General features: G+C 69.1%; 46 protein-coding genes and 4 pseudogenes (2 of these 50 running past the window's edge). 25 read left to right on the top strand and 25 right to left on the bottom strand.

What is annotated here, in order from left to right; translation table 11 throughout:
* The 4 genes from FDA94_RS39770 to FDA94_RS01110 form a co-directional block, all read left to right on the top strand.
* On the top strand, window positions 1-313 hold the 3' portion of the coding sequence (locus FDA94_RS39770) for a hypothetical protein (protein ID WP_137245112.1). The gene continues 62 nt to the left of window position 1, outside the view; 313 of the gene's 375 nt are visible here — the last part of the coding sequence; its start codon lies beyond the left edge, outside the window; its stop codon occupies window positions 311-313.
* Window positions 314-589: 276 nt separating this feature from the next.
* The gene (locus FDA94_RS01120; RefSeq protein ID WP_212735097.1) at window positions 590-790 is read left to right on the top strand and encodes a hypothetical protein; all 201 of its coding nucleotides are present in this window, start codon (window positions 590-592) and stop codon (window positions 788-790) included.
* Entirely contained in the window at window positions 790-1,134 is a 345-nt protein-coding gene (locus tag FDA94_RS01115) for an ArsR/SmtB family transcription factor (protein ID WP_137245110.1), read from the top strand. The genes FDA94_RS01120 and FDA94_RS01115 overlap by 1 nt, the downstream gene beginning before the upstream one ends.
* 68 nt (window positions 1,135-1,202) lie before the next feature.
* Entirely contained in the window at window positions 1,203-2,822 is a 1,620-nt protein-coding gene (locus tag FDA94_RS01110; protein WP_137245430.1) for a SulP family inorganic anion transporter, read from the top strand.
* Window positions 2,823-2,950: 128 nt separating this feature from the next.
* Here the strand turns inward: FDA94_RS01110 and FDA94_RS01105 are convergent, their stop codons facing one another.
* From FDA94_RS01105 to FDA94_RS01095, 4 genes and pseudogenes are all read right to left on the bottom strand, one after another.
* Window positions 2,951-3,928 carry a zinc-binding alcohol dehydrogenase family protein gene (locus tag FDA94_RS01105; RefSeq protein ID WP_137245109.1) on the bottom strand — a complete coding sequence of 326 codons (978 nt, stop codon included), beginning with the start codon at window positions 3,926-3,928 and terminating at the stop codon, window positions 2,951-2,953.
* 244 nt (window positions 3,929-4,172) lie between these two features.
* A pseudogene (locus FDA94_RS01100) lies at window positions 4,173-4,595 on the bottom strand (class I SAM-dependent methyltransferase); the annotation flags it as partial.
* Between the two features lie 438 nt (window positions 4,596-5,033).
* Window positions 5,034-5,210: a hypothetical protein gene (locus tag FDA94_RS38935; protein WP_170990724.1), complete on the bottom strand. Its 177-nt coding sequence runs from the start codon at window positions 5,208-5,210 to the stop codon at window positions 5,034-5,036.
* 18 nt (window positions 5,211-5,228) lie between these two features.
* Window positions 5,229-5,927 (bottom strand): SDR family oxidoreductase, encoded by a 699-nt coding sequence (locus FDA94_RS01095; protein ID WP_137245107.1) that lies wholly within the window; start codon window positions 5,925-5,927, stop codon window positions 5,229-5,231.
* Between the two features lie 206 nt (window positions 5,928-6,133).
* On the opposite strand from FDA94_RS01095, the gene FDA94_RS01090 reads away from it, so the two are divergent.
* On the top strand, window positions 6,134-7,147 hold the full coding sequence (locus FDA94_RS01090) for a helix-turn-helix transcriptional regulator (RefSeq protein ID WP_246059441.1): 1,014 nt from the start codon (window positions 6,134-6,136) through the stop codon (window positions 7,145-7,147).
* A gap of 155 nt (window positions 7,148-7,302) precedes the next feature.
* Here FDA94_RS01090 and FDA94_RS01085 read toward each other — a convergent pair whose 3' ends face one another.
* The 3 genes from FDA94_RS01085 to FDA94_RS01075 all read right to left on the bottom strand — a co-directional run bounded on the left by FDA94_RS01085 (window position 7,303) and on the right by FDA94_RS01075 (window position 11,789).
* On the bottom strand, window positions 7,303-8,736 hold the full coding sequence (locus FDA94_RS01085) for a sensor histidine kinase (RefSeq protein ID WP_246059440.1): 1,434 nt from the start codon (window positions 8,734-8,736) through the stop codon (window positions 7,303-7,305).
* Between the two features lie 503 nt (window positions 8,737-9,239).
* The gene (locus FDA94_RS01080; protein WP_246059439.1) at window positions 9,240-10,625 is read right to left on the bottom strand and encodes an acyltransferase family protein; all 1,386 of its coding nucleotides are present in this window, start codon (window positions 10,623-10,625) and stop codon (window positions 9,240-9,242) included.
* Between the two features lie 258 nt (window positions 10,626-10,883).
* The gene (locus FDA94_RS01075; RefSeq protein WP_137245105.1) at window positions 10,884-11,789 is read right to left on the bottom strand and encodes a hypothetical protein; all 906 of its coding nucleotides are present in this window, start codon (window positions 11,787-11,789) and stop codon (window positions 10,884-10,886) included.
* A 1,086-nt stretch (window positions 11,790-12,875) separates the two neighbouring features.
* On the opposite strand from FDA94_RS01075, the gene FDA94_RS01070 reads away from it, so the two are divergent.
* Both FDA94_RS01070 and FDA94_RS01065 read left to right on the top strand, forming a co-directional pair.
* Complete coding sequence (locus FDA94_RS01070; protein WP_137245104.1) at window positions 12,876-13,466, top strand: TetR/AcrR family transcriptional regulator; 591 nt, start codon at window positions 12,876-12,878, stop codon at window positions 13,464-13,466.
* A gap of 87 nt (window positions 13,467-13,553) precedes the next feature.
* Window positions 13,554-14,279, top strand: a complete 726-nt coding sequence (locus FDA94_RS01065) for a hypothetical protein (RefSeq protein ID WP_137245103.1) — start codon at window positions 13,554-13,556, stop codon at window positions 14,277-14,279.
* 298 nt (window positions 14,280-14,577) lie between these two features.
* Here the strand turns inward: FDA94_RS01065 and FDA94_RS40965 are convergent, their stop codons facing one another.
* The 4 genes and pseudogenes from FDA94_RS40965 to FDA94_RS01045 all read right to left on the bottom strand — a co-directional run bounded on the left by FDA94_RS40965 (window position 14,578) and on the right by FDA94_RS01045 (window position 19,242).
* Window positions 14,578-15,330 carry a WD40 repeat domain-containing protein gene (locus FDA94_RS40965; RefSeq protein ID WP_137245102.1) on the bottom strand — a complete coding sequence of 251 codons (753 nt, stop codon included), beginning with the start codon at window positions 15,328-15,330 and terminating at the stop codon, window positions 14,578-14,580.
* 302 nt (window positions 15,331-15,632) lie between these two features.
* On the bottom strand, window positions 15,633-15,866 hold the full coding sequence (locus tag FDA94_RS01055) for a hypothetical protein (RefSeq protein ID WP_137245101.1): 234 nt from the start codon (window positions 15,864-15,866) through the stop codon (window positions 15,633-15,635).
* A gap of 79 nt (window positions 15,867-15,945) precedes the next feature.
* Window positions 15,946-18,045 (bottom strand): beta-galactosidase, encoded by a 2,100-nt coding sequence (locus FDA94_RS01050; RefSeq protein ID WP_212735094.1) that lies wholly within the window; start codon window positions 18,043-18,045, stop codon window positions 15,946-15,948.
* A 384-nt stretch (window positions 18,046-18,429) separates the two neighbouring features.
* Window positions 18,430-19,242 (bottom strand): annotated as a pseudogene (locus FDA94_RS01045) (IS5 family transposase).
* 1,207 nt (window positions 19,243-20,449) lie between these two features.
* Here FDA94_RS01045 and FDA94_RS01040 point away from each other — a divergent pair.
* Together FDA94_RS01040 and FDA94_RS01035 are read left to right on the top strand one after the other, a co-directional pair.
* Entirely contained in the window at window positions 20,450-21,934 is a 1,485-nt protein-coding gene (locus tag FDA94_RS01040) for a hypothetical protein (RefSeq protein ID WP_137245100.1), read from the top strand.
* Window positions 21,935-21,945: 11 nt separating this feature from the next.
* Window positions 21,946-23,082: a hypothetical protein gene (locus FDA94_RS01035; protein WP_137245099.1), complete on the top strand. Its 1,137-nt coding sequence runs from the start codon at window positions 21,946-21,948 to the stop codon at window positions 23,080-23,082.
* 280 nt (window positions 23,083-23,362) lie between these two features.
* Here the strand turns inward: FDA94_RS01035 and FDA94_RS40240 are convergent, their stop codons facing one another.
* From FDA94_RS40240 to FDA94_RS01020, 3 genes and pseudogenes are all read right to left on the bottom strand, one after another.
* Entirely contained in the window at window positions 23,363-23,869 is a 507-nt protein-coding gene (locus FDA94_RS40240) for a DUF1731 domain-containing protein (RefSeq protein ID WP_246059437.1), read from the bottom strand.
* A complete protein-coding gene (locus FDA94_RS01025; protein ID WP_137245098.1) occupies window positions 23,866-24,285 on the bottom strand; it encodes an IS110 family transposase in 420 nt (139 codons plus the stop codon). The genes FDA94_RS40240 and FDA94_RS01025 overlap by 4 nt, the downstream gene beginning before the upstream one ends.
* Before the next feature lie 230 nt (window positions 24,286-24,515).
* Window positions 24,516-24,824: pseudogene (locus tag FDA94_RS01020) on the bottom strand (IS5/IS1182 family transposase); the annotation flags it as partial.
* A 210-nt stretch (window positions 24,825-25,034) separates the two neighbouring features.
* On the opposite strand from FDA94_RS01020, the pseudogene FDA94_RS01015 reads away from it, so the two are divergent.
* The 4 genes and pseudogenes from FDA94_RS01015 to FDA94_RS01000 all read left to right on the top strand — a co-directional run.
* A pseudogene (locus FDA94_RS01015) lies at window positions 25,035-27,104 on the top strand (molybdopterin oxidoreductase family protein); the annotation flags it as partial.
* A 359-nt stretch (window positions 27,105-27,463) separates the two neighbouring features.
* Window positions 27,464-29,992, top strand: coding sequence for a nitrite reductase large subunit NirB (nirB, locus tag FDA94_RS01010; RefSeq protein WP_137245096.1), 2,529 nt, complete (start codon window positions 27,464-27,466; stop codon window positions 29,990-29,992).
* On the top strand, window positions 29,992-30,309 hold the full coding sequence (locus tag FDA94_RS01005) for a Rieske (2Fe-2S) protein (RefSeq protein WP_137245095.1): 318 nt from the start codon (window positions 29,992-29,994) through the stop codon (window positions 30,307-30,309). Before nirB ends, FDA94_RS01005 begins: the two co-directional genes overlap by 1 nt.
* A 168-nt stretch (window positions 30,310-30,477) precedes the next feature.
* Window positions 30,478-30,789, top strand: coding sequence for a tetratricopeptide repeat protein (locus tag FDA94_RS01000; RefSeq protein WP_137245094.1), 312 nt, complete (start codon window positions 30,478-30,480; stop codon window positions 30,787-30,789).
* Between the two features lie 475 nt (window positions 30,790-31,264).
* On the opposite strand, the gene FDA94_RS00995 is transcribed toward FDA94_RS01000, so the two are convergent.
* On the bottom strand, window positions 31,265-32,362 hold the full coding sequence (locus tag FDA94_RS00995) for a hypothetical protein (protein WP_137245093.1): 1,098 nt from the start codon (window positions 32,360-32,362) through the stop codon (window positions 31,265-31,267).
* A 1,057-nt stretch (window positions 32,363-33,419) separates the two neighbouring features.
* Here FDA94_RS00995 and FDA94_RS00985 point away from each other — a divergent pair.
* Together FDA94_RS00985 and FDA94_RS00980 are read left to right on the top strand one after the other, a co-directional pair.
* A complete protein-coding gene (locus FDA94_RS00985) occupies window positions 33,420-34,517 on the top strand; it encodes an FAD-dependent oxidoreductase (protein WP_137245092.1) in 1,098 nt (365 codons plus the stop codon).
* A 39-nt stretch (window positions 34,518-34,556) separates the two neighbouring features.
* Entirely contained in the window at window positions 34,557-36,173 is a 1,617-nt protein-coding gene (locus FDA94_RS00980; RefSeq protein ID WP_137245091.1) for a thiamine pyrophosphate-dependent enzyme, read from the top strand.
* A 315-nt stretch (window positions 36,174-36,488) separates the two neighbouring features.
* On the opposite strand, the gene FDA94_RS00975 is transcribed toward FDA94_RS00980, so the two are convergent.
* Together FDA94_RS00975 and FDA94_RS00970 are read right to left on the bottom strand one after the other, a co-directional pair.
* Window positions 36,489-36,770: a P-loop NTPase family protein gene (locus tag FDA94_RS00975; RefSeq protein ID WP_137245090.1), complete on the bottom strand. Its 282-nt coding sequence runs from the start codon at window positions 36,768-36,770 to the stop codon at window positions 36,489-36,491.
* Window positions 36,771-36,847: 77 nt separating this feature from the next.
* The gene (locus tag FDA94_RS00970; protein WP_137245089.1) at window positions 36,848-37,447 is read right to left on the bottom strand and encodes a TetR/AcrR family transcriptional regulator; all 600 of its coding nucleotides are present in this window, start codon (window positions 37,445-37,447) and stop codon (window positions 36,848-36,850) included.
* Window positions 37,448-37,563: 116 nt separating this feature from the next.
* Here FDA94_RS00970 and FDA94_RS00965 point away from each other — a divergent pair, with 116 nt between their 5' ends.
* Complete coding sequence (locus FDA94_RS00965) at window positions 37,564-38,385, top strand: SDR family NAD(P)-dependent oxidoreductase (RefSeq protein ID WP_137245088.1); 822 nt, start codon at window positions 37,564-37,566, stop codon at window positions 38,383-38,385.
* A gap of 382 nt (window positions 38,386-38,767) precedes the next feature.
* On the opposite strand, the gene FDA94_RS00955 is transcribed toward FDA94_RS00965, so the two are convergent.
* The 3 genes from FDA94_RS00955 to FDA94_RS00945 all read right to left on the bottom strand — a co-directional run bounded on the left by FDA94_RS00955 (window position 38,768) and on the right by FDA94_RS00945 (window position 41,934).
* Window positions 38,768-39,250, bottom strand: coding sequence for a carboxymuconolactone decarboxylase family protein (locus FDA94_RS00955; protein WP_137245087.1), 483 nt, complete (start codon window positions 39,248-39,250; stop codon window positions 38,768-38,770).
* 80 nt (window positions 39,251-39,330) lie between these two features.
* On the bottom strand, window positions 39,331-40,776 hold the full coding sequence (locus FDA94_RS00950) for an MFS transporter (protein WP_137245086.1): 1,446 nt from the start codon (window positions 40,774-40,776) through the stop codon (window positions 39,331-39,333).
* 9 nt (window positions 40,777-40,785) lie between these two features.
* Entirely contained in the window at window positions 40,786-41,934 is a 1,149-nt protein-coding gene (locus tag FDA94_RS00945; protein ID WP_137245085.1) for a serine hydrolase domain-containing protein, read from the bottom strand.
* 143 nt (window positions 41,935-42,077) lie between these two features.
* Here FDA94_RS00945 and sigJ point away from each other — a divergent pair, with 143 nt between their 5' ends.
* Entirely contained in the window at window positions 42,078-42,965 is an 888-nt protein-coding gene (gene sigJ / locus FDA94_RS00940) for an RNA polymerase sigma factor SigJ (RefSeq protein ID WP_137245084.1), read from the top strand.
* A 216-nt stretch (window positions 42,966-43,181) separates the two neighbouring features.
* Here the strand turns inward: sigJ and FDA94_RS00935 are convergent, their stop codons facing one another.
* Window positions 43,182-44,726, bottom strand: coding sequence for a carboxylesterase/lipase family protein (locus FDA94_RS00935; protein ID WP_137245428.1), 1,545 nt, complete (start codon window positions 44,724-44,726; stop codon window positions 43,182-43,184).
* A 653-nt stretch (window positions 44,727-45,379) separates the two neighbouring features.
* Between FDA94_RS00935 and FDA94_RS00930 the strand changes: the two genes are divergently transcribed.
* Entirely contained in the window at window positions 45,380-47,305 is a 1,926-nt protein-coding gene (locus FDA94_RS00930; protein WP_137245083.1) for a hypothetical protein, read from the top strand.
* A 282-nt stretch (window positions 47,306-47,587) separates the two neighbouring features.
* Here the strand turns inward: FDA94_RS00930 and FDA94_RS00925 are convergent, their stop codons facing one another.
* From FDA94_RS00925 to FDA94_RS00910, 3 genes are all read right to left on the bottom strand, one after another.
* Window positions 47,588-48,334 (bottom strand): class I SAM-dependent methyltransferase, encoded by a 747-nt coding sequence (locus tag FDA94_RS00925; protein ID WP_137245082.1) that lies wholly within the window; start codon window positions 48,332-48,334, stop codon window positions 47,588-47,590.
* Between the two features lie 840 nt (window positions 48,335-49,174).
* Window positions 49,175-49,426: a recombinase family protein gene (locus tag FDA94_RS00915; RefSeq protein ID WP_212735092.1), complete on the bottom strand. Its 252-nt coding sequence runs from the start codon at window positions 49,424-49,426 to the stop codon at window positions 49,175-49,177.
* 225 nt (window positions 49,427-49,651) lie between these two features.
* Window positions 49,652-50,425, bottom strand: a complete 774-nt coding sequence (locus tag FDA94_RS00910; protein WP_137245081.1) for a helix-turn-helix domain-containing protein — start codon at window positions 50,423-50,425, stop codon at window positions 49,652-49,654.
* An 88-nt stretch (window positions 50,426-50,513) separates the two neighbouring features.
* On the opposite strand from FDA94_RS00910, the gene FDA94_RS00905 reads away from it, so the two are divergent.
* A complete protein-coding gene (locus tag FDA94_RS00905) occupies window positions 50,514-50,912 on the top strand; it encodes a nuclear transport factor 2 family protein (RefSeq protein ID WP_246059436.1) in 399 nt (132 codons plus the stop codon).
* Between the two features lie 367 nt (window positions 50,913-51,279).
* Here FDA94_RS00905 and FDA94_RS00900 read toward each other — a convergent pair whose 3' ends face one another.
* The gene (locus tag FDA94_RS00900; protein WP_137245080.1) at window positions 51,280-51,825 is read right to left on the bottom strand and encodes a TetR/AcrR family transcriptional regulator; all 546 of its coding nucleotides are present in this window, start codon (window positions 51,823-51,825) and stop codon (window positions 51,280-51,282) included.
* Window positions 51,826-51,989: 164 nt separating this feature from the next.
* On the opposite strand from FDA94_RS00900, the gene FDA94_RS00895 reads away from it, so the two are divergent.
* From FDA94_RS00895 to FDA94_RS39765, 6 genes are all read left to right on the top strand, one after another.
* Window positions 51,990-52,829, top strand: coding sequence for an oxidoreductase (locus FDA94_RS00895; protein ID WP_137245079.1), 840 nt, complete (start codon window positions 51,990-51,992; stop codon window positions 52,827-52,829).
* A 178-nt stretch (window positions 52,830-53,007) separates the two neighbouring features.
* On the top strand, window positions 53,008-54,462 hold the full coding sequence (locus FDA94_RS00890) for an aldehyde dehydrogenase (protein WP_137245078.1): 1,455 nt from the start codon (window positions 53,008-53,010) through the stop codon (window positions 54,460-54,462).
* A 49-nt stretch (window positions 54,463-54,511) separates the two neighbouring features.
* Window positions 54,512-55,993 carry an MFS transporter gene (locus tag FDA94_RS00885; RefSeq protein ID WP_212735091.1) on the top strand — a complete coding sequence of 494 codons (1,482 nt, stop codon included), beginning with the start codon at window positions 54,512-54,514 and terminating at the stop codon, window positions 55,991-55,993.
* 9 nt (window positions 55,994-56,002) lie between these two features.
* Window positions 56,003-56,200: a hypothetical protein gene (locus FDA94_RS00880; protein ID WP_137245077.1), complete on the top strand. Its 198-nt coding sequence runs from the start codon at window positions 56,003-56,005 to the stop codon at window positions 56,198-56,200.
* Window positions 56,172-56,501: a hypothetical protein gene (locus tag FDA94_RS00875; RefSeq protein WP_170990722.1), complete on the top strand. Its 330-nt coding sequence runs from the start codon at window positions 56,172-56,174 to the stop codon at window positions 56,499-56,501. The genes FDA94_RS00880 and FDA94_RS00875 overlap by 29 nt, the downstream gene beginning before the upstream one ends.
* 68 nt (window positions 56,502-56,569) lie before the next feature.
* Window positions 56,570-57,671 carry the 5' portion of a DUF4158 domain-containing protein gene (locus tag FDA94_RS39765; protein WP_212735090.1) on the top strand. Its footprint extends 20 nt past the window's final position, so 1,102 of the gene's 1,122 nt are visible here — the first part of the coding sequence; the start codon lies at window positions 56,570-56,572; the stop codon falls past the right edge of the window.

Here is a 57,671-nt window from a genome sequence, read left to right as displayed (position 1 = left end):
CCACGCGGGCCCGCTGGCGCACCGGGCCTACGACCCCGGAGTGCACGCGGACCCGGGCGATCTCTACCTCACTGCAGCCAACGACCTCGCCCTGGCCCGCGTGCCCTGGTTCGCGGCGGTCGTCGTCGTGGTGCTGCTGCTCGGGCGGATGCGCTCCCCATTCGTGCTGGTGGCAGCAGGGGTGCCGGTGTCCGGTTTTTGCTGTACGTGGCCATGGCCACGCCCTTCTCTCTCAGCGGGGCCGCAGGGGAGCCGGTGCCGCAGGTGCTGGCCGACGGGCCCGGCTGGTACTGGCCCGTCCTGTTCACCCTGACCGGCCTCGCAGCCCTGGCTTACGCGGCGGCGGTCGGGAGATCGTTTCGCGGAACGCGGTCGTGACCTCGCCTGCCGGTTGGGCCTCTACTCGGACCGATTGTCACCATGGAGATGGCGGATCCGGGATGGATCTGCCGTGATCGTCTGCGGCAAGGTCTTCACCTCGCTGGACAGCGCCGGCAGGGCCCTTGTCCGCACACGCATACGAATCAGTAAACTATCGTTATTGCGAACATTCGCAATACCTCACATGTGTGACAGAGGGAGGGATGCGGTGACCACGGCAGTCGCCGCCACCATCCGGGAGCGGGCCCGCGCGGCCCGGCAGGCGCTGAGAGCCGCCCACCGGAGTGGCGACGCCCATGCGGTTCTGGTGGCGGAGGAAGAGTGGGAAGACCTGCGACGCCTGGCGCGCGCGCATTCCGTGGTCCTCCCCGAAGACGACGGTGGCGAGGACGAGGGGGTGAAGGCGTGATGTCGGTGCCGCTCTATCAGGCGAAGGCGGAACTGTTCCGGCTGCTGGGCCACCCTGTGCGAATCCGTGTCCTGGAACTGCTCCAGGACGGGCCGACGCCGGTGCGGGATCTGCTCGCGGCGATCGAGGTCGAGCCGACCGGACTGTCCCAGCACCTGGCGGTGCTGCGCCGCTCCGGTCTGGTGAGCGCTCAGCGAGAAGGAACCAGCATGGTGTACGCGCTGGCCGGAGGGCAGGTGGCGGGGCTGTTGCGGGCCGCCCGCGAGTTGCTGACCGAGAAGCTGTCAGGCCAGAACGAACTGCTGATCGAGTTGCGGGGCGAGAAGGCCGAGACAAGCGGGTGAACAGCCGGATCACGGCGGCCTGGGCACGCGTGGCATCGGTTCTGCCCGAACGCGCCCAGGTGGCGGCGATGGGGCGTCATCCGCGCAGGGACCTGCTGGCGGGCCTGACCGTGGCGATCGTCGCGCTTCCACTGGCACTCGGATTCGGCATCTCCTCGGGGCTGGGGGCGGCGGCCGGATTGGCCACTGCGGTGGTCGCCGGCGCGGTGGCCGCCTTCTTCGGCGGATCGGCGCTTCAGGTGTCGGGCCCGACCGGGGCGATGACGGTGGTGCTGGTCCCGATCATGCACGCGCACGGCGCGTCCGGGGTGCTGATGGTCGGCGTACTGGCCGGGCTCATCCTGCTGGCCTTGGCGCTGGCCCGGGCCGGTAAGTACATGGCGCTCGTACCGGCCCCGGTGGTCGAGGGCTTCACCGTTGGCATCGCCTGTGTGATCGGCCTCCAGCAGATTCCCGCGGCGCTCGGCGTAAGTCCCGGCAACGGCGAGAAGGTCGTCGTGGTGGCCTGGCAGGCGGTCCACGACTTCCTGGCGGAACCGGGCTGGCAGGCACCGGTCATCGCGGCGGGGGTGGCGGCGCTCATGCTGGCCGGCAGCCGATGGCGGCCGACCGTGCCCTTCTCCCTGATCGCGGTGGCGGCGACCACCGTCATCGCCGAACTGGCCGAGTTGAACGTGAGCCGGATCGGAGCACTACCCGCCGGGTTGCCCGTCCCATCGCTGAGCTTCCTCGACGCCGGCGCGCTCGGCTCCCTCATCGCCCCGGCCGTCGCCGTCGCCGCGCTGGCGGCCTTGGAATCCCTGTTGTCGGCCGCCGTCGCCGACAGCATGAGCGTCCGGCACCGGCACGACCCCGACCGCGAACTCTTCGGCCAAGGACTGGCCAACCTGGCCGCACCGCTGTTCGGCGGGGTCCCGGCGACCGGCGCGATCGCCCGCACCGCGGTCAACGTCCGCTCCGGGGCCTCCTCCCGGCTGGCAGCCCTGACGCACGCGGCCGTGCTGGCGGTGATCGTCTTCACCGCCGCGGACCTGGTCGCCCGGATTCCGCTGGCGGCCCTGGCCGGGGTGCTGCTGGCCACTGCCGTCCGGATGATCGAGGTGGGATCCGTCGCCGCCATGATGCGCTCCACCCGAGCCGACGCGCTGGTGCTTGGGCTGACCGCGATCGCGACACTCGCCCTGGATCTGACGCAGGCCGTGATTCTCGGCCTGATCGTGGCCGGCGCGCTGGCGCTGCGCGCGGTGGCCCGCAACGTGCGACTGGAGGCCATGCCGCTTAGGCCGGATCTGCCGGAAGACCACACCGGGGAGGAGCACGCCCTGCTCGCCGAGCACATCGTCGCCTATCGGCTGGACGGGCCGCTGGTCTTCGCCGCCGCCCACCGCTTCCTGCTGCAACTGTCGAAGGTCGCCGACGTCTCGGTCGTCATCCTGCGCATGTCCCGGGTCACCACCATCGATGCCACCGGCGCACTCGTGCTGGCCGACGCGATCGAACGACTCCAGGGACGCGGCATCGTCGTCTACATGTCCGGCATCCGCGAAGGGCACCACCAGCCGCTGCACTCCCTGGGCGTGATCGCCCGGCTGGAGGCCGCCGGGCAGGTCCGCACCACCACCCCCGAGGCCATCGCCGCCGCCCGCGAGCACCTGCACCACACCGGGGTGCTGCCAGGTCGGCCGTGACGACCCTCACGCCATTTCGGCCGACTGCGGAAAGCCGTGATGGTTGGTCGGAGGTCTGTGACTTCTGGACAAGACCTCGTGCCACGATTGGCGGACGACAGCAGGCGCGGGGCCAACCCCGAGCGGCGTCACGGATCTATGACGACCACCATCTTGCCCCCGGCCTCGCCTGCCTCCATGACCTGGTGTGCCTCGCGTACCTCGTCGAAGGAGAACACGCGGGACGGCCGTGCCCTGAGCCGGCCCGCCGCGACCTGGTCGGCGATCGTCTGCAGCGGGACGTCGGACAACGGAAACCCCGGCGTGCCGAACACGAAGCTGCCGAAGAACGTCAAATAGACGCCGCTCGCCATCCGCAGCAGCGGGTTGAAGTCGGCGATCGGGTCGAGCCCGCCCAGCCAGCCTGCCAGGCATGCCCGGCCGCCCCGCCGCAACATGTCGAGCGAGTCGAGGATGGTGCTGTTCCCGACCAGGTCGAGCACCACGTCGACCTGCTTGCTCTCGGCGAGGTGCCGCGACAGATCCGGCACCTCCAACTCCCCCCGCTCCGCACCCAGATCCTCCAGCAGGGCGAACCGGCTGCGGTCGCGGGTGGTGCCGACGACCCGCAGACCCGCCTCCACCGCGAGGTCGACGGCAGCCCGGCCGAAGGACGACGTCGCGCCCCGGATGACCAGGAATTGCCCCTGGGTGATCTCCAGGTTGCGGAACAGGCAGGTCCACGCCGTGGCATAGGTCTCGGGGATGGCGGCGAGCACCTCCCACGGCAGGTCGGACTCGATCAGTGCCACGTTCGACGCGGGCGCCCGCGTGTACTCGGCGTAGCTGCCGTTGATGGTGCGCCCGAGGCCGCCCATGAGTGCGGCGACCTTGGCGCCGATCGGGAACTCGCCACCCGGGCAGGACTTCACCAAGCCGACGCACTCGATGCCGCTCACCGGCGCCGCCTCGGCCCATTCACCCCGGCGCATGTGCATCTCGGCGTGGTTGAGGCCGAAGGCCTTGATCTCGATGACGACGTGCCCAGCCAGCGGGTCGGGCTCGGGCAGTTCCTCATAAACGAGGTGTTCGGGCCCGCCGAACCCTTCGATGACAATGGCCCGCACCACGACCCCCTCGCCAGGGCCGCGACCGTGCCCCTCCTGTCGTCCGACTCTAGACATCGCTGCGCTGGTCAGGGCGACGCCATGACCGGGTCCCTCGATCTCACGCGACCGGTGGACTTTCATGATTCAGAAGGGCGGCGTCTTCGACGCGATCGTGTCGGTGCCGCGCCCGCCGGTGAGACGGCCGCCGGAAGTGGCGAAGGCGTTCGATGCCTCAAGCCGGGGGCGGAGATCCCGGTCGCACCAGATCCACCAGGGCGTGGGTGACGAAGAGCAGTGTGCCACCGGGCGCGACGGCGTCGAGCAGCCCGCGCAACGCCGCGTGGTCCGGCCGGCGCGCAAGCGGGAAGTAGTGGACGGACACCAGGTCGAACGCGCCCACCGGCGGCGGGGTGACGGTGAGGTCGGCCCTCGCCCACGCCACGCGGCCCTCGACCTCGACGGCCGCCGCGGCGGCGCGGTCCAGCGCGGTCCGCGAGATGTCGACGGCGGTGACGTGCCAGCCGCGCCGGGCCAGCCAGAGCGCGTCGGCCCCTTCGCCGCATCCCACATCGAGCGCCTGACCCGGTCGCAGGTCCGCGACCTCGGTGACGAGCACCCCGTTGGGATCGCCGCTGAACACCTGGTCGTGACTGCGGTACATCGCGTCCCGGAACCTCTCGTCCATTCATGGCCTCCCCGGGTGCCGAGTGTGGTTCCGTCTCGGCGTACGAGCAAACCTCTTTGCGGAAACAGCAAATTGCGGGCAGCCTGGCCCGGGTGAGCGATGACGTCGATCGCCCTCGTCTCACTGGTGTCGGCGCAGCTGATGCAGACGATGGCGGTCAGCCGCGGCGACCGCACCGTCCTGGCGGCGGCCGCCGTCTCGCTGGCCGCCCCCGGGCCAGGCCGGGGTCGAAGGCGTGGCTCGGGTCGCAGGCGCGGGCCACCCCGTTCGCCCCCATGGTTGACGCGACATTCGTCGAGCACGAGACCACGGTCGCCCCCTGGGGTGATCCCCGAACTGGAGCTCGATCCTTACGGACTCATCGGCGGACGTCCCGACGATGAACAGCGTGCTGCCGCTGACATGGGCGAGCGTGGTCGAGGGGAGGCGATCTGGGGCTCAAAGGTGGAGTGGGCCGAGCTCTCGTACGGTTTGGGCGAGTGCGCGGATGGCGTCGGATTCGGTCTCGGGGCGCCACACCAGGCCGTCGGCCAGGGGTTCGAAGTCGTCGAAGGGCGACCAGGCGACGTCCGGCCGGTTCCAGTAGGGCCACGCGCTTCTGCACGGCCTGCTCACGGTGGTGTCGGATCTGCCTCAGACGGGCTGGCCGACCGGCCGGATGGTCAGGGTGTTGAGGTCGACGTCGGCCGGCTGCCCGAGGGCGAAGCAGATGGCCTCGGCGACGGGTTCGGGGGACAGGGCGAAGGGCGGGACGCCGCCTTGCCAGAAGGCGGTGTCGGTCATGCCGGGGTTGACGAGGGTGACGCCGATACCGCGGCTGGTGGCGTACATCCGCAGGTTCTCGGCCATGCCGGTGACGGCCCACTTGGTGGCGGAGTAGAGGTTGGCGGGGCTGTTCTTCAGGCCGGCGACGCTGCCGATCAGCACCAGCCGTCCGCCCGTGGCCTCGAGGTGGGGGAGGGCGGCGTGGGCCAGCAGAGCGGGGCCGAGGACGTTGGTGAGGACCATGGGCGCCCACAGTTCCGGGTCGCCGTCGGCGATGGTGCGCGGGTGATCGGCGGGGACGAAACCGGCGTTGGCCACCGCGGCGTGCAGGGCGCCGAAGTGTGCCACGGTGCGCGTCACGGCGGCTTGGGTGGCCGGCCAGTCGGCGGCGTCGGCGATGATGCCGAGCAGCCGGTCGGGGCGGCCGGTCTCGTCGAGAAAGGCCTTGAGTCTGGTCTCCTCGCGGCCGGTGACGGCCACGCGGTGGCCGCGGTCGAGGAGCAATCGTGCGGTGTGAGCGCCGATGCCACCGGTCCCGCCGGTGATCAGTACGGTTCTGCCGGTCATGGTCATACTCCAGGGGGTGAGGACTTCGGCAGTGATCGGCACGCCGATCACCACGACAAGAGGACAGGGTTCGCAGGTCGCGTCCACCCTGCTGATCCCAGGAAACCCGCCTGGCCGCGTACGAGGCAGAGCGCCTTGATAGGGGGGACAAGCTCAACCCCCTTACCGCCGCCACCTGCGCGAACCCTGCGGCTACCGTGGAGGGCATGGACGACCGGCCCGACCACCGCGCCCAGATCCGGGACTTCCTCGCCACCCGGCGCGCCAAGCTCACTCCCGAGCAGGTCGGGCTGCCCACCAGCAGCCGGCGTCGGGTCCCTGGGCTGCGCCGCGAGGAGGTCGCGGTGCTGGCCGGGGTGAGCACCGAGTGGTACGTCCGGCTGGAGAAGGGCCACATCAGCGGCGTATCGGAAGAGGTGCTCGACGCGGTCGCCCAGGCCCTGCGCCTGGACCAGGACGAACGCACCTACCTGTTCGACCTGGCCCACGCCGCCCGGCCCGCTCGCCGCGCGCCCTCGCGCCGCAAGGATGTCCAGGTCCCGCCGCAGGTCCAGTGGATGCTGGACTCCATGACGATGTCGGCGGCGTTCGTACGCAACGGCCGCCAGGACCTCGTCACCCACAATGCGCTGGCCCGGGCCCTGCTCGCGCCGGTCTTCGACAGCCCTGCCGCCACACGGCACGGCCGCGCCAACATCGCCCGCTACGTCTTCCTCGACCCGGGCTCGCGGCGGTTCTTCGTCGACTGGGACGCGGCCGCCGGCATCAGCGCCGCGCTGCTGCGCGCCGAGGCCGGACGCGCGCCCCATGACCGGGCGCTGCGTGACCTCGTCGGTGAGCTGTCCACGCTCAGCACCGCGTTCCGCAGTCAGTGGGCCGTCCACGACGTGCGTGTCCGGCACGACGGCAGCAAGCAGCTGTGGCATCCGCAGGTCGGCGACCTGGAGGTGACCTACCAGTCTCTCGACCTGCGTGTGTCCAACCAGACGGTGTACGGCCTCACCATCTACACCGCCGAACCGGGCAGCATCTCAGAAGAGCGGCTCAAGCTCCTGGCCGGCCCGACCGCCGAGGTGCGTCAGCAGGCTCGGCGTCGACAGGCCGGGGATCCTGGTGTCGATCACCCTGGTGGCCACCATCGATTGAGCCACGCCGGGCCTGCCATGAACGAGGCCTGGTCGACCGGCCGGAAACCGAGTTCCACCCGGCCGACCACCTGAGCGCTCCGGTCGGGCGGGCGGTCCCGACCGGGGCAGCATCACGGTCACGGCGGGGGTGGCCGATGACCGGCCGGAGTCCGGGTGGGCGGGACCGGCGTCGCGAACCTGGGGTGGGACTGACCGCTTCGTGCGTCCGCTGTACGTCGATCAGGGCGTCATCGCCGCTGCCGCGCCGTATCGACCGTGCGCTGCGGGATTTGGCGCCGGTCGTTCATGACGATCGCCCTCAGCCGGCGTGGCCAGATCCGGCGACCTGGTGTGTCGGCGGTCGGCATGGCCTGATGGGGGGTCTCGCTTGTGGCCGGGCACTGGGGGAGACGGAGCACGAAACGCGCGCCCCGGTCGCTGTCCTCGATGGTCAGCGTGCCCGAGTGCGCGTGGGCGATCTCCCTGGCGATGGCCAACCCCAGGCCGGTCCCTCCGGCGTCCTGGCTGCGCGCCGCGTCCAGGCGGGTGAAGCGTTCGAAGACCCGTTCCCGGTCCTCGGCGGCGACGCCGTCTCCGTCGTCCAGCACCTCCATGACGGCGGTCCCGTTCTCGGCGCGCACGGTGACGGTGATCTTGGAGGCGGTGTGCCGTTCGGCGTTGTCGAGCAGGTTGACCAGGACCCGGGAGATGCGGAGCTGGTCGCAGTCGACGCACACGCCCTCCTGGAGATGCCGGACGATCACCGCGCCGTGGGTGCGCTGGTCCAGTTCCGCCGCGGCGAGCACACCCAAGTCGGTCGGCTCGCCGTTGAGGGGGGCACCCGCGTCGAGCCGGGCCAGGGACAGCAGGTCGGTGACGATCGCCTGGAGCCGGTCGATGCCCGCCAGGACCTTCGCGGCGGCCTGCGGCCAGTCGGCGTCCTCGGGGTGGGCGAAGGCCTGGTCCAGCTGCAGTCGCATGGCGGTGATCGGGCTGCGCAGGTCGTGGGAGGCGTCGGAGGTGAAGCGCCGCAGGCGTTCGTAGGCGGCCTCCAGGCGGTCGAGGGTGTCGTTCACCGTCTCGGCCAGGACCTTGACCTCTTCGTAGGTGTCGTACGCGCCGGGCACCGGGACCCTGCGTTCGAGGTGGGCGGCGGTGATGTCGGCCAGCTGCCGCTGTATCGCGCTGACTGGCTGCACGGCCTTGGTGATGTCCCGGAACACCAGGGTGGTGACCGCGACGGTCAACAGCAGCGACGTGCCGATCGCGAGGAAGACCGCAGTGGTGCTGCCGTACCAGGGGACCGTCGGAGTCGCCACGTACAACGACCAGACACCGTCCGGCTGGTGGACGCTGATCGACGCCACGGTCCGGCACCCGTCCAGGCCCGCCGGGGGGCACAACACCCTGGTCGTGTTCATGACGTCGTCGGGGGGACGGAAGGTGGCCATCGGCGGATCGCCGAGCAACTGGCTGCTCGCCGCGGCCACTCTGCCGTGCGGATCCAGCACTTGGACCGCCTCGTCGTGGTCGTGCGACAGGACGGGGGGAAGCCGCTCCTGCTGGATGAGGGGCTCGACCTTGTTCCATGCGGCCAGGCCCCGCTGTCGCGCGTTGTCCCTCTCCTTGCCGCCCTCGTACATCAGAAAGAGCAGACCCAGTCCCAGACAAATGAGCAGCATGAAAACGCCCGTGGCGAATGTTCTCCGCGCGCGGAACGACAACTGCCTGCGCTTGACCATCGATCTTCCCCCCGGTGTCCCGCCTCCTGCCTCTTCGATTCAAGGAACCTCGATGACCAGCCCAAACTTCCTGACATCGGGTAAAGCTGCCAAAGTGGGCGAGGGCCGGGAACAGCGCTGAAGGCAGGCCTGATGGGTGTCTTGGCCGTGTTGACCGTGGTTTCCCGGCACCTGGGGAAGCGGCGACCGAGCTCAAAGATCTAAGGCGACTTGGTCATACGCAAGGAAGGCCCCTTGACGGTGGCGAGGAAAAAGGTGGGTCCTTCGCCGAGCCGCCGACGCCGGGGGCGGTGTGAAGCGCAACGGGAAACAGCCGCGGTGAGACATCCACCGATCCGAGCGCGGCAGGGTGGGGCCTGCCGAGTCATGGACCGGCGGTGACGACCTCAGGCGGCAGCGTCGCCGGGATCTCGGAAGGGGCGCAGGCCCGAGGTGTTCGGCGGTCATCCCGGGTGGGGGCTCGTGTCCGGTGGTGTCGCTCGGAGGAAGCGCAGTGCCGCCGCGCCGGCGAGGTAGGCGATCAGTGCTGGCGTCGGCCACCCGAAGAGGGTCGGGCTCGTGCTGGACAGCAAGCTGTTGCCGAGGATGCCGCACGTGACCCCGGCGAAGCCGGCCACGGCCAGTGCCAGGCGTGGGGCGGGGCGGCTCGCTGCTCGCGCCAGGCGGAGCGGAATCCGGCCGGGAAGCCGGTTACGCCGGAGGGTGTCGCGGACCTCGATCGGTCCGAAGATCGCGACCAGTAGCGCGAGCATGAGGCTGAACATGATCAGGTAGGGGATCCGCCAGGCGTACCAGGCCGCCGAGCCGACACCGGGAGCGGACAGGAGGCCCGCGAAGTGCAGTGCCGTCAAGATCAGGATCGCAGCGGTGATGTGCCACAGGTAGATCGTCAAGATCACCGCGTTGACGGCGATCACCGCCAGCCATGCGCGCGAATGCCGCAGCCACCGCTCGGCCCGATCACGCACCAGCAGCGCCATCCCTAGCTGGACGGCGGCCACCGCGAGCAGGGCCAGGCTGGGAGGCGACATGTTGTCCAGCCGCTCGCCCGGTATATCGATCATGCTGACCGGGTACGGGCCCGCGACCGTGAGCAGGAACAACGCGCCGAACCCGCCGAGCACGAGGGGCAGCGCGATGCGCATGCGGTTCGTCAGCCGCCCGTCACGCCAGGCGAAGCCCATCTGATGGATGGCCAGCCACCCGAACAGGTAGTTGCCGTTGCCGTAGAACGGCTCGCCGAGAAGGCGGGCAAGGTCCCCGGCGGCGACGAGACCGACCAGAACCACCGGGACCGCCAGGCCGTACCGGCGGTGCAGGGCGTACATGGCCGGGGTCAGCACCACCACCACCAAGTACGCCACCAGGAACCACAGCGGAATCGAGGCGAACCACACCGCCAGGCGAATCCGGGCGTGGTCGACGTCGAACAGGCGGGCGATCAGCGCGCCACCGGTCATGACCAGCACCAGGGTGGTGGTCGGGCGGATCAACCGGCCACCCCGGTTGAGCAGCCATTCTGTCGCATTCGCGCCTCGCCCGCGTGCTGCGGCCAGCGATATCGCGTTGGCGTACCCGCCGACGAAGAAGAACACGGGCATGACCTGCAGCACCCAGGTGAGGGGGAACGCCCATGGCAGGTCTGGCAGCGCCGACCGGGCGATCAGCTCGCCGTCCTCGTCGTAGCCGACCACCGTCACCAGCCAGTGACCGAGGATCACCGCGACGATGGAGATTCCTCGCAGTAGATCGACGAACCGCTCCCGCGACGGCGGCGTCTGCTCGGCACGCCGCCGAATACCCCGCAGTGCGGCCCCCATGCCGTCCATGTCGTCAATGCCTCGTGGTAGTCGCCAGTACCGGATCCCTACCCTCTTCTCGGCGCTCACGTGAGACGCGTACACGAGCCCGCCCCTGTCTGGCGTGGCTGATCTACAGAATCGGTGAAAGTAGACGGCATCCGGCTCGGAGCCACCAGAAGGGGAGCGGTGGGTCAAATCTCATCGGCGACCAGCTCACGGTCTGGGCCGCCCGGGTCGAGCCCGACAGACGCCGCGTACTCCTTACCCGCGAGGGCCCGCTGACGGCTACACCCCTAGTTCGCGTCTCACCTTGAGGTAGGTGCGCCGGGGCAGGACCGAGGCCGAGCCCCACGGTAGCCATTCCGGGATGCGCATCGGCAGGTCGGTCATGATGCGCCGGGCGCGGTCGTGGTCGCCGCCGTAGTAGAAGGCGGCCCCGAACAGGTGGCGGGCCTCGGTCGTCATCGGGTGGTCGTGGGGCGCGCTCATCCACCGGTCGGTGGTCTCGGCCAGTTCCTGCCGTACTTCGGCGCGGCTGAAATGGCTCTTCACGATCAGTTCGTGGTCGTGCTGTCCGTCGTCGGCCAGCATCCGGCGTTCGGCGATCTCGAAGTGGGCCAGGGGCAGCATCGCGACGACGGGGTTACCCGTCTCGGCCGTCAGGGCGGTCTCCTTGGCGAACTCGTAAGCCTCCTCGTTCGAGCCGCGCCACTTCTCGCACAGGGTTTGGAGACGGGCGTGGCGGCCCGCCCACAGCCCGGGATCCCTGGCTTCGGTCTCCGCCCAGAACCGGTCGAGTTCGGGGCGGGGCAGGCTCATGCCGAGCCCGAACCACTGGAGGCACTGCCACGGCACCGGGTCGTCCGGGACCAGGTCCGCGGCGTGGAACAGCGGTTCGGCCGCTGTTTCCAGGACCTCGCGGAAACCCCGGAAGGCGTCTTGGGTGACGTACTTCGCGTAACCGCCGCCTCTGATCTCCCATGCGAGGCTGACGCGGGCACTCCCCAGCCAGAGCAGCGCGTCGGGGTCGTCGCCGAACTTGCCGGCCAGGACGTCGAGGTGTCTCCCGACGGCCTCACCGAGCCGCGAGATCCGCAGAGCCCGCAGATCGTTACGGCCACGCGCCTGCTTGATGAGCCTCAGGCCGAGGTCGAGGTTGCCCTCGCTCACCCGCTCGAGAGCTTCGGTCAAGGGCGGGTCGTACCAGACGTCCCCTACCCCGACACCACTCCTGCGCTCGCTGCGGGACATCGCCCACCAGATCAATCTCCCCAATACCACCGCACATACATATCGTGAGACTGGCCAGGAGAACAGATCTTCTCGACGATCCGCCGCGACGGGACGCGAAGCGCTCGCCCTGAATCCCCGAGACCAACCCGGCCTCGCCCGCGCTGTGGGCGGCGTTCGTCCATCACGGCAGGTAGGAGCCCTGATCTCGGAGCGCCTGCTCGACCGCCTCTCAACACAAGCCTATTGTGGATCTTCGTCCAGACATTGGACGTCCCGGAGTAGTTGTAGATCTCGTCGTTGTGGTTCTGGCGATAGAGGGTGCGACCGGTGACGACATAGTCCAAACCGGCTTGACCGATCCTCTGCCAGACACCCGGTGTGTACATGTATTGGTACAGGTCTCCTAGGTTGTTTCCGGTGGTGGCGAAGACCCCCAGGTCTCCGATCACCATCACCCCGTCGTCGAATCCCAGGCCGGGCGCGTCGACGCGAACCCAGGTGTTGTAGCTCCAATCGCGGATGAAGATGCCCCGGCCTTCCGCTGCGGCGAAGACGTCGGTACCGACTGACCCGTAGACGGCCTCACCGTTCCCCGGCGGTCTCCCCAACGGTGTCCAGACATAGGGACACCGGTGTAGAGATGAGCCGCGTAGGTTCCCGGCTGGGTGGAGATCGGCCCTCTCTAGCGCGGCCCGAAAGACCCGCGGTCTGGGCACCGACGGCTGTCCAGCGGAGGCGACCTTCCGGCGCAGGGCCGCGCCGACGCCGCCACCGGATGGGCATACATCACCGGACGGGATGGGTGCTGCAGCGCGGGCCCCGAAAGACCATGACCTCATCGCCCCCCAAGCGACGTGGACGCTAAGAGCTCGGGGAACGGCGGTACGCGACTAGCCGATCACCGGATCCTACTCCTGGCCACCGATACTTGTCTGGCCGTGAGCTCACGGGTTACGGCACCCCGGTTCCGAACCAGACATTTCGGCATACACGTCGCTTTGACAATAACGAGACGACCGGTCATAGTTGATTCAGGGAGAGCACATGCCACGCACGAAGAACGCCACGTCACGCGACACCAAGCAGCGTATCGCCGATGCCGCCATCGACCAGTTCCACCGCAAGGGCTACAACGGCACGAGCGTCCAGGACCTGGTGACGGCGGCCGGCGCCCCGAAGGGCACCTTCTACAACCACTACTCCAGCAAGGAAGAGCTCGCCGTCGAGGCGGTGCGCCGCTATGGCGAGGGGTTCGGTCTCGCCGCCCTGGAGGATCGAACGACGGGCACGGCCCGCGAGCGCGTCGACCGGCACTTGACGGCCCTCATCGCCTCCGGCCTGGAAGTGGCCGCCGAGCGGGGCTGCATGATGGCCAACCTCGCCGGCGAGGTCCCGGCACACAGCGAAGCGGTCGCCGCCGCCATCGGAGCGCACCTCGATCGCTGGAGCGCGTCGCTCGCGACCGCCATCGAGGAGGCCAAGGCCGCGGGCGACTACACGACCGCGCTCGACTCTCGCGACCTGGCCACCTTCATCGTCAGCGCCTGGGAAGGCGGCGCGGTGCGCTCCAAGACGACCTCGTCCGCCGAGCCTCTCCGGACGTTCGAGCGGATGGTGGCCCAGCTGCTGCGCTGAGCGGCCGGGAAGGTCAGCGGGGAGACCCGTACACCCATTATGAGATGACCGGTCATACGTATTAGGCCGGCACAGAGGAGAGCACTCATGTCTGATCTGAAGGACATCGTCATCGCCGCCCACGGCGACCTCGATCGCTGGCGGTCACTGAGCCGGTTGACCGCGCGGGTGGTCAACGGCGGTGCGCTGTGGGACATCAAGGGTCAGGACGGCGTCCTGACCCACTACACCGCCTCGATCGAGCTGCACCGCCAGTTCGCCAGCCACAGCCCCTTCGGTGGCGAGGGGTTGCGCAGCTCGTTCACCCCGGACCGCGTCGCCGTGGAGACCGTGGGCGGCGGAGTCGTGGCCGAGCGCCTCGACCCCTTGGACGCCTTCGAGGGTCACACCCTCCAGACGCCCTGGGACCGTCTGCACACGGCGTACTTCACCGGCTACGCGATGTGGAACTACCTCACCCAACCGTTCCTGTTCACGCTGCCCGGCTTCCGGTTCGAGGAGCTCTCCCCCTGGCACGAGGACGGCGAGACCTGGCGCCGCCTGCGGGTCACCTTCCCCGACGGCCTGGCCACGCACACCCGGACGCAGACCTACTACGTCGACGCCGACGGCCTGATCCGCCGACACGACTACCACCCCGACGTGTTCGGCGAGGACGGACGGGACTCGGCTCACTACAGCTGGGGTCACCGCACCTTCGACGGCTTCGTCTTCCCCACCCGCCGCTCGGTGCACCTGACCGACGAACAGGGCGGCAAGCTCCCCGAGCCCGTCGTCGTGGCCATCGAACTCGATGACATCACCCTCTACTGACGGACGCCGGAGACGGCCAAGCAGGCCGAGAAGATCCTTACCGGCCACAGGGAGATCGCCTCCTACCAGGTCACAGTAGGCGGCGGAGGCGGCAGTGATACGGCACGCGCCAGCTATTCCCTCACCCTGCACGACGACAGCGACACCGCAGCAGTGCAGGAGGCCCTGCGCGAAGAACTGTCAATCCACGGGCTGATCATCAAGCCAGGTTCGTGCAGGAGATCGCGTGGACATCCCCACCCGCGCACTGGCGGCCGCGGGACGTCGAAGCACGGCGAGCCATCGGCTCACCCATCAACTACGAGAGCACGTACGCGAAGGTGATGGCTCTCAGCGGGGGTGGCCACAAGCCGATCCTGTTATCGGAGTTGACGCCGACCAGCCTGCGGCCGTCGGCGCTGAAGGCCATCTCGCCGATCCAGGAAGTGCCGGTGTCGACGAGCGGGTCACCCTGGCGGCAGCACGTCGTGGTGTCCCAGAAGTGGATCGTGTCGCCGCCGGCTCCGGCGAGTGTGCGACCGTTCGGGCTGAACGCTACGGCGGTGAAGCCTAGTGCGGCGCCGCCTTCGAAGGGCGCGCCGATCGGACGCCGCGCAGCGGTATCCCACAGGCGAACTGCGCCGTCGTAGCCGCCGGTGGCGAGCGTGCGGCCGTCCGGGCTGAAGGCGAGGGAGTTCACCTCGCTCGGGCACCCGGTGCTCAGTTCTCCGAGCAGGCGCCGGCCCTGGACGTCCCCCAGCTGGACCTTTCGCTCGGTGGCCCTGATGGTGCCAGCGTCCGGCCGTCCGGGCTGTGGACGAGCGTTTCGATGTAGGTCGGTACCCCGGTCGGGAACGAGGACCGCGCCGGACCTGCCAGCACCGTGAGCATGGCGTGCCGGGCCTCGGCCGTCGGCGGGAGCCGCCAGGCGGCCACCGCGAGCAGTTGCGCGCTGGTGGGGCTGGTGTCCAGAAGGTCCTCGCTCTTGTCGGCCAGCCGCTGCGACTGGGCGACCCGGGCACGCGCCAGGTGGGATGAGGTCGCACACCACAGACTCGTACCTGGAACTCATGGAGTCGAGTATGCCAACCCGCTTGACGGGTGCAGAGAAGCGGAGCGAAGTCGTCAATCACTCGCGTGGAGCTCTGCTCCTTGTCCCCATCACCGCCCGGCGCGTGGGGCCGGCGGTTCGGAAGCGGACGGGCACAAACCGCCGCTGCCTCCGAAGAGTAGAACGGCCCGCCGACAATTTTCCATCACTTCGGCAGGCCGCTCATCACGAAGTAGGGAAGGGGGCGTCTGGTCGCGGTACTCGACCTGCGCCACCTCCGGAGCGCCGTTTCCGGACTTCAGCGCGATGCGCAGCTTCTGGTACTAGTCCAGGCCCTGGCCGACGTTCTCGATGTTGACCTTGATCTTCGGGTACTTCTGCTCGAACAGCTTGACCTCGTCGTCGACGTTCGACACCCAGGTCCAGAAGGTGAGCGTCGTCGGTGTGTTCATCGCCTTGTCGATCTCGGCCTGGCTGGCCTTGCTGCTGCTGGGAGCAGGACTGCCGCCGTTATCCGAGGAAGAGCAGCCGGCGGGGGCCAGCGCGGTAACCGCCACGCTCGCTGCGAATGCCGTTGCTCGCTTTGTCGCTTTCAGCGTAGGTGATGGTGTCGGAGCATCGTTGACCTGGGCGGACTCAGCCGTCGAGCAGGAACCGCGTGGACCATGCGGGGAGGGAGAGGGCGGCCCCGGCCTCGTGGGCGGTGCCGGCCACCGGGTCGGTGGTGGGCCGGAGGATCGTGACGGAGGTCTCGTCCCAGCTCCAGTTGAAGAGGAACCAGGCACGTCTGCCGTCCGGAAGGGTTCCCGACGAGATCGTGACGGGCAGTACGCGCGACGGGGCGAGCTCGTCGGCGACCGCCGCCGGTAGCGCCCAGGCGATCACTGCGGCAGACAGGGTCGGGTCCGGGACGGTTCCGACCGTGGTGATGCGACCAGACCCGTGGGCACGTGTCACTGCGGCAGGAAAGGCGCCGAAGCGCGGGTGGATGTATTCGGCGATCGGTTCGGCCTCCTCCGGGATGAGGCCGTCGATCCAGCAGGTGGCCGCCGCGGTCGCGGGGGAAGAAAAATCACCGCGGCCGGCGACCGGGATCGGCTCATCGATGTTGGAGAATTCCTCGTAGTGCACTCCGGCGGGCTCTCGCAGGACCGCGGGGGCGACATCGACACGCGCGCGGGCCTCATGGTCGCCGTAGCCGGTGCGGATGCCGATGATGAGGTGCCCGCCGGCTGCCGCATAGTCGCGCAGCAGTTCAAGCTCGCGGTCGGCCGCCACATAGAACGCGGGTGCGATCAGCACCGGGTAACGCTTCGCCAGCTCGACTGCGCCGAGTTCGACGGCCTGCTGGGCGTGCAGGATGCGCGCCTGCGCGCCCGCATCGATGACGCCGCGGTGGAAGGCGTCGAAGATGCGCTCGTAGGATGCCGGGTCGGGGCGGCCGGCCACGCTCAGCGGCGGGAAGAACTGGAATGCCCACCGCGTGTCGTTCGACCACAGCAATGCCACGTCACCGTCGGGCTCGAAACCGTCCAGGACGTCACCGATCTTCTTGAGCGCGGCACCGATGGCGGACACTTCCTGGTACACACGACCCGGCTGCAAGGAGTGCGGGAGCACACCACCCCAGTAGGTCTCCGCCCCGTAGGGAATGGTGTGCCAATGCCAGTATTCGATCATGGCGGCGCCGCGGCTGATGAGGGCGAAGGCCGCCTGCTGCAGCTGACCAGGCCACGGGGGCAGGTTGTTGGCGCTGCCGTCGATGCTCTGCGCGTTCGTCTCGGTGACCAGGAAGCGTTCCTGCCGCGAGGAGAACAGGCGGTCGGCCTGCCGGAACAATCCGGCGACGCCCGTGGTGGTCCATTCCGTCTGCGGGGCCAGTTCCTTGGTCACATCCAGGTGGTCCTGCATGGAGTAGTAGGGGTTGCCGGCGGTCACGCTGAGCGCTGCGGAGAGCTTCAGGTCGTCGTGCGCCTTGCGCGGGTAGTTGATGCAGGTGGTCACGAACTGGTCCTCGTGCGCGTACTCCCGCACAATGTCGGACTGCCACGAGATGAACTCGGTGGTCAGTTCCGACTGGTACCGCCGCCAGGCCAGGTCGTACTGCGGCAGGCTGTTGCCGTGGGGGCGCCACAGCTCGGACCAGTCGGCGATCCGGTGGGACCAGTACGTCAGGCCCCACTCCCGGTTGAGCGTGTCCACATCGCCGTACTGCACCTTCAGCCGGCGCACGAAGCGGATGAACGCCCCGCGGTTGTGAAACAGCTCCAGGCCCGGCTCATTGTCGACCTGGTAGCCGATGACGCTCGGGTGGTCGGCGTAGCGGCCCACCACCTTGCGGATCACTCGCTCCGCGTGGAACAGGAACGCCGGATGCGAGTAGTCGACCTCTTGACGGGCCCCCCAAGGAATCGAATTCCCTGTCGCTCGCTCGGCGGCGATCTCGGGGTAGGCCTGCTGAAGCCACGGCGGCACGGCGTAGGTGGGCGTGCCCAGGATGACCTTGATGCCGCGTTCATAGGCACTGTCCAGCACCGGTAGCAGCCACTCCAGCTCGAAGCGACCTTCTTCCGGCTCCCAGCTCGACCAGACCGACTCGCCCACCCGGATCACTGTGAACCCGGCCTGCTTCATCAGGTCCAGGTCCTGCTTGACCCGGTCGCTGAGGTGGTACTCGGCGTAGTACGCGGCGCCGAAGAGAACACCGGTCGGCCGATAGGGCGGCACAAGACTCACGCAACGACTCCGTTGTCTGTTGAAGAAGATGCCCGGCGGCACCTCTCACTGGCGGCTGACGGGCACGCTACCTCTGGCGCCGCGGCGGCGATCGTGTCCAGCCGCCTCGTGCAGGCCTGGGACGTCTCGCGTCCCGTACCCGCCGCGCTCGTCCATGAGGATCAATCTAAACGCCCCGCTGCAGGCTTGCTGCCGACGCTCTCGCCGGCGACGGAGACCGGCGGGGTGAAGCGGTCCGGGGAACACCAGACATCCCGACCGGATCGCCATCGTGACACCCATGGGGGTTGCGATATCCCGGTTCCCTCAACGACCACGGGTTCAGCGTGGAGCGGGCCGTGAGCCCAACCACGAGCACGACCGTGAAAGCGTCCCTAAGAGCTCCTAACAAAATGAGCTGAGTCGTCGCCAGCAGATGAGGGCGCAGGCCAGTGTGAGGAAGGCTTCCTGGATGTCGGCGCGGACTTCCCAGCGGATGCGTAGTCGCCGGAAGGCGTGTAACAGAGCGAAAGCCCGTTCGGCGACCCAGCGTTGCCTGCCCAGGCCGGAGCCGTGCGGGGTGCCGCGGCGGGCGATGAGCGGGCGGATCTGGCAGGGCGCGGACCAGGCGGCGGTACTTGTCGTGGTCATAGCCGCGGTCGGCCAGGACGGCGTCGGGTCGCTGCCGGGGCCGGCCGCGCTTGCCGCGGATCTTGGGGATGGCGTGCAGCAATGGCAGAAGCTGGGTGACGTCGTTGCGGTTGGCGCCGGTGAGGATCACCGCCAGCGGGATGCCGGTGGCGTCGGTGATCAGGTGGTGTTTGCTTCCGGCCCGGCCTCGATCGACCGGGGACGGTCCGGTCTGCGGCCCCCTTTTAACGCTCTGATCTGGGAGGAGTCCACCGCGGCCCGGGACATGTCCAGGGCATCGACAGCCCGGAGCCGGTCGAGCAGGACCTCGTGCAGCCGCTGCCACACCCCGGCCGTGTTCCATTCGTCCAGGCGCCGCCAGCACGTCATGCCCGACCCGAAGCCCAGCTCTTGCGGCAGATGCTCCCAGGCGATCCCGGTGTGCAGCACGAACAGGATGCCCTGCAAGGCCAGCCGGTCATCCAGCCGCTTACGTCCCGGGTGCCGGACACGTCGTGGACGACGGGGCAGCAACGGCTCGATCACCGCCCACGCTCGTGACCGGAGGAGGAGCCGGGCCGCTCGGATGCGTGCAGGGCCACCCCCTGCTCCCGGAACACCCGGGGCGCCGAACTTTCGGGAAATGAGACGATCCGCACCTACGGAACGCTATCCGTCATCATGGCCTCATGGACGCCCATCTCCCGGCGGCTTCCCACGCCGGATGATCTCCCTGTGTTGGATACCGCTCGTATCCCACAGCCGCACCGTCCGCTCGGTGCCGCCGGTGGCGGGCAGGCGCCCTCGGACGAATACGACACAGTCGAATACGTCACGGTGCCAGCCAACTGTCCGATATTCGCATCGATCGACCTCACGTGCCCCCGCCCGGAGTAGTGCTGGGGCGGCGGTGGTCAGCGGAGGGCGGGTCAGCGGCGCAGGAGCAGGCGCAGGGCGCGGGCGCGGCGGCGAGTGTCGCGGGAGTGCGGGTAGGTGCCGCCAGGATGGCGATCAGAGCCAGTGAGGTGATGGCCATGGGTGGGCGGTTCCTGTCCGTGAGGTGAGGAGCGCCTGCGGGGTGGCGGGCCCCGCATGGTCGAAGGTCCAGCGCGCTCAACCGGCCTGCTTGGAACCGGTCTTTGGGCCGGACTGTAAAACGCCGCCGCTGGCCAGGTGATCTGTGCTGAGTTACCGTGCTCCCACATCTGTGCAGCAGGGAGGCTTCCCGATGGCTGAGACCACGCAGCCGCCCCCGCCCAGGCGGGCACGTGCCGTAGCGGATCCCCGGCTACCCCAGGCCGATCAAGTCCGGGCGACCCTGGCACAGCTCGAGAGCTATCACCGAGCGGAGTCCGGCCGGCAGGACCCGCATCTTCGCTACGGCGCCTCCACCGGCTCCGGGGTGGAGAGGGAGGCCTTGGCCGTGCCGCGACGCATCAGGCAGGACGACGCCGATCTTCCGTCCTAGGGCGCCATCTGGCCCGGATGACGGCCGCGTTCGCGGTCATTCATCCGCGACCTCGACCCCGACCGCCGCCCCGCGCAATGGTTGTGCCACCTACTTCCTCGGCGCAATGCCGGCCATCGGCCTCACGTAACCCCTCGCCCACACGGGAGATCTATGTTCCGTAAGAAGAAGTCGGGGAAGCTCAAGGGCTCCAAGCCGGAGAAAAACCTGGAGCAGGACGACAACGATTCGAGGCCACTGCCGCGACCACAGTCCTCCTCCTCACCGTCCTCTCGCCGTCCCTCTCCCGGCTCCACCCGCCCCGTGTCGCCGAGCCCGGAGCAGCAGGTGACGACGACCACCACCACGCGGAGCCGGACGGCCCCCCGGCAGGACCCGGTGCACGACGTCAACGCAATCGACGCCATTCTCCGAGAGCTCGAACTCGAATTCCCTTCCCGGCCTGGGAAGCGTTCCGATCTGACCATCGGAACGCTCACCGTGCCGGTCGACCTGACCGACGCGATGCGGGTGCCGAAGGGCGGCGAGGGGGAGTACATCGACGCCCAGCTGTCACAGCTGTCCGGCAAAGCCGTCCGGGTGGGGGAGGCTCTCATCGCCCAGGCGTTCAGGGGCGACCCGGTAGCCGTCGCCTGGTTCATGTCCGCCCTGTGCCTCCTGACGAGCAACCGGGAATCGATTCGCCGACTGCACGGGGTGGGGCCGGCGGTAGCCCGCCTGCGCGACTTCTGCGTCAAGGCCGACTGCCGAGTTGCTGTCGCCGACCCACGTTTCCCGCAGCAGGTCGTCCAGGTGAGTGGCTGGCTCCAGGCCCACGTGCTCAGCACGATCAAGACGCTCCAGGAGGAGCATGTCCAGCAGCTCGACGCCATCTACAACCCCGGTCGGAGCCCCGCCAAGGGCAGCAAGTTCACGCCGCCGGAGATCGGCCCCCTGAAGCCGGACGTGCTGAAGGTGCAGCTGGTCAAGCAGCTCAAGGCGGTGGTGCAGGGTGAGCTGTCACAGTGGCAGACCGCCACGGGGGCACCGGCCGACGCCCGGCCGCTGGAGGACATCCGTGCTGTGGCCAACTACATCCAGGGCTGGATGAGCGATCGCTTCCCCGTGTTCGCGCTGGCCTCGCCCGACAGCCGCTACCACACCGGGTTCGTGTACGGGGACATGATCGAGAGCACCCTGAGCAAGGTGGCCGGTTACGGCGGCCAGCTCGGCTGGTTGCGTAACCGCGGCGACCTGGTCGGCTGGGACGAGAAGTGGGGCGCCCCCTACGTCGCGGCGAACTACAACCCGAACCGCGAAGCCGACACGAAACTCCGCGAGGAGCTGCTGCTGGAAATGATGGACGACCAGGAATTCGTCCCCGATCTGATCAAGGTGGTCCGGCTGACCGCCTCCCACTCACCGGGCCGGGTCACCCGCATCCAGCCGTTCTTCAGAATCGGCGTATCCAAGGTCGATTTCATTTGGGAGCAGGTCCACACCCTGATCCACGAATTCATGCACTTCCTCACCCACCAGAACTTCCACGACGCGGCCAAGACCATCGGCTACCGGCAGGTCCTCGACGAGGGGGTCACCGAGCTCATCGCGACGGTGTACTTCAAGCTGCTCGTCGACCACGCCCGGGCCGACGACCGGGTCGCCCGGGCAGTGCTCGGCGACCGGCCCTTCGCGGAACCACCCGCGAGCCTCCTTTCCCCGGGCTACGGCAAGGCCGGTAAGGACGCGTTCATGCTCGCCAAGATCACCACCCTGGGCAATGTGCAAGCGGCCTACTTTCTCGGCGTGATGCCGGCCATCGGCCTGCAATGAACGGAGCCGGCATGAGCTTGAGCAAGACCACCTTGAGCAAGACCAAACGCGGCACGCCGACCGGCCCGGAGGACGAGGAACAAACCTTCCTCGACCTGGAGAGCAGACTGCGGCGCGGGGAACTGGCGGTCCCGTCCCGATGGGGCGAGGTCGCCCGGGCCGACCCGGGCGAACGCCGCTGGATCTTGCACGCCATGGACCTCATCGCCAAGGCCGCCGAGAAGGCCGGGCCGCAGTTCGACACCTTCCGGGCCGCCGCCCTGCTGGTCGACCGGGCGCCTCGCCGCCGATTCGATCCCGGCACGGCAGGACGGTACTTCGAACGGGAGGTCATGTCGGTGTCCGGCATGCTGGAGGCGACCCTTCCTGCCACGCTCACCCCACCTGACGACGCCACCACAGCCAGGCTGACCCGTATCCACCAGACCGCGCCTCCCCGGCCCACCCGCGTGGCGCTGGCCCGCACACTGACCGAACGGGCGGCCTGGTGGGAGGCTCCCATCCGGCTCACAGACCTGACCTGGCTGGAAGGCGTGGCCTCCTCCCTGCAGCGATGGATGCGGGACGACGGTCCGCTCCACGCCGCCGTCTGCCCCGACGGCCCGCTGCACGACGGATTCGACTTCGCCCGCAGCATCGCCGACGCCGGGGCCCGCGACGACACCCCCGCCCACCGGCTGGCCCTGCTCCGCGACGAGTTCGGTTACCCGGCCGAGCCCGGCGAACAGTGGGACGACCCGGCCCTCGGCGTACTGCTGGCCAACTCTCCGGCCCATGTGACGACCGGGACGTGGACATACGTTCCCGCATCCGTGCCCGGGACCGGATGGGGGCCGGAGGAGGCATGGCCTGGGCACCTCTACCGGTTGCTGACGCATGAGCTTCTGCACCGGCTGGCGCACCCGGCCTACCTGCAGAAGGCCGAAGCGGTGCCCGGAGGGCGGGTACTGACAGAGGAGGTGGTGGAGCTGCTGACCGCCGAGTTCGTGGAGGCGTCGCGCCTCGATCCCGAACTGGGGCCGCTGGTGCCGGACGTCGTGGAATCACGGCACACCGAGGCCGCTGAGGAGATCCGCGAACTGGCCGGACCTGAGGGGTTGAAGGCGGCCTATTTCTTGGGACGCATCGAGTTCATCGGTCTCACGTGAACGCAGCGCTTACCCCCTGTAGGCACGCGAACCGGCGGAGCGCCCGGTCGAGCTCGTCGACGCCCCAGCCATAACGGCATCAGCAACGTCGGAACCCCTGGGATGACGCCGACCAGTTGGGCCAGGTTCGCCGCCGTTTGCAGCCCGCCTTCCCCTCAAGTACTCCGGCCGCGCGTCGAGGGAGTTCCTTATCGTCGACGCCCACGATTTGGCGGACATGTACATCCAGCGCGACCACGTCCAGCGCGACCACCAAGCTTGGGGCAGGGAACCCCGGCACTCACCCGCGAGCCCTCCGGACCAGGTCCTCGACCGCTCCCACCCAGTCGGGGTGGTCGAAGGCGAAGCCTGCGGCGACCAGGCGGCCGGGTACGACCCGGCGGCTCTTCAACAGCAGCTCGGTGTCGGTCCGAAGGGTGAACGCGCCGAGTTCGGCCATCCACCTCGTCGCCGGCAGGCCCACCGGAACGCCCAGCGCCGCCCGCAGGTGTGGCTGATGGCTGTTGATCGCCGCGGTGATCTGGGTGTTGAGGTCATCGATCTCAACAGTGAGGTGGATGATCCGCTGGGCCAGCGAGCGCAGGGTGTAAGCGGCGGCGGCCTTGGAGGTGGTGACGGGACCGAGCGGGAATTGGGCGCAGGCTCGGATGAGCTTGGGGTTGCTGAAGCCCGTCAGGTGTTCGCGCAGGGCGGGATCTGCGCGCACCAGGACGGCTTTGAGCTGGTAGATGGCCTGGGCGCGGGATTTGATCGCTGATTCCTTGGCTGTTTTGAACAGCCGGATCATTTCCACGGGACCGTCGCCGGTCTTGGCGGTGGCACTGGCTCGTCCCGACAGCACCGCACGTGCTGCGGTTCCGCGTCGATCGCGTCGGTCTTGCCGCGCCGTCGGCGTTCGGCTTTGTCGGGCTGGTTGGCCTCCAGCACCTGAAGACCGGCGGCGTGCAGGTGCCTGGTCAGGGCGGTGCCGTAGGAGCTGGTGCCCTCCACTCCGGCGCGTCGCAGCGTGCCGAAGTCGGCGGCCCAGTCCAGCAGGTCCCGGTAGCCGGTGGCGGTGGCCGGGAAACTGCGGCTGCCGCGTGAACGGCCGGTGGTGCTGACGACGGCCGCCACGTGGGTGTCCTTGTGGGTGTCGACGCCCAGGACGACGGTCTCGGCGTCATGATCTTGGATGAAGTCGCTGTCGCGGGGGATGCTGAGCATGGGCGGCCTGACTCCTGGTGGTCCGGGATGCGGGCTGGCCGACGGATCGAGGTGAGCGGTCAGGACTGTGATGGCGCGCTTGTTCGCAGCAAGGCCCCTATCGGGACACGCCCGCCCGGTCCGGCGGCAGCGAGCGGCGTCCCGGGTGATGGCCGACAGATCAAACGCACGCGGGCCAGTCGTAACGCGGGTCAGACCACCACCCGAGGCGGCACACTTCGATCCGCACAGTCGTAGCGGGTGACCACCGCCCGGAACTGTTTGAGCCTGTTGATCGCCCGCTCGACCACGTTGCGGCGGGCGTAGCGGGCGGGATCGAATCCGGTCGGTCGGCCGCCGGCCGACCCGCGCCGACGGCGATGCGCCATCTGGTCGGCGGGCTCGGGAATGGTGTGCCGGATCTTGCGGTGGCGCAGATAGGAGCGGTTGGCCCGGGAGCTGTATGCCTTGTCGGCCGCGACGCTGACCGGGCGGGTCCTGGGCCGGCCTGCGGACATGCGTGGCACCCGGATGCGGTCCAGCACCGCCGTCATCTGCGGTATGCGCCTATGGAAAATCTTCAGCTCGCTTACCCCGGTATTCCGGGCCAGGCGCAGGTCGCAGACCCTGGGCGCCGCCGCCCAAGCAGGTGCGAGACCTGGACGCGACGCCGCGACTCACATTCACCTGCACGGCCGCGTAAATGTTGTCAACCTGGCCGACATTTCGCAGGAGACCGCGGGTAACAACGCGCTGCGAGCATGCGCGACATGCGGGCCACCGAGACGCACTGTCCCTACTGCGCTCTGCAATGCGGGATCGCGCTGACCACGGAGAACGGGTCGGTCCGCCTGGGCCCGACCGACTTCCCGGTCAACCGGGGCGGGCTGTGCGCGAAAGGCTGGACGGCCGCCGAGCTGCTTCACCACCCCGACCGGCTGGTCACCCCGCTGGTCCGCGAGGTGCCCGGCGACCGTACGAGCCCCCTGCGGGAGGCCGGCTGGGACGAGGCGCTCACGCTGATCGCCGGCACGATCGAGGCCACACAGCGGCGGTACGGCCCTGACAGCGTCGGCGCCTTCGGCGGAGGCGGGCTGACCAACGAGAAGGCGTACACGCTCGGCAAGTTCGTCCGGGTGGCGCTGCGGTCGTCGGCGATCGACTACAACGGCCGGTTCTGCATGTCGTCGGCGGCCACCGCGGCCAACCGCGCGCTCGGGGTGGACCGGGGGCTGCCGTTCCCGGTGGCGGACATCGCCGAGGCCCGGACCGTGCTGCTGGTCGGCGCCAACCCGGCGGACGCGATGCCGCCGTCCATGCAGTACCTGCACGCGGGGCGGGCCGCCGGCGCCAAGCACATCGTGGTGGACCCGCGCAGGACAGCCACCGCGGCCGACGCGTACCTGCACCTGCAACCGCTGCCCGGCACGGACCTGGCGCTGGCCAACGGCCTGCTGCACATAGCGATCCGCGAGGGCCTGATCGACGACGCCTACATCCGAGACCGGACCACCGGCTTCGAGGCCGTCCGCGCGGCGACCAATCCGTATTGGCCGGGCCGGGTGGAGCGGATGACGGGGGTGCCTGAGGCGAACCTGCGCGAGACGGCCCGGCTGCTGGCCGGCGGTGGTCCGGCGATGATCCTCACCGCGCGCGGCGCTGAGCAGCACAGCAGCGGCACGGACACGGCCCAGGCGTACCTGAATCTGGCCCTGGCCCTCGGCCTGATCGGCAGGCCGTACTCCGGGTACGGGACGATCACCGGGCAGGGCAACGGGCAGGGCGGCCGCGAGCACGGGCAGAAGGCGGACCAGTTGCCCGGCTACCGGCGGCTGGACGATCCGGCCGCGCGGGCGCACGTCGCCGCCGTGTGGCGCGTCGACCCGGACGAGCTGCCGCGGCCGGGCAGGTCCGCGTACGAGATGCTCGACCGTCTCGGCACCGACGGCGGAGTCAAGGTGTTGCTCGTGCTGGCCAGCAACATCGTTGTCTCGGCGCCGGACGCCAACCGGGTCGCCGACCGGCTGAAGGCCCTCGACCTGCTGGTCGTCTCGGACATCTTCCTGTCCGAGACCGCGGCCATGGCCGACGTCGTGCTTCCGACCGCCCAGTGGGCCGAGGAGGAGGGCACGATGACCAACCTGGAGGGTCGCGTGCTGCGCCGCAAGCGGGCCCTGACGCCGCCGCCCGGGGTCCGCACCGACCTGGAGACGCTGACCGACCTGGCCGGGCTGCTGGGCCGCGGACGGTACTTCAGCGCGGATCCGCGCACCGTCTTCGACGAGCTGCGGCGGGCCAGCGCGGGCGGAATCGCCGACTACGCGGGCATCAGCTACGAGCGGATCGAGGCGGAGCAGGGCGTGTTCTGGCCCTGCCCGGCCGACGACCATCCCGGTACGCCGCGGCTGTTCGCCGACCGTTTCCCCACGCCCGACGGCCGGGCCCGGTTCGTCCGCGTCGAACACCGCGACCCGGACGAGCTGCCGGACCGCGACTACCCGTACGTGCTGACCACCGGCCGCAACATGCAGCAGTACCAGAGCGGCAACCAGACCAGGCGGGTGAGCGCCCTGGCCGACGCCCTGCCGGGACCACGCGCCGAGATGCACCCCGATCTGGCCCGCCGGCACGGCGTCGCGGACGGCGACACGGTGGAGTTGCGCAGCCGCCGCGGCCGGGCGGTGTTCCGGGCCAGGCTCGATCCCGGCATCCGGCCGGACACCGTCTTCGCCCCCTTCCACTGGGTCGGCGCCAACCTCCTCACCAACCCGGCCCTGGACCCGCACTCCAAGATGCCCGCGTTCAAGGCGTGCGCGGTCGCGATCGCCTCCATCGACGAAGGGACCAGACAAGTGCACTCCACACCCCGCTTCCTGCAAGGCGTGTTCACCTTCGAGGGCAAGGGACTCGACCAGCCGGTGCCGCTCGATGGCGCGCTCAGCTACGTCGTACCGGCCGGGACCTCCGCCCAGGCGGTCTACTTCCGCGGCGGCAACTCCAGCGACGAGCTGATCTGTGTGGTGCTGATGCGCGACGGCAAGCCGATGCGCTGGTTCCCGATCGGCGCGAAGTCCGACGTGCACATCCCGCTGCGCGTCGTCGAGGACCTCGATTCCGGCACGGCCGTAGAGCTCTACCTCTCCGCTCCACCGGGGGTCACCGGGATGGTCGTGGCCGATCTGGGCCTGATGGAGGTCTGATGAGGCGGCGACTCGTGGTCATCGGCAACGGGATGGCCGGCGCCCGCACCGTCGAGGAGATCCTGGCCCGCGGCGGCGGCGATCAGTTCACCATCACGATGTTCGGCGACGAACCGTACGGCAACTACAACCGGATCATGCTGTCCAACCTCCTCGCCGGCGTCGAGGAGGAGTCCGGGATCTTCCTCAACGACCTGGCGTGGTACGCGGCCAACGGCATCACTCTGCACTCCGGCCGCCGGATCGCCCGCATCGACAAGTACGCGAAGCGCGTGTACGCCGACGACGGCACCGTCACGCCGTACGACAAGCTGATCATCGCCACCGGCAGCCGCGCGCACGTCCCGCCGATCCCCGGGATCAGCCGGCCCGGCCGCGGCTTCCACCAGGGCGTCTTCGCGTTCCGCACGCTCGACGACACCCGCGCCATGATGCGGTACACCCGCGAGCACGAACGCGCCGTGGTGATCGGCGGCGGCCTGCTCGGCCTGGAGGCCGCGCGCGGCCTGCAGAACCACGTCAGCCACGTGACGCTGGTGCACGCCGCCGGGCATCTCATGAACGCGCAGCTCGACCCGCAGGCCGGCGAGATCCTGCGGCGCGGCGTCGAACGGCTCGGCATCGAAGTGGTCACCGGTGCGCGCACCACCGAGATCCTCGGCAAGCACACGGTCACCGGCATCAAGCTCGCCGACGGCCGGCACATCCCGTGCGATGTGGTGGTGGTCGCCGCCGGCATCCGGGCCAACGTCGAGGTCGCGGAGGCCAGCGGGCTGGAGGTCGAGCGCGGCGTCGTCGTCGACGACCAGATGCGCTGCCTGGACGAGCCGGACATCTACGCCGTCGGCGAGTGCGTGCAGCACCGCGGCCAGACGTACGGGCTGGTCGCGCCGCTGTGGGACCAGGCCAGAGTGCTGGCCGACCACATCACGGGACGGAACCCGCAGGCCGCCTATCACGGCTCGCGGGTCGCGACGAAGCTCAAGGTGGCCGGTGTCGACGTCGCGGCGATGGGCCTGAAGGAGCCGGAGCGGGAGGACGACGAGACGCTGGTCTTCAGCGAGCGGAAGAAGGGCGTCTACAAGAGCGTCATCATCCGGGACGGCCGGCTGGTCGGCGCCACCCTGATCGGCGACGTCAGGAAGGTCGCGTTCCTGATGCAGGCGTTCGACCGCGGGCTGCCGCTGCCGGAGGAACGGCTGGAGCTGATGTTCGACCTCGGCGCGCCGCCCGCCGAGGTAAGCGCCGCCGAGCTGGCCGACGACGCCCAGGTCTGCAACTGCAACGGCGTCTCCAAGGGCATGATCACGGCCTGCGTGGCCGACGGCGTCAAGACGGTCACCGGGGTGGTGGACCAGACCAGGGCCGGCAAGGGCTGCGGCACCTGCAAGGGCCTGGTCGCGCAGATCGTCGAGTGGGCCGCCGGAGGAGCGATCGAGGAGGACCCCGCGGCCTCCTGGTACGTCCCCGGCGTGCCGATGCCCAAGCCGGAACTGATGAGGGTCATCCGTGAGCGCGGGCTGAAGTCGGTCTCGGCGGTCTTCGCCACGCTGGCGCCGGGCGGCGAGGAGGACGCCAGGAGCAAGATGGGCCTGGCGTCGCTGCTCAAGATGATGTGGGACGACGAGTACGTGGACGAGCGCGACGCCCGGTTCATCAACGACCGGGTGCACGCCAACATCCAGCGCGACGGGACGTTCTCCGTGGTGCCGCAGATGAAGGGTGGTGTCACCACTCCGGCCCAGCTGCGCAGGATCGCCGACGTCGCCGACAAGTACGGCGTGCCGATGGTGAAGCTGACCGGTGGCCAGCGCATCGACCTGCTCGGCGTCCCGAAGGAGAAACTGCCGGAGATCTGGGCCGACCTGGACATGCCGTCCGGGTACGCGTACGGCAAGAGCTTCCGCACGGTGAAGACCTGCGTGGGCTCGGAATTCTGCCGCTTCGGGGTGGGGGACTCAACCGCGCTGGGCATCGCCATCGAGGAGCGCTACCAGGGCGTCGAGGGGCCGGGCAAGATGAAGCTGGCCGTCACCGGCTGTCCGCGCAACTGCGCCGAGGCGTACGTCAAGGACCTGGGTGTGGTGGCCATCGACGGCGGCAAGTGGGAGATCTACGTCGGCGGCGCGGCCGGGGCCCACGTGCGCAAGGGCGACCTGCTGGCCACCGTCGGCTCCGCCGACGAGGTGATCACGCTGACCGGGCGGTTCCTCCAGTACTACCGGGAGAACGCCAACTGGCTCGAACGCACGTACGCGTTCGTCCCGAGGGTCGGCATCGAGCGACTCCGCCGGATCGTCGTGGACGACTCCGACGGCATCGCCGCCGACCTGGACGCCGCGATGGCGAGGGCGGTGGCGGCGTACCGGGATCCGTGGCGGGAACGGGCCGCGCCGGTCACACCCGGACAGTTCCGCCCATCGCTGCCGCTGATCGAACAGCCGAGGGTGCCGGTGCGGGAGTCCGTACCGGCCGGCACTCCGGGGCCGGTGGTGCCGACGGCCGGCTCGCCGGAATGGGAGGCGTGATGGCCGGCATGACGACCGGGCACCGGCTCGGGCCGCTGGACGACATCCCGGTCGGCGAGGGCCGGGCGTACGCCGTGGGGGACCTCATGATCGCCGTCTTCCGGCTCCGCGGCGGCGGTGTCCGCGCGGTGTCCGCCGTGTGCCCGCACGCCGGCGGCCCGCTCGCCGACGGGCTGGTCGACCGGCGGCTCGTCGTCTGCCCGCTGCACCAGCACACCTTCGACCTCAGCACCGGGTGCTCCACCACCGGGCAGCCGCCGCTCACGGTCTACCCGGTCCGCGTGGACGCCGACGACCAACTCGTACTGGAGATGTGACCCGTGCCGGTATCGAGCCGCTACATCTGCCCGGCGGCCCCGGACACTGACCCAGCCGGTCGGGGACAGGTGTCCTGTGGATCCTGGCCCGGTAGGTACTGCGCCCATTCTTCGACGGTGAATGCCCGCCCGGGCAGTGCGCAGATCGTGGCATATGGATCGGACGGCATGGCCAGGCCCCACACCCTGATCGTGCGGGTGCTGGGCGGTGACCACCCCGACGCCCTGCAATTCCGCAACAACCTCGCCTACGCCTACCGGGAGGCCGGTGATCTGGGCCGGGCCGTCCCCTTGTATGAGCAGACCCTGGCCGACTGTGAACGCATCCTAGGAACCGATCACCCAACGACGAAGATCGTGCGTGACAACGTAGTGGCCGCCCGTCAACAAGCCGGCGGCCAGCGGGCGGGCGCCGTCCGCGGTTTGCGGCACGGCTCGTCCGCCATCGTGCGGCGAATTTGGCGGAGGTGTAGGGGATGAACGCGCTGAGCGGGCGGTGCGGAGAGCTCATCGGGTGTTTCCGATCAGGGTGTCGAGCAGTTCGCGGCCGGGCTGCTGGAGTTCGGCCTGGGCACCGGGACGGGCGGGCCGTGGCATCGGCGGCTGGGCCCGACGATCACGATCTTCCCGTCCAGTGATCCCATCGGAGTCTCCCCGAGCAATAGTTGCTTCGTCAAAAAAGTACATTACTTCCTTCGTGAAGCAACTAATATGTGGGGATGACCACACGACCGCTCCTCCCGCATCAGCTGCCGCGGCGACTGTCCGGAGCTGGCGTCAACGACGAGTTGCCCGGTCAATGGTCTCACCTGGCCGTGACAGTGGGCGGCCGGGAGCGGGTGGTGAGCGCCGGATACGAGCCTGGGCCGGGCGCGGTGGTCGGGGCCGGCCCGGCGGAGCCGTAACGGGAAGGGAGCTTTTAGCCGCCCTTTGAGGATTTGAGGGTCGGGCGCCCTCAGCGGTACAGGCCGCCTTCCTCCGCCTCGCCCTCGATGATGTGGGCCTCCTGCTCCGCGGCCCTGGCCTCGTCCCTGAACTTCTTCTCCGCCCAGTAGTCCTCCATCTTCTCCCCTTCGGTCGGCTTGAAGATGCGGCGGGCCTTTTCGTGAAAGTTCTCACGGGAGACCGCGGAATGGTCGGAGACCGTGCTCAGGAAATAGTCGATGGCCTGATCGAATTTGCCGGCCAACCTCCCCGTCGGGGAGAATTCGGCGGCTTCGAAGGCGCCCATCGCGGTTCCGTCGCTGCCGCTTTCATAGAGGCGCCGGGTCTTTTCCGGAGCGTCCTGGGGAATCCACGTGAAGAAGAAGGTGAACGTGGAGCGGGTGTCGGTCAGGTCGCTGATGTCCAGGGTGTAGACGCCCCAGCGGCAGTCGTCGGCGGGCAGGCCCGCGAGGAACTCCTCGTGCGGCGCGCCGGGGTCGCCGGTCTGCGCCACGTCCAGCAGGAAGAACCGGTTCATCTTGAAGATGGCGTGCCCGAATGTCATCACCTCCGCTTCGGAGTCCCGCCGGATGTCCATGACAATCTCCTCCGCCTTCGGGGCGAACCTCCCGAACGAGATGTCCCCATCGGGAAAGTGCAACGCGCGCGGAGGACCGGAGACCGCCAGCCGATCCAGCACCGCCCCGTGGGAAAGGCCGGCGTGGTCGGCGGCCGAGTGCGATATCTGCACCAGGTCGAATGCCCGCGCGAGAACCGCCGTGTTCTGTTCGTAGAGCGCTTTCTGGGACGCGGGGGCGGCGGCGGGCAGCCACGTATATAAAACAGGGTCGTCGCTGCAGAGGCTGCCGTAGGAGCCGAGGTCCGCGAGGCAGATTCCCCATCGGCATTCGTCGGCGGGCAGTGCGGCCAGGAATTCGTCGAACGGCGACCGATCGGGATCGGGCTGGTCGTCGGGATCGTATTCACCGGAATCGGAAACGGGCACATAGTTCTCCGGGACGATCGCCGATCCCTCGGCCTTGAAGATCACATAATCGGCCTCGCGATACTCCACCATGCTGGAGTATGCGTTCATCGCCTCGGAACCGAGACTGAGATTGCCGGACATTCGCTGCTCCCTTCGCGCGGCCTGCCCCACGCTAACGGCCCGCGAATGCCCCTAAAAGATCACAAAGATGTGGCCCACGGTCGACGATGGTCCACCGGTGGGAGGCGCCTGGATCACCCGGGTGGGCTGGCTCGTATGACCCCGGGGCCACGCCGGAGGCGTTGCAGCGCCCGCTCCTGCTGGAGGCCGGCGCCTGCAGGGTGGGCCCGGACCCGGCGGCGCCGGGACCTCGGTGAGCTGGTCGGAGGAGACCGACGTGGAGAACGGCTGCTCGCCTCCGACGGTGGCCGCGCGACCGCGCCGGCATCCACGCGAACAGGACGGTGTTCTGCGCCCACTCCGTCTGGAGGTACCGGCTTTCGCTCAGCGGGAACTCGACTTCGTGCAGCAGGCACCAGAACCGGACGTTCCCGGCGAACGTAACCAGCATCCGGTCGTCGGACGCGGCACGGTTCCCGCGAGCGGGAACATGATCTGGACACCACGGTCGGGCTCCGCGACCGGCTTCTGCCGGTGCTTGGACTGATCCCTACGGGCCGCCAGATATCCCTGAGTTCCTCGGAGCCTCTTCGGCCGATCTAACCCCAGGAACTGGACTTATACACTGGCGCTCCGGCTTGTTCAGGAATGGATGAGACTTCAGGGATTCTGAAAACCTATCGTTCTGGGCGTTCGTCTTCCTGTGAATGTGAAGGCGAGGTGCCCGGAGATTGACAGGGACGAGCTGGCGAGGTTCTTCACCCTGACTCCGGCGGATGTCGCGTTCGTCGATCCCGGTCGGGGCCGTGGCGTTATGCACGTACGTTGCCACCGTCGTCGCGGAACTGGTCGGAGCAGTGCGAGCGGCGGTGCCTGCACTTCCTCAAGTGCTGGGCCCATGTGTCGCAGTGGCGGTCACCGTGTCCCCGCGATGCGCCGCCCTCGCGCAACCGCAGAAACAACTGCCCTGCGCCGAGTCAAGCCTTGGTTGCGGCGGGGGCTGGTGTCGCCGACGCCGGGTACGAGTGCCGACGGCCCCCAATCGTAAGTGGACACGATCAGTCAGGGGGCTGGCCCGATGCACCTGCGGGAGCTCACCAATCTGCCGACACCCGACTTCGCCTTCGATCCGAACGTGCCCGGGGCGTGCGTCACCGGGGTGCGGCCTTATCGCGAGGGAACCTTCCGGCTGAACTCCGAGCGGGTGTCCGGCCGGTTCATCGTGCACAACTACGGCCACGGTGGCGCCGGCATCTCGTTGAGCTGGGGCTGTGCGGCCAAGGTGAAGGACATGGTCAGCCAGTTCCTTGCCGTCTCGCCCCAGACGGAGGTCGCGGTGCTCGGCGCCGGTGTCATGGGCCTGACCGCCGCCACGATGCTGCTCGACCTGGGGCTCAAGGTCAAGATCTTCGCGGATCGCAAGCCGGTGGACACCACGTCGTTCAAGGCCGGCGGCCAGTGGGCCGTGTCCGTCGTCGAGACCGCCATGAATGAGCAGGACCTGAAGGCGATCATCAAGACGTCGTACACGACCTTCAAGGACAGCATCGGCAAGGGTTTCGGTGTCTCCGAGCGGCCCAACTACTGCCTCAAGCCGGCCGACGGTCTGGACATGGTGCTGAACCTTCTGCCCTGCCTGATGCCGGCCCGCCAGCGACTGGACCGCCTGCCGTTCCAGAACCACACCCAGCCGGGATTCCTGTATCAGACGCTGCTGATCGAGCCGCCCATCTTTCTCCCGCGGCTGGAGTGCGACCTGAAGGCGCGCGGCGTCACCTTCGTGGACAAGCGTTTCGCCACCAAGGCCGACATCTTCGCGACGGTGCCACAAAAGATCATCGTCAACTGCACCGGGATGGGCGCGAAGAAGCTGTGGAACGACACGAAGCTGGTCGGGGTCAGAGGCTACCTCGCGATGTTGCCGGCGCAGCCGAACCTGCAATACCTCTACAGCCGCAACGGCTACATGTTCCCGCGCTCCGACCACGTCGTCATCGGCGGCACTACCGACTGGGACAAGGAGGACGAGGACCTCAACCCGGCCGAATGCAAGAAGCTGGTGAACGTCATCGCCGCCGCGTTCGGTCAGGCGGCGCCCGTGCCGATGCCCATGAACCACATCGATGACCCTCGCAACAGGCGGCTGGTCGACCCCAGGCTCTCTGTCTCCGACTGACCGATCCCCGCCGCGGCGGGCCTGCACTGGAGCGTCATCGTGGCCTTCACCGTCGCCGACTACGTGCTCAAGAGGCTGACCCAGCAGCGCGTCGACACGCTGTTCGGCGTGCCCGCCGCCTACTGCGCGGGGCTGTTCGACGCGGCCGGCCGAAACGGCGTCAAGCCGATCGTCACCGCGAGCGACCTCGAGGCCGGCTACGCGGCTGACGGCTACGCCCGGACCAAGGGTCTCGGCGTGGTCGCGGTCGCCAACGGCGCGGGCACGCTCAGCATGGTCAACGCCATCGCCGGCGCCTTCGTCGAGCGCAGCCCGGTCGTCATCGTCAACGGCGGCCCCAACGCGGCCAACCTCGCCAACCTCAGGGACTTCGACGTCCTGTTCTCGCACTCGACCGGGCAGCCCGACCACGACCTGAGCACGTACAGGCTGGTCACCGCGAGCGCGACGCGCGCCGGAACGGCCGCCGCGGTGCCGGGCGTGGTCGACGCCGCGATCGCCACCGCCGTCCAGCGCAAGCGGCCGGTCTACATCGAGATCAACAGGGACATCTGGACGGCGCCCTGCCCGGCCCCTTCCGGGTCCCTGCCGGTCACCGAGCCGCCGGTGGGCAGCGAGGAGCAACTCGCCGGCACGATCGTCGGCCTGGTGCGCGCCGCGACGTCGCCGCTGGTCCTGGTCGGCATCGAGATCCAGCGCCACGGGCTCGCCGACAAGGTCGCCGACCTGATCGCCAGGCTCGGTGTGCGCTGGTCGGTCCAGTTGCCGGCCAAGGGAGTGTTGCCCGAGCAGGGCGACGGCTGGGTCGGCGTCTACGCCCCGCCGCACTCGCTGCCCGCCGTGAACGCCATCGCGCAGGCCGACCTGCTCGTGATGCTCGGCTGCGTGTTCCCGAGCAGCTACGCCACGCTCATCCGCACCGGCACGAACCGCATCATCACCGCCTACGACGGCAAGGTGAAGATCAAGAATGCCGCCAAGCAGAGCGCGCAGCTCGACACCCTGGTCACCGCACTCGTCACCGAGGCCGCGAAGGCGGCGCCGCGACCGGTACCGGCCGCCGTCGACCCGGTCACGCCCACAGCCGTGGGCCCGCTGACCTATCGCCAGGTGTTCGAGCGCATCGGCGCCGCGCTGGACCCGTCCTGGCTGGTGATTCCCGACACCTTCCTCGGCATCCATTCAGCCGCCAACCTGCCGATCAAGGGCCGCGACGGCTTCCTGTGCGGGGCCGTGTGGGCCTCGATCGGACACTCGGTGGCCGCGGCGGTCGGGGCGTCGTTCGGCTCGACCCGCCGCCCGCTGGTCATCTGCGGCGACGGTGGCTTCCACATGACCGCCCAAGCGCTGTCCACCATGGTCCGCTACGCACGCAACCCGGTCGTGGTCGTGATCGACAACGGCATCTACGCCTTCGAGCAGTTCCTGCTCGACGCCGACTACTTCAGCGATCCCGCCACCCAGCCGAAGCCGTACGTCGTCCTCAACCGCTGGGACTTCGTCAAGTTCGCCAACGGGCTCGGCGTGCAGTCCGCCCAGTCCGTCACCACTGCGGCGGCCCTCGACCAGGCGCTCGCCACGGCGAAGGCGTCCAACGCGCCCGCTCTGATCGTCGCGAAGGTCAACTCGCGTGACCTACCCGCGGAACTCGGCTGACCCCGCGTCGTCGCCGGGCCCAGGATTGTCGGTGCTCATCTCGGGGCACTCTCGTCGATGGCCGTGGTTCGGAGGATGTCGGCCTGGGCGTGCTCAAGGGCCGGCAGTTCGACGCCGGGCTCGCCCGAAGCAGCGCCCGCTCGTCCTCCTCGGTCAGGCCGCTGCCGGCCATCAACCGGTCGGCCTGGTGGTGCCCGGCCAGCGCTGGCCCATCAACGGCAACCCGGTGGCCTGCTCGGTGATCAGGTTCCGCACCCGGGCGAAGGCGGCGATGCGCGGGTAGCGGCGGGCCAGCCCGACTTCACGGTATTCCAGCTACCCGCCGAAGTCCCACACGTTCAACCGCATGGTGGCCTCGGCATCCTCGGGGTGGGCGAGCTCCAGCAGGTCCAGGTGGACCCCGTGGGTCTGCGGCTCGTCGCGATGGTAGGGCAGCCGGCACAACGCCTTGGCCACCGACGTCTTCCCCACCGCGGCCTCGCCCACGACCAGCATCTTCGACGACCGCTGCCGCTCCACACCCCCGCGCCGCAACGCCCACAGGAAGCCCAGCGCCGCCACAGTCCCCGCCGCCACCACTTCTGCGGGCGGGCTCACCAACGGATTGCCGGACAGGGTCAGCGTGGTGAGGGTGGTGAGGTTGCCGATCGAGTCCGAGCTCCCTGGTCGTGGATTCAGGGACGGAAGGCCCTGAGAGTCGCGTCCACGAGTGAATCCGCATACGCGGCGGTCAGGGGGCCGCTGCGGTGGAGCCAGCGCTGGAACAGCGGGGCGTAGAGCACGTCGAGGACCAGGTCGAGGTCGGCGTCGGCGGCGAGCTGGCCCGCCTCCTGGGCGCCGCGCAGGCGGGCCTTCTTCGCCTCCTCCAGCGGGCGGGCCAGTTTCTCGCGGTATTCCGCCGCCAGTGCGGCGTCGTTGGCGATCTCGGTGTTGAGGGCGCGGATCAGCCGGTCGAAGGACGGATCGGCGAACTCCTCCGCCGTGGCGCGCATGACGAGCTTGAGGTCCGCTTCGAGGTCTCCCGTGTCCGGCAGGGCGACCGACTGGCCGTCGGCGTCCTCGCTCAGCGCCAGTAGGGCGGCGAAGACGACCGCGCTCTTCGACGGCCAGCGCCGGTAGATCGTCTGCTTGCCCACGCCCGCTCGGGCGGCGATGGCCTCGACGGTCACCTTCTCGTACGCCTCCTCGACGACCAGGGCGCGGGTGGCCGCGAAGATCGCCTGCCGGGACCGTTCCTTGCGCCGGGAGTGGTCCGGCCCCTTCTCGTTCGACATGCGGGCCACCCTACCGGCTCGACTAAACGAGACGATCCGTATTGCGAGTCGGGCGGAGATGTCCTATCTTCTATCGAACCGAGACGATCCGTTTCATTTACTGAAAGTGAGAACCTGTGACGAACGCACGAGCGTGGCTCATCACCGGCGCGTCCCGCGGCCTGGGCAGGGCTTTCGCCGAGGCCGCCCTGGCCGAGGGCGATCGCGTGGTCGCCATCGCCCGCGACGTCGAACCCCTGAAGGACCTGGCCGAGAAGCACGACGGCCGCCTCGTCCCAATGGCGCTCGACGTCACCGACCGTAAAGGCGTGTTCGAGGGGGTGGAACGCGCAGCGGCCGTGTTCGGCGGGCTCGACGTCGTCGTCAACAACGCCGGCACGCTGCTCTACGGCATGGTGGAGGAGGCCACGGAGGAACAGATCCGGGCCCATCTCGACGTGAACTTCTTCGGCGCGGTGTGGGTGGCCCAGGCGGTCCTCCCGCATCTGCGCGCCCGGGGAGGAGGGCGGCTGCTTCAGGTCACCTCTATGGGCAGCGGCGGCGGGATGGCGACCGTCGGCTTCTACGGCGCGGGCAAGGCCGCGCTCGACTCGCTCAGCGAGGCCCTGGCCATGGAGGTCGAGGGGCTCGGGATCAAGGTCACCATCGTCCAGATGGGCGGCTACAACACCGGCCTGTTCACCACCGGCACCACGGCCACTGAACCCCTGCCACTCTACGGGCCGCTGCGCGCCGAGATGGAGGCGATGTGGGGCGACGCCGTCGGCCCCGAGCCCGAGACCGCCGCCCCGGTCATCCTGAAGCTGGCCGCGCTGCCCGACCCGCCCCGGCGGCTGATCGTCGGCGGCCAGTCCTTCGACCACGTCCTCGACATGAACAAGGCCCAGGTGGATCTCTATCGGGCCTGGGAGGACCTGAGCCGGATCGCTCCCGGTTGAGGCGTCCTCGCCGTCGACGTGCCCGACCTCGACACGCCGTCGGAGTTCGCCCGGCTCGACGTGTAGGTCATCGACTGGACCGTCGTTCCGGACGATTTCGCGAAGGATCACCTGGTCGCCGCTGTTGGACAGGTTGAGGTCACCGGTGCCGGCGGCCACCCCCGCGACGCCGCCGGGGATCGCGGAGGCCGCGCCGAACACGGTGATCACCTTGCCGGGCTCGCGTGCGGCACCAGGTAGGCAGGATTGGCCATCCGCGCGTGCATAACTCGTTTCTCCTCGGGATGTCGGTGTGCCGGACGAGCGTGGGCCCAGCCCTGATCTGGCCCCGGACAGGGCGAGGTACGGGTTGCCGCGTCCTCGCCCTGGGCATTTTGGAGCGTTACGGCCTCCACTGCTCCGCCGGCGACACACCCGGCAGCGGCTTGCCGATGAGGGCGAGGGGGAGGAAGAAGCAGACCTGGCCGATGGCCATGATGAGGGTGGCGAGCGCCTTGTCGTCGTACTGCTCGGACGCCCGGGCGTAGAGCTCGTCGGGGACGCGCTCGCCGGACGGGTTCGGGGTGAGCACGGATTCGACCAGTTCCAGCGCGACCCGTTCGGCGTCGGTGAAGAAGGGCGCGTCCCGCCAGGAGGCCACCGCGGTGATGCTCTCCTCGGTGACGCCGGCCTTGCGCAGGTTGCCGGTGTGCAGAACGGTCAGGTACGTGCTGCCGGCGATCTGGCCGACGCGCAGCTGGACCAGGCTGATGGTGGTCTGCGGGATAGCGCCGTTCCCGGTCGCCTTGTACAGGGCGCCGCCGATGTCCTTGAGCTCGGGGACCAGCACGGCGGGGTTGGGCAGGCGTGACTGGGTGGTGGTCATGGTGGGGATTTCCTCTCGAATGTTGGATCACTGCTATGACGGATCGCATGGGGCGAAGGTGACCTGTGAGGCGGTCAATTTCATCCGGGTGTGCTGCCGAGGGTTTCCGGCGTGGGCTCGGCGTCCCGGCTCGCGGGCTGGGGGCGCAGGAGGAGGACGGCGGTAAGGATCGCGGCCAGGTAGAAGCCGCCCGCGCCGAGCATGCCGGTGGTGTAGCCGCTGGTGAGCGCGTGGTGCAGGGGAGTGCCTGCCGGTTGGCTCGTGGTGGCGGTGACGGCGATGCCGGCCAGGACGGCCAGACCGAGGGCGCCGCCGATCTGCTGGCTGGTGTTGACCAAGCCGGAAGCGATGCCGGAGTCGCGCGAGGCGACGCCCTGTACGCCGCCGATGGTGGCCGCGACGAAGCCGATGCCCAGGCCGATGCCGCCGGCGAGCTGGGCGGGCAGCAGCACAAGCAGGGGATTCTGGTCCGGGGTCAGCAGGCTGAACCAGCCCATCGCCGCGGCGGCCACCGCCATCCCGGTCGCCAGGACGATCCGCGTGGAGGTGCGGGCCTGCAGTCTGGGGCCGATGACACCGGAGCCGATGCCGATGCCGATGGCGAACGGCAGATAGGCCAGGCCAGTGATCATGGGCGAGTACTGCTTGATCGTCTGCATGTACAGGGTGAGGAAGTAGAAGGTGGCCAACTGCCCGGCGCCCATGAGCAGCATGACCAGATTCGCACCGAGCCTGCCGCGGTCGGTCAGCACGCCTGATGGCAGCATCGCGCTGCGCGCGCCGCGCTGGATGAACGCGAACGCCACGAGCAGCGCCACGGCAACCGCTCCGGAGGTCACGGTGAGCCCGTCGCCGACACCATGCGAGCCGGCCCGGTTGATCGCGTACACCAGCGCACCGAGGGCGAGCGTCACCGTGACCGCGCCGGGCAGGTCGAGGCCGCCGCGCTCGCGGGTGCCGGGCACCAGAGCGAATGTCCCGGCCAGGACCAGCAGCGCGATGGGGATGTTGACGAACATGATCCATCGCCAGCCCACGTACTCGGTGAGGGCGCCGCCCAGCAGCAGGCCGGCAACCGAACCGAGGCCGCCCATGGCGCCGTACACGCCGAGCGCCTTGTTGCGCTTGGGCCCGGCGGGAAAGGTGTCGGCCAGCAGGGACAGCGCGGCCGGGGCGACGATCGCGGCACCGACGCCCTGCAGGGCCCGGGCGGCGATCAGCATGCTCCCGTTGCCGGCCAGGCCGCCCAGCAGGCAGGCGGCCAGGAAGACGACCAGCCCCGCGCGGAACATCCTGCGGCGGCCGAACATGTCGCCGGCGCGGCCACCGGCCAGCAGCAGGCCGCCGAAGACCAGGGCGTAGGAGGTGAGCACCCAGTCCAAGTCGGCCTCAGCTACGCCGAGCCCGGTTCCGATGACGGGCAGGCCCACCGTCACGATGGTGCCGTCCATCACCATCAGCAACTGCGCGGCCGCGATCACCAGCAGGGCGAAGCTGGTGTTACGGGTTTCGGAGTGCGAGGGCATGTGGCCTCCTCAGGAGGCGGTGGCGGCGCGGTGGACGGCGGTGGCGAGCCGGTCGTGCTCGGGGTAGGACCAGCCGAAGCCGAAACGACGCCGTGTGTAGCCGAAGGCGACGCCGCTGACCGGGTCGGCGAAGGACTCAGAACCGGCCGAGCCGTCGTGGCCGAACGCGTTCGCGCTGAGGAACGCATATTGCAAGCCCTTGGCCTGGAACCCGACCGCGTAGTTGCCCTGCTCGCCACGGACCAGATCGCCGCCGGTGGAATGCAGCATGGAGAACTCCCCGACGGTGTCCTGCTTGAGCAGCGGAGGGCGTCCGTCGATGCCCCAGACGGCCGCCGCGTACAGGCCGGCCAGACCGCGCGCGCTGCCCACCCCGCCAGCCGACGCCGGACCGTTCGCGCGGACGATGCGGGTGTTGGCAAAAGCCACCTGGTCCAGCGGCGGGGTCCTGTTGAGCCCGTAGCCGATGCCGAGGATGCTGTGCGGACCAGGCACGTTAGACCAGAACGCGGCCTCCTGCTCCGGCGTGGCCGTCCACCACTGGACCGGCCGGAACCGCTCCTCCTCGGACTCGGGCAACCCCAGGTAGAGGTCGAGCCCGTACGGCACCCGGATGCGCTCGTCGTAGACCTGCTGGAGCGACTTCCCGGTCACCCGCCGGATCACCTCGTTCACCATGGCGAACGAAACGAATCCGCCGTAGCCGTAGGCGGAGCCGGGCTTCCAGTACGGCCGCCGCCCGGCCAGGCGGCGCGCGATCACCGCGTCGTCGGCCAGCTCGGCCGCCGACAGCCCGCCGTCGACGCCGATGACGCCGGAACGGTGAGTCAGCACATCCCGCAGCGTGATCCCGCCCTTGCCGGCGGCGCCGAACTCCGGCCAGTGCTGGGCCACCGGCTCGTCCAGGTCGAGGACGCCTTCCTGGACCAGTAGCGCCGCCACCAGCGTCGCGGCGCCCTTGGTGGAGGAGTAGACCCCGGTCAGCGTGTCACCGCTCACCTCCGGACCCGCCCACAGGTCGGCCACCCGCCGACCGTGCGCGTAGGCGGTCAGCTGCGCGCCCACCTGGCCGTCCTGCTCGGCCACCACCGCGGCGAACGCCTCGCGCACCTGCTCGAAGCCGTCCGCCACCGTTCCGTGGACATTCATCCTGCTCATCGTCGGCAACCCTTCGTGAGTAAGTGTTGGTCGCCGGCGTGACGGATGGTCCGGAGGAAAGGTGACCGGATGCGTTCGCGGTCACCTTTGACTGCTTTGATGCGTCAGCGCTCCGACGTGGCTGAGATGAGAGGAAGACGACCGTGACGCCCCATGACTTTCTGGCAGACCAGTTCCAGGGGCACCGGCCCCATCTGAAGGCGGTCGCCTACCGCATGCTCGGCTCGCTGAGCGAGGCCGAGGACGCGGTCCAGGAGGCGTGGCTGCGGCTGGCGCGTTCGGACTCGGGTGATATCGACAACCTCGGTGGCTGGCTGACCACTGTGGTGGGCCGGGTGTGCCTCGACATGCTGCGTGCCCGTAAGTCCCGGCGCGAGGAGTCGCTGGAGGACCGCCTGCCCGATCCGGTGGTCAGCCTTCCGGATGCCGCCGGCCCGGAGCAGGAAGTGCTGCTGGCCGACTCGGTGGGCCTGGCGCTGCTGGTCGTGCTGGAGTCGCTGACCCCGGCCGAACGGCTGGCGTTCGTGCTCCATGACATGTTCGGTCTGCCGTTCGAGCAGATCGCGCTCATCGTGGACCGCACTCCCGTGGCGGCCAAGAAGCTCGCCAGCCGGGCGCGCCGGCGAGTCCGCGGCGCGACCCCGAACCCCGACACCGACCTGGCCAGTCAGCGGCGGGTGGTGAAGGCGTTCCTGGCCGCCGCACGGGGCGGCGACTTCGACGCGCTGGTGTCCATTCTCGACCCCGACGTGGTGCTGCGCGCCGACGGCGGGATCCTCACCGGCGGCATGAAGGTCATCCGCGGCGTCGCGGTCGTGGCCGGGCAGCTCGCCACCTTCCAGCGCATGGCCACCAGCGCCACCCCTCACCCGGCGATCATCAACGGCCTCGCCGGCCTGGTCAACACCATCGATGACCGGCTCATCTCCGTCATGAGCTTCACCATCTCCGACGGCAAGATCGCCGCGATCGACATCCTGTCCGACCCCGACCGGCTGGCCCGGCTCGACCTCACCCGCCCGGAGCCGTGAAACCCTGCCCACGCCGGGACGGCCTCCTCGCCGACGTCCCCGGGTGCAGGCTAGTGGCCACGACAACAGAGCGTCCGCCGCCCTGGGCGCGATGAAAGAGATGCCGGGCGGGCTTCTCTCACGGGTGACGTCGGCCTCGGCCAGATGCCCGGGGAGGTGTGACTACCGTCCCGCTACGCGCTGTGCCCGCTTCGGCCTCGCTGATCGCGGCTGGTGTCAGTGGCCGGCCAGGCGGTCCCAGAAACCCAGTTTGTGGAGGGCGTCCTGATCGTAGACGCCGACGCCACCGGGTCCCGGGGCCAGGCGATGGACGTGCCCGGTGCGCACGGGCTTCCAGCGCGGCAGGCCAGGCGCGTTGGGGTCACCAGTCGCCGCGAAGCGCGACCAGTATGTGATCATCATGTCGCCGAGTTTCCGCTGCTCGCGGGTGAGCGGGGTGCCGGGGAACAGGAACGACAGCTCCGATCCGTGCGAGGCGAGCGGCTCCACGCCACCGGGAAGGGGGAAGATCGGCGGGGCGGTACGGTCGGCGAACCCGTAGGAGTAGACCGGGGTGTGCTCACTGAGCATTCGGTCACTGGCACGACCGGCCCACGCCCAGTCGAGATCGCTCATGATCGCCGCTACGGCTTGCGTCGGCCGTCCACGGGACGGGTATTTCGCCGCGATCGCCGCGGCGTTGTCACCGAAGATGTCCCGCAGGCCCTTCTGGTATTCCTGCTCGGCGAGACCGGGGAAGATCAGCGCGGTGAACAGGGTCCCCTCGTCACGGGTGATGCCGGTGAGGATCGGCACGCGGTGGAAGCGGCCCTGCGCGAAGACAGCCTCGGGATCGGCAGGCAGTACGGCGTTGCCGTAGCCCGGAAGGGCGAGCGGCTCCTGCGCGAGGAGCTTGGAGACGGGCTGGCCGCGCAGGCAGGTGACGGCTGTCTTCGGATCGGTACAGCCGAGCGCGGTGGCGGTGGTGGTTCCGTGCGCCTCGTGGGCGGCCTTGGGAACCCACATCGGGAGGTCCACGACCGGCCTCAGGCGGCTGCCGGTGAAGGCGGTCTGGGAGCAGAACGTGCTTTGGGTGATCGCCCGGTGGAAGAGGCCGGCGGCGGTGGGCGATGCCAGCTGGGCGCACACCGACTGCGCTCCGGCGGACTCCCCGAACAACGTGACGTTGCGTGGGTCGCCTCCGAAGGCCGCGATGTTGCGCTGGACCCAGCGCAATGCCGCCTGCTGGTCCTCCAGCCCGTAGGCCCCGCTGCCCGCCAGTCCGGGATGCCCGAAGAAGCCGAACACGCCAAGCCGGTAGTTTACGGTGACCACCACGACGTCGCCGCGCGTGGCCAGGCGGGTGGCGTCGTAGTCGCTGCCGGCCCCCTTCGTCAGGCTGCCGCCGTGCAACCAGACCATGACGGGCCTAGGGCGGCGCGGAGTGGCCGAGCGCGGGGCGGTCACGTTGAGGTAGAGGCAGTCCTCGCTGTCGCCGGCCGGCAACCCCCACAGATCCGTGGACTGGGCACACCTGTCGCCGGGGCGTGTCGCGGCGCGGACACCACGCCAGGCGGTCACCGGATGGGGCGACTGCCAGCGCAGGTCGCCGACGGGAGAAGCGGCGTAGGGGATGCCCTGGAAGATCCGGTGGTCCCGGGCGACCTCGCCTCGCACCTGACCCGTATCGGTCCGTACGACATCCTGCGAGGCCGCATCCGCCGGCGCGGCCCCTGCGATGACTATTGCCAAGCTGAAAACGGCTGAGCTGAGAGTACGCATCAATGTCACGTCACGAACCTAGGGACGGCGGTACGAGGGGGTAATGGCGCTGAACCCCAGCCTGGGGTGTACCTAGATGCACCCCGTCCCAGCGATCAGCCATGGTCCTGGAGCGGCTGACCCTGCCCGACGTCTTTCATCGAGCAGGAGATCCACGAGTCGGTGGACGCCGCCGTCCGAAGATCGCTGAATGCCTGACGTGTAAGGCCACCCGACGGTTCTGGGAAACGATCACCTCCCACGCGGGAAGCGATCTCTGGAGGCACCTATTCCGACAGGTTAGGTCCGGGCTGCTGTCCCTCGGCCAGGATGCGCCATTTGGTCCGAGCGTAGGCAGCCAAGGTAGCCAGGGCATCGGCGCATTTGCGCCGCCAGGCCGGCGCATGGGGGTAGGCGTCGAGCGTGGAGGCAGAGTCGGGGTCGACGTCGATCTGTCCCGCAGTACCTTGAAGACATCCCAGGCCGTGACCTCGTTCCTATAGGCCCGTGTGAACACGGCGTACTCCTCGGGCGAAATGCCGGCCAGAACGAGACGGGCGACTCCGGCGGACGCATCGCCTTCGGTGCGATCATCCAGAATCAGCGGTCTTTCATTGCCGGAGTCGGCCGGTTACCGTGTGCACGGGTTCAGTGCGAGACCACGGGAGCCGGCGATGGCGTTCAAGAAGAAGAAGCGGACCAAGGAGAAAAGCAGGTCCACGAACACGAAGACGTCGGCTTCCAAGCACCACCGGTCGTCCGGCCAGTTGGACTCCGAGGGGGATTCGGAGCAGGGCGTCGGCGGGTTACCGCCGAGCAAGGCGAAGGAGCCCCGGTTCGCCACGCCGCAGGCGAAGCCGCGCGTCATCTCCACCGCCGACAACGACAACGTCAACGACGGCGGCAGCGGCGGCGCTTCCGACCCCGAGCTGCTCAGTCTCGCCGCGTGGGAGTACACCGACCTGGTCAACGAGATGGCCGAGGACAACGCCTTCGCCCAGAGGATCAAGGCGAAACTCGGCGTCAACGACCTGCTGAGCGTCGACGGCATGGTCGCCTGGCTCAGTCAGATCCAGGACATCACCGCCGACTCCTGGGCCGACGACATCGTCACCAAGACCATGGGACTGCCGCTGTCGGTCCGGGACACCGCCGGGATCGCGCTGGCCCGGATCTTCGGCATCGAAGACGGGTCGTGGAACGAAGTTCTGGCCAACGCCATGGTCGACCACCACAGCACCTACGACACCGCCACGAACGAGGTCGTCACGGAGATGATCGTCGCCACCGGCGGCGACATGGAGGGCTTCGAACGCGCCCTCGGCAGGCGTGTCCTCTTCGGCGACCCGTCGGCGGAGTTCACCGCACCCGACCGCACCGGCCACGACAAGATCGTCCAAGCGGTCCGGCGCCAGATCGACGTACTGATCAAACGCGAGCGCGAAAGCACCGGCGGCACGATCGCAGCCCGCCGGGCCCTGCCCGCCGACCTGAAACGGCAGCGGCAGCTCGATCGGCTCGCCTGGGTCCTGTTCAACCTGAAGACGACCCGCGAATGCGTCGCCGTGGCGGTCTCCAAACTGGAGGACGTGCACCTGTTCGCCAACAGACCCGACGCCGACATGGACACCGACTTCTTCCGGCTGATCTCCGCCGCAGAAGGCGCCGCCAACCAGATGGCCCAGGAGACCTCCGCGCTGTACGACGAGATGGTGGCCGGTGGCCTGGAGGTCCGCAAGGGCGGCATCAGGCCCGACCAGCTGGCCAGGGCGGAACGTCGGCTCAGGAAGACCATCTCCTTCCTCTCGCAGATGCAGCAGGACTGGAAGAACATGCAGGTCGTCGCCCATGTCGGCCACTACGACGCGCCGCCGGACGAGACGAAGGTGCACGCCGAGACGCGGGCGGCCGACGCGGCCTACCGCCAGCGCAAGGAGGAACTCCGCGCCGTGCAGACCGACGGCGGCCTCTCCGAAGCGGAACGGGAGATCAGGATCGAGGCGATCAAACGCCGGATCCGAGAGGCCGAGATCGCCATCGGCATCTCCAAACTGTGCTGCTTCCACTGCTGGCGCATGCTCAAGACGATGAACGACGACGGCCTCCCGCTGACCGCGTCCGGCACCCACTTCAGGACCTACGCGTGGCCCGCCGGCGAGGCGCTCACCGACCCCGAAATCCTGACGGCCTTCCTCGGCCTCAACGAGAAGGCCAACCCGTCCAAGGACGAACGGCTGCTGCTGGAGGCGGTGAAGACCCCAGAAGGCCGCAACGCCGTCATCACCGGCATCACGACCAGCGCCACCGGCGGCGGCGACCATCAGACCGGCTACGACTCAAGCGGCGACGAGGCCGATGACGCGCCGCCCCTCACCCTCTGGCAGGCCAAGGTCCCGCCGGGCACCCAGCTGAAGGCACCACCGAAGAAGAAGGCGACGGTCAAACGGCCTCGGCCGACCGACTCCGGCACGTCCGTTCAGAAGAAGGTGAAGATCGAGTTCCAGCCGAAACCGGCCCCGGCGCCGTACGTCAATCCGAACGCGACCGGAATGGGACTGAACACCCGCTCACGCACGAAGAGCGCCACCAACCCGAAGTAGCCGAGGCCAGGTACAGGTGAAGGTGGCGGTTCCGTTGTCCCACCATCGGCCGCCCCGACGTCGGCGAACCGGAGTGAGGCACGGTCGGTACGTCAGCCCAGCACATTCGCTGATCACTCTGCAGGCGGGGGTTCATCAGCGGGAGGTTCCGCACGGGATTTCCCGGACGGGTCCTCGCCTGCCATCCCAGCCCTTGGCGATCCGCCCTCCTCCGCTGTGCGCCGCCGGAGGCCCCTGCGGGGACCTGGAGGCCAACCCTCCGGCCCCGCAGGGAACGGGGTGTCACCGCTTCATGAGGGCGAAGACCCCCCAGCTCAGATATTCACGCCCATAACGTGTGTACTGAACGGGCTCGGTGTTGAGTTCTTCCCGTACTTCGGGGGCGAGTTCGTCGTCCGGGTTCTGGTCGAGCCAGCGGCGCAGGTTGAGCCACTGGGCCGCAGCGTAGCGATCCCAGCTGTCCTGATCGGCCAGCATCATCTCCACGACGTCGTACCCCAGCTCCTGGAACTGCTCGATCAGTTCAGGGAGGAGCACGAATTCCGCGATGGAGGTGGCGTGGCACGCCTTGGCGGTCTCCTCGTCCGGAGGGGTCCGCCGCCAGAACGGGTGGCCGATCAACATCAGTCCGCCGGGCCTCAGGCTGCGGTCGAGCAGCTCAATCGTTCCGGCGACGCCGTCGCCGATCCACGTGGCGCCGACACAGGCGGCCAGGTCGACCGGCTGGTCCGCGACATGACCGGCGGCGTCACCGTGGACGAACTCGACTCGGTCGGCGACGCTGAGTTCGGCGGCGCGGGCCTGGGCCCGCCGGGTGAAGACCGTGCTGATGTCGACCCCGGTGCCCATGATCCCGTGGTCACGCGCCCAGGTGCACAACAGCTCGCCAGAGCCGCTGGCCAGGTCGAGCGCCCGTGTGCCGGCGGCGAGGTGAAGCGACGCGCCCAAGGCGGCGAGTTTGTCCGCCGTCAGCGGGTTGTGGATCCGGTGGCTGCTTTCACGGATGGTGAAGATACGGGGAAGGTCCATGACCGTTCCTTTCCGTCATGCCTTGAAGTGGGGGATCGTTCCGAGGGCACGCAGCTTCACGGCAGCGCGGGAGAGCCGCCTTCGACGTCGGCCGGCACGGCGCGTTCGGATACGAAGTGGGGCCGCCGGGCGACAGGCGTGCCGAGAGCAGTCCTACGAGGGAGGACGGCAGGCGAAGGTCAGTACGCGGCCCGGGAGGTGAGGATGACCCGGGCACCGCGCACAGTGGGCGTCTCCATGACAGTCATCAACACACCTCCTTCCGGCGACCACCGTAACACCCTTTCGCGGACGCGGTCATCTTCCGGAAGGACCGGGACGCCGTTCTCCTGAGGCGGCACGACGACACGAGGAGCCCGCTGGCATGGATCGTCTGCAACCACTGTTCGCCGCCACGCGGACCGCGGCGGCGCGCTCGCCGCGAGCACCCGTGTGGTGCGGCTCGCCTGGCCGGCCCCCTCGTCGGCGCCGAGGGGCGCTACGACATGGGTGAACCCGAGGCACACCCCCTGACCAGCCGGTTTGTCCCGGAAACCCGCACACCGGACCGGTCCGCATGTGGAGATGTCAGCCGACGGCGAAGTCGGCGATGAGGTCGCCCGTGCGCAGCATCGCGCGCTTGCGCTTCAGGTAGGCGCCGAACGCGTGCTCGATGACCGCGTCCATCGATCCCTCCTTTGTGCCGAAGTGATGGTACGGACCGGGAGCCGAGCAAACGGGTGCCGCGCTGGTTGCGTGCGCTGCCGGTTCTGACGGGGTGAGGATGCCGGGGATACCGTTGCAGGGCGTGGTTCCCTCGTCGAGATCACCGCCACCGACGGACACCCCTTCTGGGTTCCCTCACGTAGACGGAGCCGCCGAGTCCGAACAGGACGCCCCGTCCGGACAGGTCGGGAGGATCTCGTTGGCCTCGGCCATGTTGCGAGCGAACCGGTCGAACTTGGTGACCGTGAACACCGACCCATTCCAGACGGCGGCGAGGGCCTGGTCGAGGCTGGCGCGGTTGCGGCGGGTGGTGCCGGAGAAGCCGCGGTCGATGTAGGTGCGGTCTTCGGGGACGCCGAGGGTCAGGAGTTGCTGGGTCCGGATCACGACGTCCTGCTCGTCGGTGGAGCTGCGGGCCTAGCCGACGCGGGGTCCGTTCACGGCTCCCAAGTGTTCCGGATGGGGAGCCTTTACTGGAACAGTTCGCGGAACACCTATACAGAACACCCTGACCTGGGGCGGTTGGCCGGGTGGCGGGTGTTCCGCCGGAGGATCCCCTTGCGGAACATGCGGTCACTCCAGCCGCCGTCTTCCTGGTGAAAGGGCAGGTGACTACCTGCCGGCGTCGAGTGCGGTGAAGTAGGCGGCGCTGTCGGCGTCCGTCGGGTAGTACGACTCGATCGCGACCTCGTCCAGGGTGATGTCCATCGGAGTGCCGAACGTGGTCGTCGTCGAGAACAGCCGCAGTTCGCGCCCGCTGAAACGGAAGATCATCGGGATGGCCACCTCGGACTCGACCGGTTGACTCGCGTCCCCCGAATGGGGAGCCAGGAATTCCTCGTAGAGCGCGGTGAGCTCGGGGTCGGGAGCCGTGGCGAGCTGCCGTGCGATCCGGATACGCAGCAGCGCACGCACCTGCGCCAGGTTGACGATGTGCGGAGCGAGCCCGCGCGGGTCCAGCCCCAGCCGCACCATGTTGATCGGCGGGACCAGCAGGTCGGGGGCGACGCCGGCGAGGAACGGGTCGAGGGCGCGATTGCTCATCACGATGTCCCACCGGCGATCGATGGCCAGCGCCGGATACGGCTCATGCGCGCACAGCACCCGTTCGATCGCGCCCCAGGCCGCCGCCAGCGTCTCCTGGCTGAGCGGCCGCTCGGCATAGCGGGGCGCGAAGCCGGCAGCCAGCAGCAGCCGGTTGCGCTCTCGCAACGGCACGTCGAGCTGCTCGGCCAGTCGCAGGATCATCTCGGCGCTCGGGCGGGACTTGCCGGTCTCCACCAGGCTGACGTGACGAGCCGACACATCGGCGGCGATCGCGAGATCCAGCTGGCTGAGCCGCCGGCGATGCCGCCACTGCCGCAGCAGTTCCCCCACCGTGTACATGGACGACGATGCTACTCATCGAAAACCCGAACGCCATGAACTGCGATTTCATCGACAAATATCCCGGACGCTGGAAACACTGCTGACCGTGACTACGCAGAACATGACCCACGACAACAAGAGCATCGTCCAGCAAGCGCTGACCGCACTGGTCGCGACCGGCGACGTCGACGCCCTCCCGCCATTGCTGAGCGACGACTTCCTCCACCACCGTCCGGACGCGACCTCCAAGACGAAGTCAGAATGGCTGGCCGCCGTGGGCGCCGCGCTCGTCCCGCTGGCTAGCATGCAGGTCGAGATCCAGCACGTGCTGGCCGAGGGCGATCACGTCGTGATGCATTCGCGGCGCCAGCTGCCCGGTACCGGGCCGGAGATCACGGTCGTCGACATCTTCCGGCTCGACAACGGTCTGATCACCGAGGCATGGGAGATCATCGAGCCAGTGTCTCAGGCGGCCGCCAACCTGACGTGGTGGGAGATTCGCTGATCTCCGACCCGGCCGCAAGCCGGCGGCCGTGAACACCGGGACATCGGGGACGGCCCCATGCCCCACAGGCCCGTGACCGCAAGCCTGGGTTCTACACCCCCTCTTCCTCCACGCCGTCGTCGCCTGGGGCGTAGCGTCGCCACGCCTTTATGCCGTTCCGGCCGCTGGCCATGGGCCCTATCGTGACCCGACCAACCAAAGAACTTCACCGAGCATCGGCCCGGGGACCGGCTACGGCGATCCCAAGATCCACACCCGCAGCGTCTGGTCCGCACCGCAGGACACGGCGATGGTCTCGCCGGCCAGGGTACCGACGGCGACGGCGCGGAAGAAGGCTAGGGCGCCGGCGACTGGCTCACCCGCAGGGTCAGGTCACGCCGAGGCCGCGCAGGAAGGCGTCCGCGACGAGGTCGGCCGCCTGTGGGGGATCCACTGCGGGGAACTGGTGGGCGATGCTGTCGACGAGTGCGTCGAGGACCGCACGTGCCCAGGCCGCATCGATATCGGCGCGCAGGTAGCCCTCATCGCAAGCGCGCTGGATGAAGGTGCTCAGGCGCGCACTCTGCGCTTCACGGCGAGCGCTGGCTTCGGGGTCCTTCCGCATCATGCGGCGCGTGTCGACAGGCCACTCGCGGGCGACCGGGATGATCCCCTCCAGATAGCGGTGGAGAGCGACCGGCACCGGGGCCTCGGTCAGCCGCGCCTCGTCCAACACCCGCTCGGCCGAGTCGAGTTTGGCCTGGAAAACGGCGCGCAGCAGCGCCTCCCGATTCGCGAAGCGGCGATGAACGGTGGTGCGGTCGACACCCGCCGCAGCGGCGATGGCCGCCATCGACGTGCTCGGATCCTCCGCCAGGAGGCGGGCCCCGGTGCGGAGGACGGAGGACAGGTTGCGTGCGGCATCGGCTCTCATGATCCGGCGATCCTAACCAGCAGTGGTGATTACAGCGCCATCATCCCACAGTGAGATTCACCTCATCTCTCTACTGCAACATTGATGTTGCAGTTGACGAAGAAACGGCTACATTGGGGTTGCGCCCTGGAGGGCGGCGAGAAGCGAGATGAGAGGAGCACGCCATGTCACGGACTTGGCTGATCACTGGTGGTTCCCAGGGGCTGGGCAGGGCCCTGGTTCTTCAGGCTCTCGAGGACGGTGATCGAGTCGTCGTGACGTCCCGCAGGCCGGAGGCTCTGGCTGATCTGAAGGCGAGGTATCCGGAGCGGCTGGAGACCGTGGCGCTGGATGTCACGTCGCCGTCCGAGGCCCGGGGCGTGGTGGCGGCCGCAGTGGAGCGATTCAGCACCGTCGACGTCGTTGTGAACAACGCGGGTTACGCCACCAGCGGTTCGATCGAGGACTTCCCGGAGGAGGAGTTCCGGGCGCAGGTCGAGGCGAACCTGTTCGGCGTGATCAACGTGACCCGGGCCGCCCTGCCCGTACTGCGTGGCCAGCGGTCCGGGCACATCGTGCAGATCTCGTCCATCGGCGGCCGGGTCGGCGGCACGCCCGGGCTCAGCGCCTACCAGACAGCGAAGTTCGGAGTCGAAGGCTTCTCCGAGGTGCTGGCGAACGAGGTGGCCCCGTTCGGCATCAAGGTGATCATCGTGGAGCCGGGCGGTATCCGCACCGGGTGGGCCGCCGGCGCCGCGAAGCCGTCCGGACCCATCGCTCCTGACTATCAGCAGACGGTCGGCGCATGGCTGGAGCAGTTCGCGGCCTACAGCGGCAACGAGCCCGGCGACCCCGCCCGAATGGCCCGGGCCGTCATCGCCGCCGTGGACGCGCCCGAGCCCCCGCGCCGGCTCCTGCTCGGCAGCGACGCCCTGGAAATCGCTGTCAGCGCGGAAAAGGCTCGCCTGGCCGAGGCCGACACATGGGCCGAAGCGAGCCGCTCCACCGACCACCAGACCGCGTAACGACCCTGCAGCTTCGCGTGCCGTCGGTCGCCTGCCCGACGGCACGCGACCACGGGCCCGGCGACAGCGCGGATACCCGCTCGCTCCAGTGGTCTCCTCCACTCCTGCGGCATCGCCCGGGACGCACTCCCGCCCGGGCCCCGCACCCACCACGTTTCACAGGAAGAAATCGACAGACATGACTGTTCGCGACAAGCTCTACATCGGCGGCTCCTGGGTCACCCCCAGCAACCCGGAGCTGCTCGACATCCTTTCCCCCCACGACCAGTCGGTCCTGGGCCGCGTGGCCCAGGCCGCACCCTCCGACGTGGACGCGGCCGTCGCCGCGGCCCGCGAGGCCTTCGACCACGGCCCCTGGCCGCGCACCACGCCCGAGAAGCGGCAGGAGATCATCCGGCGCTACGACGCCCTGCGCACCGCCCGCGCCGACGAGGTCGCCGCGGCAATCTCCGTCGAGAACGGCTCGGCCGGCTGGTTCACCAAGGTCGGCCAGTCCTTTCTGACCCGCCAGGTCAACGCTTACCTCAAGGCGGCCGGGGAGTTCGGCTGGGAGGAGGTCCTCGAACCCTCCGACCCGTCGGTGGCCTTCGACACCATCGTGCGGCGTGAGGCGATCGGCGTGGTCGCCGCGGTCATCCCGTGGAACTCGCCGTTCTCCGCCGCCACCGCCAAGCTGATCCCGGCCCTGCTGGCCGGCAACACGGTTGTTTTGAAGGTCTCCCCGGAGAACTCCCTCAGCATGATGCTGCTGGCGGACCTGTGGCACGAGGCCGGGCTTCCCGCAGGCGTGCTCAGCATCCTTCCCGCCGACCGCGAGACCAGCGAGTACCTCGTCTCCCACCCGGACGTCGACAAGATTGCCTTCACCGGCTCCACGCGTGCCGGCCGGCGCATCGCCTCCATCGCCGGCGAGCACCTCAAGCGGGTCAGCCTGGAGCTGGGCGGCAAGTCCGCGGCTCTGATCCTGGAGGACGCGGACCTGGACGCCGCCGTACAGGGCCTGCGCTTCGGCTCCCTCGGCAACAACGGCGAGGCCTGCATCCTGCAGACCCGCATCCTGGTCCCCCGCGAGCGTTACGAAGAGGTCGTCGCCGCGCTCAAGGACATGGTCGAATCGCTGAAGGTCGGCGACCCTTCCGCCCCCGACACCTTCATCGGCCCGATGATCCGCCCCGACCAGCAGCAGCGCGTCATCGACTACATCAACATCGGCATAGCGGAGGGCGCCCGCCTGGTCACCGGCGGCCCGCACGTCCCCCAGGGCCTGGAAAAGGGCAACTACGTCACCCCGACCCTCTTCGCCGACGTCGACAACTCCATGCGCATCGCCCAGGAGGAGATCTTCGGCCCGGTCCTGGCCGTCATCGCCTACGACGACGAGGACGACGCCGTCCGCATCGCCAACGACTCCGAATATGGCCTCTCAGGCGGCATCTGGAGCGCCGACCCCGAGCGCGCCCTGGCCGTCGCCCGCAAGCTGCGCACCGGAACCATCACCCTCAACGGCTCGCCCATCAGCTTCGACGGCCCCTTCGGGGGCTACAAGGCCAGCGGCCTCGGCCGCGAGTACGGCAAGGTCGGACTCACCGGCTACATCGAGCACAAGTCCATCACCCGGCTCCGGCAGCCGTAGCCGACCGGAGAGGCGCTCCCCGCAATCGCTGTACCGGCGTGCCACCCGCATGCGCGAGACCCGCGACCTGTCCCGCGCCGTCGTCAAGACGCCCCCGTTTCCCCGGAGAGACAACCCCATGCCCAGCAAGTCCACCCGCCTCATCTTCGCGGTCCTCGCGAGCGGGGCGGGCGTGTTCTCCATGCTGCAGTCACTGATCGCGCCGGCTCTGCCGACTGTCCAACACGCACTGCAAACCTCCCAATCGACCGCCACCTGGGTAATGACGGCCTACCTGCTGTCCGCCTCGGTGTGCACCCCGATCATCGGCCGGGTCGGCGACCTGGCCGGCAAGAAGCGCACCCTCGTCGCAGTCCTGCTGACCGTCCTCGCCGGCTGTCTGCTCGCCGCCCTCGCTCCGAACGTCGGCGTCTTGATCATCGCCCGCGTCATTCAGGGCGCCGGAGGCGCGGTGTTCCCACTGTCCTTCGGCATCATCCGCGACCAGTTCGAACCCGGCAGGGTCAGCGGCAGCATCAGCAACCTGTCCGCCGTGATCGCCGCCGGCGGCGGCGTCGGCATAGTCGCTGCCGGTCCCATCGTGGCCGGGCTCGACTACCACTGGCTGTTCTGGTTTCCCGTCGTCATCGTCGCCGTCACCGCCCTGCTAGCCCTGCGCTATGTCCCCGAGTCGCCCCGACGGGCGAAGGGACGGGTCAGCTGGTCCGGCGCGGTGCTGCTGTCCGGATGGCTGGTCGCGCTGCTCCTGCCGGTCAGCCGCGGCAGCCGGTGGGGCTGGAGCTCCGCCGCTGTGATCGCGCTGTTCGCCGCGGCCGTCGTGCTCTTCGCCCTGTGGCTGTTCGCGGAGTCCCACTCCCGCAGCCCGCTGATCGATCTGCGCATCATGCGCGTGCGGTCCGTGTGGACCACGAACGCCGCCGCTCTGCTGTTCGGCGCAGGCATGTCTTCGATCTGGTCGTTCCTGCCCGGCTTCGTACAGACACCCCGCTCCGCCGGCTACGGATTCGGCGCCAGCGTCACCACGTCCGGACTGCTCATGCTGCCCATGCTGATCGCGATGTTCGTCGCCGGGGTGGTCAGCGGACGCCTGGAACCCAAGGTCGACGCCAGACGCCTGCTGATCTCGGGGGCCGTCTCCGCCGCGGTCGCCTGCGCCATCCTCGCCCTGTGGCACACCCAGCAGTGGCAGATCGCCGTCGCGGCGGGCGTTTTCGGCCTCGGCGTCGGTCTCGCCTTCTCATCCATGGCCAACCTCATCGTCGGCGGCGTACCTGCCGAGCAGACCGGCGCCGCGACCGGCATGAACGCCAACCTCCGCTCCGTCGGCGGCGCCATCGGAACCGCGATCACCAGCCTCCTGGTCACCAGCCACCTCCAGCCCTCCGGCCTGCCGTACGACTCCAGCTACACCCACAGCTTCTCCGCGATGACCCTCCTCCTGCTCGGAGCCGCCCTCGCCGCCGCCCTCGCCCCGGCCCGCAAAGCCGTCCGCGCGCCCGACCTCCAGCTGACTCCCGCCGCCGCAGAGTAAACAGGGAGCGTGCTGGCGCGCTGGAGGAGTACCAATGCCGTCCTCGTCCACACCGCACTGACCGGGCTGGAAGCGCAACACCAGCGCGTGCTGGCCGAGGCGATACCCGCGCTGGACGCGCTGACCTATGCCATTGACTCGCTCGCGGATGCTCCGCCCCATATCAGGGAGGCTGAGAATGACAACACCATGGTTGCCGGTCGATGACGCTCAGAACCGGGCACGTCAGGCGACCCAGAACCGGTGCCTGGCGGCCGCCACCGCGCTGATGGCCGGCCTGGTGATACTGACCGTCGGGCGCAATGACGCCCTGCTGGCGGCGGGGGCGCTCAGCCTGGCCATCGCCGTGCTGCTCGGCGCGTACGCCTACCGCCACCCCTACCAGGCGCACGGAGGGTCACCACCCCGCCACCTGTCCGCACCCCACCCACGCTTCTTCATACTGATCGCAGCGCTCGGCCCATCCGTAGTTTCCAGGCCAAAAACAACGCTAAGAACTGAGGGTTGATCAAGGTCCGTTCTGAGCCCTAGCGTCCCGTCCCGTTTGGTGACGATCGATGCTCAGGTGGTGGGTTCGTGGCTACTCAGGACGTGTTCTCGGCGGAGGAACTGGCGCGACTTCGGGGCTTCCCGGAGATCAACCGGGCGGAGTTGATCCGGTACTTCACGTTGACGGGCGCGGACGAGGCGTTCGTACGCCAGTTCCGCAGGGAACGGAATGTGCTGGGTGTGGCGGTCCAGTTGTGCACGCTGCCGTGGCTCGGGTTCGTACCTGATGAGGTGGCGCTGGCGCCGGAACCCGCGGTGGGCCGGTTGTCGCAGCGGCTAGGGATCGCGATGGGTGAGCTGCGCGGGTACGGCGAGCGGGAGCAAACCCGTACGGAGCATCTGCGGGAGGTGGCCGGTTACGCCGGCTGGCGGTCGATGGACACGGACGAATGGAAGGACCTCGACGAGTTCTTGTTCGCCCGGGCGATGGAGCACGACTCGCCGAAGCTGCTGTTCCGGCTGGCCTGCGAGTACCTGCTGTCGTCTCGGGTGATCCGGCCCGGGGTGATCCTGCTGCTGCGCCGGGTCGCCGCGGCCCGGGCCCGCGCTCGTACGGAGACCTGGACCCAGGTGAAGCACCTTCTCTCCGACCGGCGGTGCGCTGAGCTGGACCTGCTGCTGGTCCCGGACGCCTACCTCGGCCGGACGCCGCTGGCGTGGCTGGGTGTGGGGCCGACGTCGTCGAGCCCGGCCGCGGTGAAGGCGGAGCTGGAGAAGCTGGCCTACCTGCGCCGCCTCGACGCGCACACCCTCGATCTGTCGATGCTGCCGGCCGAGCGGCGTCGGTTCCTGGCCGGGGTGGGCCGGCGGCTGACCGGGCAGGCGTTGCAGCGGCGCGAGCCTGAGCGCCGGTATCCGGTCCTGCTGACACTGCTGTCGCAGTCGGCCGTCGACGTGCTCGACGAGACGCTGCTGCTGTTCGACCAGGCGATCAGCGGCCGGGAAGCCGCCGCGAAGCAGAAGGTCGCCGACTCCCTTGCTGAGCGGGCCAAGGGCGGCGCGAACCGGCGGCAGTTGCTGGACGATCCTGACCATCGTGCTCGACACCGGGATCGGCGACGAGCAGATCGGCGCCATGCTGCGCACCAGCGTCGGCCTGGACCGGATGCGCGCCGCGTGGGCCGAGCGC

It is taken from the genome of Herbidospora galbida (assembly GCF_005233835.1).
Classification (GTDB): domain Bacteria; phylum Actinomycetota; class Actinomycetes; order Streptosporangiales; family Streptosporangiaceae; genus Herbidospora; species Herbidospora galbida.
This window is presented reverse-complemented; position numbering and strand designations above follow the sequence as displayed.

Bases quoted from the DNA above. Each gene is read 5' to 3' on its own strand.
- FDA94_RS01115 (WP_137245110.1), top strand. From the start codon at position 790: ATGTCGGTGCCGCTCTATCAGGCGAAGGCGGAACTGTTCCGGCTGCTG.
- FDA94_RS01110 (WP_137245430.1), top strand. From the start codon at position 1,203: ATGGGGCGTCATCCGCGCAGGGACCTGCTGGCGGGCCTGACCGTGGCG.
- FDA94_RS01095 (WP_137245107.1), bottom strand. From the start codon at position 5,927: ATGACCGGCAGAACCGTACTGATCACCGGCGGGACCGGTGGCATCGGC.
- FDA94_RS01090 (WP_246059441.1), top strand. From the start codon at position 6,134: ATGGACGACCGGCCCGACCACCGCGCCCAGATCCGGGACTTCCTCGCC.
- FDA94_RS01085 (WP_246059440.1), bottom strand. From the start codon at position 8,736: ATGCTGCTCATTTGTCTGGGACTGGGTCTGCTCTTTCTGATGTACGAG.
- FDA94_RS01080 (WP_246059439.1), bottom strand. From the start codon at position 10,625: ATGGACGGCATGGGGGCCGCACTGCGGGGTATTCGGCGGCGTGCCGAG.
- FDA94_RS01070 (WP_137245104.1), top strand. From the start codon at position 12,876: ATGCCACGCACGAAGAACGCCACGTCACGCGACACCAAGCAGCGTATC.
- FDA94_RS01065 (WP_137245103.1), top strand. From the start codon at position 13,554: ATGTCTGATCTGAAGGACATCGTCATCGCCGCCCACGGCGACCTCGAT.
- FDA94_RS40965 (WP_137245102.1), bottom strand. From the start codon at position 15,330: ATGAGTTCCAGGTACGAGTCTGTGGTGTGCGACCTCATCCCACCTGGC.
- FDA94_RS01035 (WP_137245099.1), top strand. From the start codon at position 21,946: ATGAGCTTGAGCAAGACCACCTTGAGCAAGACCAAACGCGGCACGCCG.
- FDA94_RS40240 (WP_246059437.1), bottom strand. From the start codon at position 23,869: ATGATCCGGCTGTTCAAAACAGCCAAGGAATCAGCGATCAAATCCCGC.
- FDA94_RS01025 (WP_137245098.1), bottom strand. From the start codon at position 24,285: ATGCTCAGCATCCCCCGCGACAGCGACTTCATCCAAGATCATGACGCC.
- nirB (WP_137245096.1), top strand. From the start codon at position 27,464: ATGAGGCGGCGACTCGTGGTCATCGGCAACGGGATGGCCGGCGCCCGC.
- FDA94_RS01005 (WP_137245095.1), top strand. From the start codon at position 29,992: ATGGCCGGCATGACGACCGGGCACCGGCTCGGGCCGCTGGACGACATC.
- FDA94_RS01000 (WP_137245094.1), top strand. From the start codon at position 30,478: ATGGCCAGGCCCCACACCCTGATCGTGCGGGTGCTGGGCGGTGACCAC.
- FDA94_RS00995 (WP_137245093.1), bottom strand. From the start codon at position 32,362: ATGTCCGGCAATCTCAGTCTCGGTTCCGAGGCGATGAACGCATACTCC.
- FDA94_RS00985 (WP_137245092.1), top strand. From the start codon at position 33,420: ATGCACCTGCGGGAGCTCACCAATCTGCCGACACCCGACTTCGCCTTC.
- FDA94_RS00970 (WP_137245089.1), bottom strand. From the start codon at position 37,447: ATGTCGAACGAGAAGGGGCCGGACCACTCCCGGCGCAAGGAACGGTCC.
- FDA94_RS00955 (WP_137245087.1), bottom strand. From the start codon at position 39,250: ATGACCACCACCCAGTCACGCCTGCCCAACCCCGCCGTGCTGGTCCCC.
- FDA94_RS00950 (WP_137245086.1), bottom strand. From the start codon at position 40,776: ATGCCCTCGCACTCCGAAACCCGTAACACCAGCTTCGCCCTGCTGGTG.
- FDA94_RS00945 (WP_137245085.1), bottom strand. From the start codon at position 41,934: ATGAGCAGGATGAATGTCCACGGAACGGTGGCGGACGGCTTCGAGCAG.
- FDA94_RS00935 (WP_137245428.1), bottom strand. From the start codon at position 44,726: ATGCGTACTCTCAGCTCAGCCGTTTTCAGCTTGGCAATAGTCATCGCA.
- FDA94_RS00930 (WP_137245083.1), top strand. From the start codon at position 45,380: ATGGCGTTCAAGAAGAAGAAGCGGACCAAGGAGAAAAGCAGGTCCACG.
- FDA94_RS00925 (WP_137245082.1), bottom strand. From the start codon at position 48,334: ATGGACCTTCCCCGTATCTTCACCATCCGTGAAAGCAGCCACCGGATC.
- FDA94_RS00910 (WP_137245081.1), bottom strand. From the start codon at position 50,425: ATGTACACGGTGGGGGAACTGCTGCGGCAGTGGCGGCATCGCCGGCGG.
- FDA94_RS00900 (WP_137245080.1), bottom strand. From the start codon at position 51,825: ATGAGAGCCGATGCCGCACGCAACCTGTCCTCCGTCCTCCGCACCGGG.
- FDA94_RS00895 (WP_137245079.1), top strand. From the start codon at position 51,990: ATGTCACGGACTTGGCTGATCACTGGTGGTTCCCAGGGGCTGGGCAGG.
- FDA94_RS00890 (WP_137245078.1), top strand. From the start codon at position 53,008: ATGACTGTTCGCGACAAGCTCTACATCGGCGGCTCCTGGGTCACCCCC.
- FDA94_RS00885 (WP_212735091.1), top strand. From the start codon at position 54,512: ATGCGCGAGACCCGCGACCTGTCCCGCGCCGTCGTCAAGACGCCCCCG.
- FDA94_RS00875 (WP_170990722.1), top strand. From the start codon at position 56,172: ATGACAACACCATGGTTGCCGGTCGATGACGCTCAGAACCGGGCACGT.